The following is a 56412-nucleotide window of genomic DNA, read 5'->3' as shown; positions in this document are numbered from 1 at the left end:
GGCGTTAAGGTGTATGGCGAAGACGGCACCGAATATTATGAGGCCATGTCGGGCCTGTGGTGCACATCTTTGGGCTGGAGCGAGAAGCGCCTCGTCAAAGCGGCCACGGATGCTATGGAGAAGTTGGCGTTCTATCACACCTTCACCCACAAAGTTGCAGATGTGACCGTAGACTTAGCTGAAAAGCTGCTGGACATGGCGCCGGTCAAAATGGGTAAGGTGCTGTTTGCGAACTCCGGCTCCGAAGCCGTCGACACCTCAGTCAAGCTGGTGTGGTACATTAACAACGCACGTGGACGGCCCCAAAAGAAAAAGATCATCGCGCGGCAAAAAGCCTATCACGGTGTGACCGTTGCGGGTGCGAGCCTCACAGGCCTGGCGCCCTGCCAAAACGATTTTGACGTCCCCATCGCCGGTATCTTGCACACCGCCTGTCCGCATTATTATCGCTTTGGCGAAGACGGTGAAAGCGAAGAGCAATTCGCCACCCGCATGGCCGATGAGTTGGAACAGCTGATTTTGGCCGAAGGCCCCGACACGGTCGCCGCCATGTTCGCAGAACCGGTCATGGGGGCGGGCGGCGTCATTGTGCCGCCCGCCACATACTTCGACAAAATCCAGGCGGTCTTGAAAAAGTACGACGTGTTGCTGATCGCCGACGAAGTCATCTGCGGTTTTGGCCGCACGGGCAACATGTGGGGCTCTGAAACCTACGACATCAAGCCCGACATGATGACCATGGCCAAGGCCCTGTCGTCGGCGTACTTGCCCATTTCCGCCCTGATGGTGAGCGACGAAATTTTTGCAGACATGGTCAAACAAAGTGAAAAGCTGGGCGTATTCGGCCATGGCTACACCTATGGCGGCCACCCGGTGGCCTGCGCTGTGGCTTTGGAAACGCTTAAAATCTACGAAGAACGCGATATTGTCGGCCAAGTGCAAGCCATTGCGCCCACCTTCCAGGCGGGATTGCAAGCCTTCGCCAACCATCCCTTGGTGGGCGAAGTGCGCGGTGTCGGCTTGGTGGGGGCCGTTGAACTGGTCAAAGACAAAGCCACCAAAGAAAGCTTTGAGCCCGCCTTGGGCGTCGGGGCCATGACCGTCAATTTCATGCAAAACAACGGCGTGATTGGCCGGGCCATGGGCGACAGTCTCGCCTTTTCGCCGCCTTTGATTATTTCCGAGGCTGAAATCGGTGAAATGCTGTCTCGATTTGGCAAAGCCTTGGACGAAACATTGGAATGGCTCAAGTCCGAGGGCCATTTCGCCCAGTAGATGCCCCATTCTTGCCCCAATCTGAGATAAAAGTGGCAAAAACAACACAGATTTATGTGCAAATTGTTGCTCTGAATCCTATGATTCGAGTAAGATAGCCGACCAAAAAGAACACAGCAGGCAAAGTGGTAGAGACCTCCCCGCGTTTTGACACGGCCACTCACCTGCCCTTGCGGAGGAATCCATGAACTACGAACAGTTCTTCGCCGACAAAATTGCGGACCTGAAAGCAGAGGGCCGGTATCGCGTTTTTGCCGACTTGCAACGCCAAGCGGGGAAATTCCCCTCAGCCATGGTGCACAGGGACGGAGAGGTCAAAGAGATCACCGTGTGGTGCTCCAACGACTACATGGGCATGGGCCAAAACCCGGACGCCATTCAAGCCATGCAAGACACGGCGGGCGGTTACGGTGTCGGTGCGGGCGGCACACGCAACATTTCTGGCACCATGCACGAACACGTGCTGTTGGAAGAAGCCCTGGCCGATTTGCACCAGACCGAAAGTGCTCTGCTGTTCCAGTCCGGCTGGATCGCCAACCTGACGACCTTGTCGACGGTCGCGTCCATGTTGCCGGACTGCGTGATCATTTCGGACAGCAAAAACCACAACTCCATGATCGAAGGTATCCGCCACTCGCGTGCGGAAAAACACATCTTCCGCCACAACGATATGGAAGACCTGGAAAACATCCTCAAAACCATCGACCCATCCCGTCCGAAATTGATTGCCTTTGAAAGCGTTTATTCCATGGACGGCGACATCTCCCCGATCAAAGACGTCTGCGATCTGGCCGACAAATACGGTGCCATGACCTTCATCGACGAAGTGCACGCCGTGGGCCTTTATGGTCAGCGCGGTGCAGGCGTTGCGGAACGCGACGGCCAAATGGATCGCATCACCATCATTCAAGGCACACTGGCCAAAGCGTTTGGTGTGGTCGGCGGCTATATTGCCGGCACCAAAGCCATGTGCGACTTCGTGCGGTCTTATGGTACGGGCTTTATTTTCTCAAGCTCCATGCCGCCGGCTGTGGCTGCGGCTGCGCGCACCAACGTGAACCACTTAAAAGAACACAACGAACTGCGCGAACGTCACCAAGAACGCGCCGCAACGCTGAAAAAGCGCCTTAAGGACGAAGGGCTTCCGGTGATGGACAGCGTCAGCCACATCGTGCCCATTTTGGTCGGTGATCCGGTGCTATGCAAACAAGCTTCGGACGATTTGATGGAACGCCACAACATCTATGTACAGCCCATCAACTACCCGACCGTGGAACGCGGCAAAGAGCGCCTGCGCTTCACGCCGACCCCTCACCACACCGATGAGCATATGGATGCACTGGTGGCGGCGTTGAAGGAAGTCTGGGGCCGATTGGGGCTTAAAGCGGCGGCTTAACCTCCACCCTTTCCAAAAAGCGGCCCCAATATGGGCCGCTTTTTATTGTGCACCACAAACACTCTATAGGTGCATGACTCTCACCTCAAGTCGATTTATGATTACACAGCGAGGTCTAAAGGGAGGTTAGAGCATGCTACTTTTATTCGTTCACGGCTGGAGCGTCACCAACACGGAAACATACGGCCAAATGCCGGAACTGATAGCCGCACGCGCCAATGCAGCAGGGTTGGAGATCGAAATTCAACACATCTACTTGGGGCGTTACATCAGCTTTGACGATGAAGTCACCATGAACGATGTGGTGCGCGCGTTCGACACGGCGTTGCGCAACGACATTCCGGTCAACAAACGGCTGACCAAATCGTTTTCCTGCATCACGCATTCCACCGGTGGTCCGGTCGTGCGCGAATGGATTGAACACTATTACCCCGGCGGCAAAGGCTGCCCCCTGGATCACCTGATCATGCTGGCCCCGGCCAACCACGGATCGCCTTTGGCGACCCTGGGCAAAGCCCGCGTGGGGCGCATCAAAGCCTTCGTAAATGGGGTCGAGCCCGGGACCAAAATTTTAGACTGGTTGTCTTTGGGCAGTGAAGAACAGTGGGAACTCAGCGAAAAGTACTTAACGTGCGACTACCCCAATCAAGGTGTTTACCCGTTTGTGCTCACAGGTCAAACCATTGACAACAAGCTCTACGATTTCCTCAACCGCTACTTGGTAGAAGAAGGATCGGACGGCGTTGTGCGCGCATCTGGCGCCAACATGAACTACACCATGATCACGCTGACGGAAGATCACAAAGACGTGCCCGTCAAAGTGCGCCAAGGCTGGGACACGCTCTCGGTCCGGCCTTTGGTACCGCAAGAGCCTCACTCACCCCAGCCCAGCCCCTTCGGTGTGGTGCCGAACGCCAGTCACTCCGGCGACAAAATTGGCATCATGCTCAGCCCAACCACCGCAAACTCAAACCAACGCCCCGTAATCAACCGGATTATGAATTGTCTGAAGGTCACAACCCCAGACGCATACTCAAAATCCATCAGTGCCTTTAAACGGTTGACCACCGAAACCCAAAGAGACGAGCTGGATGGGCAGCGTTACACCACATTGACGTTCCGTATTCGCGACGATGCTGGCAATCCGATTAACGACTACGACCTGTTTTTGTTGGGTGGTCCCAACTTCAAACCGGACAAGTTGCCCAAGGGCTTTTATGTGGACGACCAACAAAACAAGCTACACAAAAACCATCTGATTTATTACGTCAATTACGATGTGATGACGCGTAAGAATACCAATCTCGGCATCCGGGTGGTGGCGCGCCCCAAAGACGGCTTGGCGTATTATCAACCTGTCGAATTTAAAAGCGACAGCTTGAAGTTATCGAAGTTCTTCCAGCCCAACCAAACGCTCTACATCGACATTGTCATCCATCGCCGGGTCAAACGCGATGTGTTCCGCCTCGATGACGCCACAAAAGACCGTGTGGACTTCAAAAAAGGACCGCGTTCGAAAGAAGAAATCGACTAAGGCATTCACACACGCTGTTATTTTGCGGCTCCTCCCCTGGTGACCGGGGGGGAGCTGTTCTATATAATGCCTAGGATTCTCTCGGAGGTGCTTGCCTTTCATGTTTGCCGACAACACCCTTACGCCCAAAGAAGCGATCCGGCTTTGTGCGCTGGGCACGTTGGCGCTTGCGCCCACGCATCTGCGCTATAGCGAGCTGGCAAACGCCATTCGTCACTTCACCAGCCGCATCACCGGGCCGTCCCTGGACATTATGGGCACGTCCATTGAATTGCTGAAGTTCGAAGGCTTGGTGGAGCCCGTCAACGGTGTCGGTATGGAAGACGATGCCCAGCTGAAGCTTACCGATAAAGGCGTGGCGGAACTGAACGCGCTGATGACATCTCGCATTCGCTCTGCGGGGGGAGAAGTCAACAAACTCATCACCACCCTGAAACTGAGGTTCTTGCACCTCATTGAATTCCAAGACCAATTGGAACAAGCCGACATTTTGATCGAAAACTGCGAAACCGAGCTGGCGCGTCTGGACGACTTGCGCGCGTCCTATGGCGATGCGCCTGGCTATCTTGCTGTGTGGCTGGACCACGACATCGAACAGTTGGAAGCCCACCTGGACTGGCTGGAAAGCTTCCGAGAAAGTTTGGACATCCCATGACCAAAACCATTCTCATCACCGGAGCCACCGACGGCATCGGTTTGGAAACCGCAAAGATGTTGGCGGCGAACGGCCATCAGGTCTTGGTGCACGGACGCAGCCCGGCAAAACTGGATGCAACGCTTGAACTTTTGAACGACAATGCCGAAGGCTATTTGGCGGACCTCTCCAACCTGTCAGAAGTCGAAGCCCTCGCCGCCGCGGTCATGGCGAAGCACGACACACTGGACGTCTTAATCAACAACGCAGGCGTTCTCAAAACGCCGAACACAACGACAGAGCTGGGTATTGATGTGCGTTTTGTGGTGAACACCATTGCGCCCTATCTGCTGACAAAACGCCTGATGCCGGTCTTGGGGAAAGGTGCGCGCATCGTCAACCTGTCCTCCGCTGCCCAAGCGCCGGTTGATCTCAACGCGCTGAGCGGGCAGTCCCAATTCGACGACGACATGACGGCTTATGCACAAAGCAAGCTTGCCATCACCCAGTGGACACGTGCCTTGTCCGACATGGACCCGCTGATCGTCTCGGTCAACCCGGGCTCTTTACTGGGGTCAAAGATGGTCAAAGAAGGCTTTGGTATGGAGGGTAAGGACATCGGTATAGGCGCAGACATCTTGGTGCGCGCAAGCCTCAGCGACGCGTTCTTAGGCCACGCCGGTGAATACTTCGACAACGACCTAGGCCACTTCGCGCCCCCTCATGCGGATGCGCTGAACGATGCTAAATGCCAAGAGATTGTCGCCGCACTAGAGACCATCCTAAAAGAGGTTGCGGCTTAAACCTTGTCGCCCACGAGGCTTAGCCCCATCAACAGCTTGCGGCCTTCGTCACCGCCATCGCCTTTGAGTTCTTTAACGATGATCACACGCATGGCGTCGATGTGCACGCGAACCATGCCGATTTCACGCGGCGTGACTTGATCCATCTTTTCCACCAAGCGGCAAAGCTGGTCCCCAATGGCGGTCATCAGGTCGTAGCCGAAGCTGCCGCCTTGGCCTTTCATGTCGTGGGCGATTTGGAAAACGTTATCCAACAAGACCTTCGGATCTCCCTCGCCTTTGACCATTTCTTCATAGGCCGCTTCCATGCGCACGAGGTCTTCTTGCACCCACGTCAGGTAATCATCGGCTAAATTGGCGATAACGTCCTCTGCCTTGGCTAAGGCGTCGAGATCAACGGCACCGGGACCGCCCTTGTCGACTTTATTTTGCAAAGTCTGCGGCGGTCGAATGACTTGAGCTTGCGGTTTATCGTCTGACATCTACGTTGACCCTCAGGATTTTTTTTTGCCTTTACGCCTCTAGCCGTTCAGCAAGGCGTTAATTTCATCTTGCGACATTTCCGAAGCATCCACTTCGCCACCGCCCTGGTCCGCCATTTCGTCTTTGCGGCGTTCCGGCCCATTGTAGTTGGGGCTTTGTTTACGACGACGGTCAGGACCGAAGTACAAACCGGCACGCACAAATGGACGCGGGTTTTCAATGATCGAGCGGATACGCGTATACAATTTTTTGGCCGAAATCGGCTTGGCAAGAAATTCATGAACACCGCTGTCGCGGGCTTCCATCACACGGTTCATTTCCGTGTGACCGGTCAGCATGATAATCGGCACAAACGGATTTGGGCTGTCGGAACCGGTGCGCACCATGCGCACAAAATCCAAGCCGTCCAACGGCGACATGTTCCAGTCACAGATAATCACGTCCGCCGGGAAATGGCGCAGTTCCTTGAACGCATCGGCCCCATCCGAAGCGTCCAGAACGTTCTTAACTCCCAGCGCGTGCAAGATGCTCTTGACCAGAGCTCGCATGTGCTTGTTGTCATCGACAATCAGAAAGTTAAGTCGCGACAAGTTATAATCAGACATACATACTCACATTCAACGCACCGCGTTAGAGCTTGCCCGATGACTGAAACCAGCCAAAGAACAGGGTAACCCACTCGTCCACGGTGTTTTATTTCCCCACCAGGTCGCAGCTATAGCTACGTAACCTCCCTGTCTAAGCTATTCTCGCTATTTAGGCGCTGCAAATCCAGTGGTTTTTGCCAGTTTTCCACGGATATCCAAAAAACCTACGAATCCCCCCCTTTACGGGCACTCCGGATGGGTCTAAATGTGGCACAAGCGCTTTAGAAACACTCAAATTTACCCAAAAAGTCAAAGAATCATCCCCCATGCAAGATTTCATCCATGTCAGCGGCGCGCGCGAACACAATCTCAAAGACGTCGAGGTGCAAATCCCCCGCGACAAACTGGTGGTGATTACGGGGCTTTCGGGCTCGGGCAAGTCGTCCCTCGCGTTTGATACGATTTATGCCGAAGGCCAACGGCGCTACGTCGAAAGCCTGTCGGCTTATGCGCGCCAATTTTTGGAGCTGATGTCTAAACCGGACGTGGACTTGATCGAGGGTTTGAGCCCCGCGATCTCCATCGAACAAAAAACCACCAGCCGCAACCCGCGCTCCACCGTGGGCACCGTGACGGAGATTTACGACTACATGCGCCTGTTGTGGGCGCGGGTCGGCGTTCCTCACTCCCCCGCTACGGGGTTGCCCATCGAAAGTCAGACCGTGAGCCAGATGGTCGACCGGGTCATGGATATGGAGCCGGGCACGCGTTTGTTGTTGCTGGCCCCCATCGTGCGCGGGCGCAAGGGTGAATACAAAAAAGAAATCAAAGAGCTCGCCAAAAAGGGCTTCCAACGCGTCAAAGTGGACGGCGAGATCCATGACATCGAAGACGTGCCGACCCTGAACAAAAAGGTCAAACACAACATCGAAGTCGTGGTCGACCGTGTCGCCGTCAAAGAAGGCATCGAAACCCGTTTGGCCGACAGCTTTGAAACCGCGCTAGCCCTTGCAGACGGTCTTGTGTTTGCCGAAGACGCAAAGACCGGGGATCAAACCACCTTCTCGGCCAAGTTTGCGTGTCCGGTATCCGGCTTCACCATTGATGAGGTCGAACCACGCCTGTTTTCGTTCAACAACCCGTTTGGCGCTTGCCCGTCGTGTGACGGTTTGGGCACGGAGATGTATTTCGACCCGGAACTCGTCATCCCCGACGACCGCCTGACGCTGGCCCAAGGCGCCATAGCACCGTGGGCAGGGTCCAGCTCGCCCTACTACACCCAAACCCTAGACAGCTTGGCTGTGCATTACGGGTTTGAGCTGCAAACCGCCTTTGCCGACCTGCCGAAAAAAATCCAAAAGATGGTCTTGTACGGCACCGACGGTGAAGCGGTGACCATGCGCTACGACGACGGGCGCAAGAACTACCAAGTCACCAAACCGTTCGAAGGCGTGATCCCCAACATGGAACGCCGCTGGTTGGAAACGGACAGCAACTGGGTGCGTGACGAATTGGGTAAGTACCAAACCGTCACCAATTGCGAAGCCTGCGGCGGGCACCGTTTGAAGCCTGAAGCCTTGGCGGTCAAAATCAACACGCTGAACATTTCCGAAGTCACCGACATGTCCATTGCCGACGCGGCCAAGTGGTTCAAGACGTGTCACAAGGACATGACCAAACAACAGCGCGAAATTGCACGACGTATTTTGCGCGAAATCAATGATCGTTTGGGCTTCTTGGTCAATGTGGGTTTGGAGTATCTAACCCTATCACGTGCGTCCGGCACGTTGTCGGGCGGTGAAAGCCAGCGCATCCGTCTAGCGTCGCAAATCGGTTCAGGGTTAACGGGTGTGTTGTACGTCTTGGACGAGCCCAGCATCGGCCTGCACCAACGCGACAACGACCGCTTGTTGGAAACTTTGCAGCGTCTGCGCGATTTGGGCAACACGGTGATCGTGGTTGAACACGACGAAGACGCCATCCGCACCGCAGACTACCTGTTGGACTTAGGCCCCGGCGCGGGTGTGCACGGCGGCGAAGTCATTGCGCGCGGCACCCCCGACGAAGTCATGGCCGAGCCCAAAAGCCTCACGGGACAATACCTAACGGGTGTCAAAGAAGTGCCGCTTCCCGCCAAACGGCGCGTTGGCAAAAAAGACCAATACATTTCCATCATCGGGGCCGAAGCCAACAACTTGCAAAAGGTCAATGTGGACATTCCCCTGGGCACATTCACCTGCGTCACGGGCGTGTCGGGTGGCGGCAAGTCTTCACTGGTCATCGAAACGCTCTACAAAGCCTTCGCGCGCCGTCTTCACGGTGCACGTCTGCATGCGGGTGAACACGAACGCATCGACGGGATCGAGCTCATCGACAAAATCGTCGACATCGACCAATCCCCCATTGGCCGCACACCGCGCTCCAACCCCGCCACCTACACCGGTGCGTTCACCCCCATCCGCGAATGGTTCGCGGGCCTGCCGGAATCGCAACGGCGCGGGTACAAACCGGGGCGGTTCAGCTTCAACGTCAAGGGGGGACGCTGCGAAGCCTGCCAAGGCGACGGCGTGCTTAAGATCGAAATGCATTTTTTGCCCGACGTCTATGTGGAATGCGACGTGTGTAAGGGCAAGCGTTATAACCGCGAAACCCTGGACATCGAATTTCGCGGCAAGTCCATCGCCGACGTCTTGGACATGACCATCGAAGAAGGCCTTGAGTTCTTCAAAGCTGTCCCCTCAATACGGGACAAGCTCTCGACCCTAAACCAAGTGGGCCTGAGCTACATTCACTTAGGCCAACAAGCCACCACGCTCTCGGGTGGTGAAGCGCAACGCGTCAAACTTGCCAAGGAACTGTCCAAGCGGGCCACGGGCAAAACGCTCTACATCCTGGACGAACCCACAACGGGTCTGCACTTCGAAGATGTGAACAAGTTGCTGGAAGTGCTGCACACCTTGGTCGATCAAGGCAACACCATGATCGTCATCGAACACAATCTGGAAGTCATTAAGACTGCCGACTGGATTATCGACCTCGGCCCCGAAGGCGGTTCCAAAGGCGGCAAGGTGATCGCCGAAGGCACGCCTGAAGCCGTGGCTAAGGTGAAGAAAAGCTATACAGGTCAATACTTGGCGCCATATTTGAAAAAGCGCGCTGCGAAGAAAAAAGCCGCTACCAAAAAGGCTTAATCTTCACAAAAGCGGTCCACGCTTTGATCAATTCGTCTTCGCGCAGGGACTGGGCGTGCATGTACCAGCCGTCCACCATGCCGGACGCACGCTTGATTTGGCAAAGCTCGTCTCCGCTCAAGCCTTCGGCCAGTTCGTCCATCAGGCGTTCCGCCGTGGCCAAATCGTTTAAGTGGCCTAAGCTTTCTTGCAGCCCCTTCAACGCCTTCAAATAGGCTTTGGTGGTTTTTTTCGGGTACAGCTCGGCAAAGAACGAAGACGCATACCGCGCTTTTTTAATGGCGATGCGCAATTCGTGACGCTGCTCGATGCTGAGGCTCTCAATCCCCTTCCCGGTTTTCAAAAGCTCCCCATGACGCTTTGCCAACACGGATTTGGCGGTCACGGTTGCGGGCGCGGCGAGCTTGGCTGGGACTTTGCCCTGCTTTGTCCACCCCGACGTTGCCACCCAATACAAGCTGTCGGTCAGGGTCTTGGCGTAGTCCGCACTTAAAATCATTTTATGCGCGCTTGCGTAAGCTTCCGCTTGCTTGGCCTTTGCCAGCGTTTCCATCAAAGCCAATGCTGGTGCATTTTCAAATCCGCGTTGCACATCGCCTAAGACTTCGTCCAAGAACACATCCCAATCGCGCGCCGGGCCTAAGGCATTGCCGATGGCTTTGATGTGTTGGGACAGGTCTTCGAACGAACCTTTGGGCAAAATCTTTTTGTACGTCGTTAAGACCGAACGCATGCGGCGGCTAGCGACGCGCATTTGATGAACGCCTTCGATGTGGCTACGTTCCAGCACACAGTCTTCGTTGACGATGAGGTGTTTTAAGCCTTCCAGCATGGCGGAGCGCAACACCTGTTCGGCAGAGACCTTTTTGGGCAACGGTGGATGCGCGGCTGCAAACCAAGGCGCCCCATTGCCTTCGAACAACACATGACCACGGTAGGCCTTGGTGCGTGATGATAAGCGGCCCGGCACGATGGTGGTGATCAGGCGTGCAAGCTCCAACAGCTCCGCGTCCGATCCGGACACCAGTTCCAACTCCAACTCGTAAAGCTGCGTGTCCCGCCCTGCCGCCATGACCTTGCCTTGATCAAGCTCGCACAAAATTACACTGCCACCGGGCATGGTGATCTGGCGGGTTTGACGGCGGATGTCGGTGCTGTAAATGGGCCCGAGGGATTTAAGGTCGATCCCCTTAAGATACGGTTTAACTTCTTTTTCCTTGGTGAGGTCGTCAAAGTCCAGCTCTTGGCTCAGCACCCGCCATTCCCATTCATGGCGAGCAAAGCCTGTGGCTGATTTGCCGGGCGCAGCAGCCTTGAGGCACTGTACAAACGCACGACCTTCTTTGCGCACCCGCAAGGCCACGCCTTTTTGGGCGAGCGTTTGATCGGGTGTGTCATAATATGTGGCTTGAAGAGGTTTGGAGCGTGTCCGCGCCGTCTGCAGCGCCTTAATTTCCGGCGCCCGCGCAAATTTGCGCGCATCGGCTGGCGTCAGTTCGAACTTCAGTTCGACTTCCAAGTTGGCAGGTAAATCACCCAAGTCCACACCCAAACACCGTTTATCTTGTGTGAATCTTATCACCATATGCACACTACGTCATATGAAGTTTTGCATATGTCACAACAAATAATCTTATTCAGTTCCGATACGTTATTGTTATTTCTGAAGAGATTCTTATGCGATAATGAGTCTATGGGCGTGATCAAAACTACGATTAGGAAGGAGCCAGACAATCATGACGATACAAACCCTTGAGTGGTCGGATAAGTTTTCCGTTGATATCGTTTCCATTGACGAACAGCACAAAGAGCTGATTGACTTGTCGCAAGAACTGCTCAATGTCTTATCGACGGACGATGTTCCTCTCAGCGAAAAGCAAACGGCGTTCAAGGCTTTGGTTGATCACGCTTTGGATCACTTCGCCTACGAAGAACGCGTCATGCATAACATTGGCTATCCGGACCTAGACGCCCATATTCTTGAGCATAACGACTTGCGCAAAGAAATCGATGCCATTGCTTCTGACGTCTTGGACGGCAAAGGGATTGAAGACTGGAAAGGCTTGGTCAGCATGGTTCAGGTCTGGGTGTTGCGCCACATCATGCACACTGACATGGGCATCCGCGACTTCATCCGGCGTGAAGACGATTAAGTTTTATAAGCTACAGGATAGCCTGCCCGATTCCAGCGGCTCATACCCCCGCCCATAATCATCAAGTTCTTGAAACCATTTTGGAACAAAACCCGCGCCGCGCCCGGTGAGCGGTTGTCGGTGCGGCACGTCACAACGATGGGATCGTTTTTATAGGGCTCCAACTGCTCGCCCAAATCCTTGAGCTTCACATGAAGGGCTGAGGCATCTAGGTTCAATGCCCCCGGGATATGGCCCAGATTTCCGGTAAATTCACCTGCCGTGCGCACATCAATAACCAACAAGTTTTCGCCCGCATCCATACGCCGTTTGACGTCATCGGTGCTGACGAACGGAATGCCCAGCATCTTCGCCTTGATGCGCGGCAGAAAACGCAAAAACACAAACGCCATGACGGCGATTAAAACGAATTTGAATGTGTCGGTCTCGAAATTTTCCACGTTTGTGGCCCTCTCCCAGTTTTGGTCTCACTGTTTTGCCTTTGAGGTAGCCTCCAACCCACCGTTCTGTCAAGTCACGCAACCGTTGCAAGGTGCGCCTAAGGGGACTATGTAGGGCCCCATGACTGATACATCTTCATCCCCTATTCACGTGATCGGCGGCGGCTTGGCCGGTTCTGAAGCCGCTTGGCAAATTGCACAGGCGGGCATTCCCGTGGTGCTGCACGAAATGCGCCCCAACAAAATGACCCCCGCCCACCAAAGCGGTGGCTTGGCAGAGCTGGTGTGTTCAAACTCTTTGCGCGCCAACGACCACACGGCCAACGCCGTGGGCCTACTGCACGAAGAAATGCGGCGGATGGGATCGTTGATTATGCAGGCGGCGGATGAAAACCGCGTCCCCGCAGGCGGCGCATTGGCCGTGGACCGTGACGGCTTTTCCGCCAGCGTCGAAACCGCGCTCAAAGATCACGATTTGATCACCATTGATCGTGAAGAGGTCCAGGACTTAAACGCGCTGGACGGTTTTGACGTCATCGTCGCCAGTGGCCCGCTCACCTCTGACGCTCTGTCCGGTTCTATTCGGGAGCTCACAGGGGCTGAGCACATGTCGTTCTTCGACGCCATTGCGCCCATCGTCTACAAAGACAGCATCGATTTCGACAAAGCCTGGTTCCAATCGCGCTATGACAAGGGCACCGGCACCGATTACATCAACTGCGCCATGAACAAAGAGCAGTATCAGGCCTTCATTGACGAAATCCTGGCCGCCGAAAAACAAAGCTTCAAGGGCTGGGAACAAGACACCCCGTATTTCGAAGGCTGCCTGCCCATCGAAGTCATGGCCGAACGCGGGCGCGAAACCTTGACCTTTGGCCCGATGAAGCCCGTGGGTCTCACCGATCCCAACAATCCTGACCGGCGGGCCTACGCCATCGTCCAGCTGCGCCAAGACAACGACTTGGGCACACTTTGGAACATGGTGGGGTTTCAAACCAAGCTGACGTATGGCGAGCAAAAACGTATTTTTTGCACCATTCCAGGGCTGGAAAATGCCGAATTTGCCCGTTTGGGCGGCATGCACAGAAACACGTTCATCAAAAGTCCCGAGCTGTTGGACGAACATCTGCGCTTGAAATCGCGGCCCTCCATCCGCTTTGCCGGGCAAATCACAGGCTGTGAAGGCTATGTGGAAAGTACGGCCATCGGCCTTTTGGCCGGATTGTTCGCAAGTCGCGAACGTTTGGAGCTGTCCATCACCCCGCCGCCGGGCATTACGGCTTTGGGCGCGCTGTTGGGCCATGTGACAGGTGCTGCGGACGCTGAAAACTACCAACCCATGAACATCAACTTCGGCCTGTTTCCCCCGGCCGAAATCGACGAGCGCCCGCCAGAACTCAAAGGCAAGCGTTTGAAGAAGTCCGAGCGCAAAAAAGCCCGCAAAGCCGCTGTTTGCGCCCGAGCCCTTGAGGCCGTCGAAGACTGGAAAAATCAGCACTCTTGACTGGTTTTTTGATTCAGAATCGATCAATAATCCCTCAACATCAGTTTCAAGGGATTGTTTTCTATGGAAGTCCAAGTCTTTCAGCCCGGCATGGTCCGGCCAACAGCCGCTGTTATCAGCCATGAACGCTCCGGCACCCATTTTTTGATCAACACCCTGAGTGCATCTTTCAATTATTTACCGGTCGACAATCGTTTGGACGTTGATACGTACACGGTGAACATCAACTTCTTTGCGCCCGAAGCCATTCTTGAGTTTTTCAACCAAATCAAACAGCACAACGTGGCAAACGTTCTAAAAAGTCACCATTCTGCCGATTTTCTTGAGCCCGTGATCGAAACCGCTGTGGACACGTGCGCAATACTCTACATCTACCGCCATCCGCGCGATGTGATGCATTCCATGTGGCGCTTGTTGAAGAACTACACGTGGCACGAAGGCCCCGTCTGCCCCACGCCCGCAGACATGATGCGTGCCCAACCCGAGGGCCACTTGATGCGCTATCAAATGTATCAAGCTGAAAATATGTTGCACCGATGGGACAGGCACGTGAACGGCTGGTTCGATCTGGCTGAAAAGTACGGATCGCGCGGCAAAGGGATCCACTTGGTGCGCTACGAAGATCTGCGTGATGATTATGAAGGCACAGTGAAAAAGCTGGGAGCAGACGCCATTGGGTGCGCGCCCACCAGCCTGATCCCCCCCAACAAAATTGAAGGCGTGATCGTTCCCCAAGCCATGGACAGCACCAAGATCGAATGGCAAGACGAAGATCTCAAGTACATTGAAACCACGTGCGCCAAGACTTTGGAGCGTCTGGGTTATTCCTGATTATTGCAAAAACTCAGCAATCGCGTCGGCCGCATCCTCGGCATAAAAATCGAGGAAAAAGTGATCCGCGTCTTCAATGACGGAAAGCACCACTTTGCCGGCATCCGCAAGCGGTTGGACCTCTTCGATCAAGCCCTTGACGATGGTGTCCTCCGTCCCGGCGATGACCAATGTCGGTTTAGACATCATCCCCATCAGTTCTGGCGTATGACGCCGCGCATCGGTTTCGTAATAGCTTATGAAGGCTTCGGCTGTGATATCCGCGCCAGGACAATAGAGATACCCTGCCCCCGCCATAAACGCCGCCCCCTTGCCAGCGTCCACCAAGGCCTGCGCTTGGGCTAAAACATCTGATAGGGCCTTGGTGTGGCGTTTTTGGAAGCTTTGGGCCGCGCGCTCTTGCGTCCAGATTGCGGGTGCGATCAAAATAATTTTAGACACGACCTGTTCATTTTCACGCGCGCCATACCATGCCGTTTGATTTCCACCGCGCGAATGCCCGGCCAAGACAATGTCTGTTGCCCCTTCGCCCTTCAACCAGTTCACCCACAAACCAATTTCGTCCATGGCGTCATAGTGTTGGTGCACCGCAGGCGTTTTGCAGTCAAACATGCCCGTTCGATCACTGACGCCGAGGCTGAGGGTTGGTGCCAGCGAGCTATAGCCCCGCTCCGCCAACAGCGTTTGCAAAGTTGCGATAATTTCCATTTTGTTGTGCGCCAACGTGCCGTGGGTCAGCAAAATGATACGGTCGTTAACGGCCTTGCCTTCGGCTAACTCGAGACTCGCATTGAGCACCAAGCCGTCCGCATTCGTGATCTGAATATTCTGGGCTTTGGCAGCGGTGAAAGTCACAAACGTGAAAATGAGTGCAAAACTCATATTTTTCATTAACTTATTCACAACCAAGCCCCTTTACTCTGTTATGTTAGGTTCACTTTTTTAGGCCGTTCGCCTGCACTTCGTGGTATAGCAATAGCAAGAATTTGGCATATATATTTGGGGCAGGCTAGATGTCGGATTCTTTGGGAAAAAATCAAACGACCGTGACGCTAAACGTGAAGCACAAGAACACGCCAAATTTGGATACTGCACCAGGCCGTTTTTCAGCATGGCCTGGACGCAAACTGTTGTGCACAACGTGCCTTTTGGCCCTGTCAGTTGGCCCTTTCTCCACGCCAGGTGTATTGACGCCCAGCACGGCCCATGCGCAATCGAGCGTCAGCACCAGCGAAGCCCTGACCCAAGAGCTGTTTTTGGCCATAGAAAACCAAGATTTGGGCGGCGTTAAAAGCGCTGTGCAAAAGGGCGCAGATGTCGAAGCCCGCGACTTCACCGGTACCCAACCCGTGGACCTTGCCATCAGCCGCGGCTTTTTCAACATTGCGCACTACCTGATTTCCGTTCGAAACGCCAAACAAGCGGCGTTGAGCGGCACCCCTGTGCAGCCGGCACCCAGCCCTGAGGAATTGGCTCAAACACAAGACGAAACCCCAAATGGTTCCGCCGAATTGAACGAGCTGGATGACGTGTTGGGCGAAGCGCCGCCGCCGCCCGCACCCGCGCCCGTTGAAACGGTGATCGAGGACCCATTCGCCGTTACCCCGACACCAGAACCCGCCATTGACCCGTTCAGCACAGAACAAGCGACAAGCGAACTTCCAGTCCTTGGCGAAATTCAAGAGCCGCAAGCCATGCCAGCTGAGGCAGTGCCCTTTGGTGATGGTCTGGAAGGGTTTGATGAACCGCCGAAAGCTCTGAGCGCCGAAAACGAGCCCCAAAGCCCGCCCACGCCGGATGTGGAAGTGGTCGACAAAGCTCAAGACGTCTTGGCCGACACGCCAACGTCAAAACCCTTTGAACTGAACATCCAAGCCGAAGCCACTTTGCCTGCTGACGACTTTGTGGAGACACCCGACGTAGAAGCAGACTTGGCGCCGGTTGAAAAAGCCTCGGCCTTTAAGCGCTTTTTCACGACCTTCGGCGATTTCTTCAAACCGCCCAACATCACAGGCGTGGTTCACAAAAAACGTGAAACAAGCAACGAAGGCGCCGTTTCGGATGAAGAAATTCAGTTGCAGCTCAAACAACTTGATGAAGAGCGTGGCAACGAAATCATCAAAGGCCCGGCTGTGCCCATAACCCCCGAAGAACTGGCCAAGGAACTCCCTCCGATCGAGGGAATTGCCAACCTGACCCCGGAAGAGATTGCCGCTTTGCCGCATGACGGATCCAGCTTGCCGGCATATTCCGTCTCATCGCCGTCGAGCTCAGGCGCACCGCTCCCTGCCAACGAGGATGCCTTTGGCGACCTCACCATCGACGATGAAGTGGATGAGCCCACCCCCACGCCCTCATCCAATGCAGAAGAAGACAATCCATTTGGCGCACCGGAAGATGACCTATATGCCGGTGACGAGTTGGACATCAAAGAAGCCCCGGGCGTGCCCGGCAGAGCCTATAACCCATCTCTCCCATTTGGCGGTGGGGTAGACCCTCTTCTTTTGGATTTCTTGGGACTGAGCCTCGTCACCGGGCAAGAGTTGACCGGTGAAGAAGATGAAACGGCCCTACGTGAGATATTGTTAAAGGACCGCCCGATTTCGTTTGGAGAGGCTCAAGACGCAATTCTGGCCGAAGACGGAAATAAGGGGGCCCAAGCCGCTGGAGACGACAACCCCTTTGCTCTGCTCGATGATGCAAAAGAGCCCGAAATTTCTGATCTTCTGGAAGATTTGGACGGACCGAACGAGACCGCCAAGGCGGACGCTCCCACCTCAGACGCAACAGGTTCCGACAACCCGTTTGATTTGATTGAGGATAGCTCGACGTCCGGCAATGAAGATGTCGGCGAATTGGCCGACCTCTTGGCCCCCAACGGAGAAGGGGAAGAAGGCTGGGACGTTAAAGAGGTTGAAAACGCGGACATTCCCGATGAGATTTTTGTTCTCGCAGACCTGAAAGCCACGGGTGAGGCTTTGGACAATGTCGAGCTGACACTCGGCATCGATGTCGGCATCGGCAAAGAGTTGGACAAAGACCGCTTGAGGCTCATGGACCAAGACACCATTCGTCGTCCCTGCCTGGAAAAAGGTGGGCCAAACACCCTGTTTTGCACCGACAAGATCAACTGGCCGTTCGAGCTGGAAGAGATTTTTTTGGTCGACACAATCATGTACCAAGGCACACGCGCCATTGCGCGCTATGAAGCTGGGCAATCGATCAATTACCACACCTTGTTCCGCACAGACGCCTTTGAACAAGTCGTGGGCTATTACACGGAACGTTACGGCCAGCCGACCACCAAGATTGATCGCGCAATCGCCCCCTTGGCGGCGCCGCGCCAAGACAATCCGACCTTCATATGGCAGAGCCGCGAGGCCGGAACGGACACCATCGTCAATCTTGAAATCCGTAAGTTCGACGACGCCAAGGATGAAGGCTTCCCAGACACCAAGCGTGGCGTGATTATGCTGTATCGCAATCACGCAAAACCGATTTTCCCGATCCTGTCCCAACTCGAACTCATGGTCCTGAAAACCGAAGGGGTCGAGACGGCCTCTTCACCGTCTGGGGACGCGGAAGAAGGCCCCCCAACCGAAAACGCCGATCCGTCTTCCATCTGGAACTGACGTTAAAATCGCCCGCTCAGTTTCCCCCACCACAACGACAACACGACCCCCGCACCAGCCGGGGGTTCTTCTTGAACGGCCGGGTCCCAATTTAGTGTGGCTAAGCGCTTGAGATGACGGTCCGCCAAACGCGACAAGAGAACGCATGAAAGTGCCGCTTTGGGCACGCGGCATGTGCGCGCTAAGCTTAATCGTTCTTCAGCTTTGACCAAAACATCACGAACACCTACCCCTTTGGGCAACAAATCGCGTCCGCCGTCTTTGACATAAGGCAACGCGCGCATTATTCCGATCAAGGCCCAGGCGGTGCCCACATGGTGAGCCGCCTGGATTTGGGCTTCGGACTTCAAGCCCAACACAGCCGCCCAGATACCTTGCAAGCCACCACCCGACGCCTCGGCGTAACGGATCAAGGCCTCTAGATCAGCAGGCTTGCCCGCTTCCAGCTCAAACGTTCGGGCCTCGGCGAGCTTTTGCAATGCCTCTTGCTGTTCACCCAGCACACCTGCTGCACCCGCCAAGGCTATGGCCACAGGATGATTGGGCGGATCTCCAGAATAGATGCGGGGCATGGCGTCAATCCACCATTGCAGTTTGATCTGACCCAACATGGGCTCGCTGACGCCAAACGTGGCGTGGGCAAGCTCTTGGTTGTAGGCGATCAACGCCAAAAGTGTGTCCTGCACACCACCAGGGGCCATCAGCGCGGTTAAGTAACGCTCGCGGTCCATACGGCTCAAAGTCAGGACTTCGGGTGGGAAAGGGTCTGTCATCAAAGGGCCTTCATGCCTATACACAAAGGAAGATGACGCCTTTGCGAAAAATTGCAATCTTTTCACAATGACCAATTGAAATTTAGCGGGCACCCCCCATCTTTTGGACAGTCATTTAGAACTGTTTCAAACATTCATAACAGCAATGAGGTCCATTATGGCTTTTGAACTTCCCGATCTGCCCTATGCAAAAGATGCGCTTGAGCCGCACATGTCGGCCAACACCTTTGATTTCCACCACGCCAAACACCACAACACCTATGTGGTCAATTTGAACAACTTGGTGGGCGACACGGATCAGTCTCTTGAAGACATTATGAAAGAAACTGCGGGCGATGCGTCCAAGGCCGGTGTCTTCAACAACGCTGCACAAGTCTGGAACCACACGTTCTTTTGGAATTCCATGAAGCCCGGTGGCGGCGGCGCGCCGACCGGTGCCGTGGCTGACGCCATCAACGCAGCCTTTGGGTCCTATGACGATTTTGCCGAAGCCTTCAAAACCGCAGGGGCCACACAATTTGGCAGCGGCTGGGTCTGGCTGGCAGCCAAAGACGGCAAAGTCGAAGTGATCAAAACCCCCAACGCCGAGTGCCCGCTAACCGACGGTTACACGCCGCTGATTTGCTGCGACGTTTGGGAGCACGCATATTATCTGGATTTCCAAAACCGCCGCCCGGACTTCTTAAGCTCGTTCCTGGACAATCTGGTCAACTGGGACTTCGCCAACGCCAATTTAGGCTAAAGCGTCCCTTGATAAATCAAAAGCCCGGAGAATTCTCCGGGCTTTTTTTGTTTAGAATGCGTAAGAAAACGCGGCTTTGAGCAATTGATCGGGATCGCCTTGGGTTTCAAACTCTTCTGATCGCCACAAGTTGGTGACCGTGAAACGCGACGCCCCATACCCCACTTCGAAGCCCACTTGCACATCGACCACCAGCGGGTTGGTGTTGACCGACAGATTGTTGTCCGTAAACGTATTGCCGTCCAAGAACAGGTTGTGGGCAATTGCACGCACTTCCGAGCCCGCAAAAATGTTCCACGCCCAATAATCACCGTCTTGGGCAAATGTATTGGAGTTATAAAGCGGTCCCAAACGCGGGGCGCCATTGTCTTTGGTCAAGTGTCCACCGACACGCATGGTTCCTCCCAGCGCGCCGTATGTGAAGGCATTGCCCAAGGCCACACGCGCGTGCGGCATGAATTCCAAGTTTTCATCGGCCTGCGATTTCAGCAAGAAATAGCGCTCGGCCACTTCGTAAGAAACGTTGATAACGGGTTCATTGTCCAACTCATCCCACGCGGTCGAAGTCAGCCCAACCCAATCGTGTACAACTTCATGCACGGCTTCTGCGCCGGAAAGCGGACCGACGATGCCCACCGTCATAGCCACTGTATCGACCCGTTGGGAGTGGGTATCGACCGGATCCGCCAAGGACAGGCGTTCTTCATAGGCCAAGAAACCGGCGTGCGGGCGTTCTTTAAACCCAGCGTTTTTACGGGTTTCGTCCGGCATGAACGCCATTTGTTGCAGTGTCGAGCTCGATCGCACGGTGGCGTCGTCGCTGCTCCAGATCAGGTACTCTTTAATCGGGCGGAACCATTTGGGATTGGTGCGGTTCGGCGTATAGGAAATCCGCCAGGCCCACGACAGGTGACCGTCAGAGGTGTTCTCGCCAACGGTGGGGTCGAAGATGGGCTCGAACACGTCGGCGAACACGCCGCGGTCTTCGTTGGCAATTTCGAATTGGACAACACCACCTTCGTTCCCAGCCTGCGCATTTACACTGGCCAGACACAAAACTGCGCCCACAAATGTCGAAATTCTGGCTTTCACTTCAGCCCCTACGCGACCATAAAACCATAGCGCATTGATTCAACACGCTTTTACGAAGGCTAGACCATACCTGTTTTTGCCACAGGTTTGAAGCCTTTTTCGCAGGACTTATTCTAGGGCTTTTCCACCAAGCGGAACGTTGCATGACAGCCGGTGCAATTGGACATCAACACACCCAGATCTTCCAACACCATTTGCGGGCCAAATTCGGCGGCTTGCGCCAATTCGTCAAAGGCCAAGTGCGTGCTACGCCCCATTTGACGAAATTCCGGGGGCGCCATGCGCCCGACACCCAAACCGCGTTGACCGGGTTGACCATGATGTCCCATGCCATATTGGATTGCGGCCTCTTTCACAGCTTCCATGTCCCCCTCAGAGGTCGCCAAAACGATGTCCTGCACCGCTTCCAAAAAGCCCCGCATTTGCGTCAGCACCCGGTCGCGCTGATCTTTGCTCAGCTCGATCACTTGGCGATCGTCTACGGCCATGGCAGGCGACAGCCAAAGCACACAGCCCAAAAACGCGAACACAAAACGTTTCATCACTTTCCCCTACTCCACAGCAACAAGAGCCGCCGCGACGGGGCGCTCTTCAATGGCGAGAATATTGAACGTGCGGCACGCCGCCGCCGTGTCCATCCATTCCAAAACAATGCCGTGATCGTTCAGTTGAGCGCGAAGCTCTTCGGGGGCAAGGCAAAATTCGGGCCCGCACCCAACAACCAAAATCTCAGGCTTTGAGGGATGATCTATAACAGGTTTCAAACCTTCTAAGGTAATATCCCCAGACCACGCCACCGTCTCATTCAAAAACACCAAAACCGCGCCCGAATAGCTTTCGTGCGTGATGGTAAAGCCGCCATCGCCGTAGCCGTTGACGATTTGGCGGTCTTTGGGGACCTTCGGAGTGATGTCGAGCGACATGTCGAAACGCCTTAAGCGGTTTGTTCGATCTTGCTGTCTTTGTCTTCGTCTTCGCCGGAGCGACGTTCCACACCCAAGTGCAAAAGTAGCGGAACCGCCAAGCACACGGACGAATACGTCCCGATCAACACGCCCCAGATCATGGCGAACGCGAAGTCACGGATGATCTCACCGCCGAGGAAGTACAGCGCCACCAAAGCCAGCATGGTGGTCAACGACGTCATCACAGTACGCGACAAAGTTTCGTTGGCACTTTCGTTCAACAGCTCTTCCATGGGCTTGGTTTTGTACTTACGCAAGTTCTCCCGCACCCGGTCGAACACGACCACGGTGTCGTTGATGGAATAACCCGCAATGGTCAAAACAGCCGCCACAGTGGCTAGATTAAACTCCAGCCCCATCAGCGAGAATATACCGATGGTCGAAATCACGTCGTGGCTCAACGCCACAACAGCACCTAAGCCAAACTGCCATTCGAAGCGGAACCAGATGTAGACCAAGATCGCCAAGATGGCTGAGACCACAGCATAGACACCGTTCCAAAACAGCTCGTCGGAAACTTTCGGGCCGACCAGTTCGGTGCGACGGTATTCAACACCCTCGCCCAGGGCTTCCTTCACGGCTTTTACAGCCACTGCATTGGCTTTTTCGCCGCCCTCTTGCGCTTGGATGCGGATGAGAATGTCGTCAGGTGCGCCGAACTCTTGCAGTTCAACCGAGCCCAGGCCTAAGCCCTTCAATTTCACACGCATATCACCAATTTGGTTGGGTTCGGGCGTTTTCACTTCGATCATGATGCCGCCGGTGAAATCGATGCCGTAGCTCAAGCCCTTGGACAGGAACAGGCCGATGGAGGCCGCCGTCAAAATGACGGAGAACGCAAAGAAGATCATCCGGCGTTTCAAGAAGCCGAAGTCGGGATGTTCAGGGAGAAGTCTAATCCGCATGTCTAAAATCCTCTCCTCAAATCCGCAATGTCTGTGGGCGCGTTTTGCGCAACCACAAGACCACTTGGATGCGTGTGACCCAAATGGCGGTGAACATGGATGAAATGATGCCAATGGCCAGCGTCACGGCAAAGCCCTGCACCGGGCCGGAGCCGAACGCGAACAGCAACGTCGCTGCAATCAACGTGGTGATGTTGGCGTCGATAATGGTGCCGAACGCGCGTTTGTAGCCGTTGTCCACGGCAGACATAACACCGCGCCCAGTCTTGAGTTCTTCACGGATGCGCTCAAACACCAACACGTTGGCGTCCACCGCCATACCGATGGTGAGCACAATGCCCGCAATGCCCGGAAGTGTCAGGGTTGCCCCAAAGGCCGACAACATGGCGACAATCAAAATCATGTTGGTGATCAGCGCCACGTCGGCAAACACACCGAAGCGCCCGTAGTAGATCACCATGAACACGATCACCGCAGCCAGACCGATCATGGAGGCGATTTTGCCCGCCTCCACACTGTCTTGGCCCAGCCCTGGACCGACGGAGCGTTCTTCCAACACCGTCAAAGGTGCCGGCAGTGCACCAGCGCTCAGCAAAAGTGCGAGCTCTTTGGCGCTTTCCGTGGTGAACGTGCCTGACGTGATCTGCCCGGAGCCACCGGGGATAATGCCCTGAATGGTCGGTGCGCTCAGCACTTTGTTGTCCAAAACAATGGCAAACGGTTTGCCCAGGTTTTGGCGCGTAATGTCGGCGAACTTCTTGCCGCCCAAAGCATCTAAGCGGAAGTTCACCGCGGGACGGTTGGCTTCGTCAAAACCCAGCGAAGCAGACACCAACGTGTCGCCGCTCACCGCCACGCGTTTTTTCAACAAGTACATGCGTGGACGTCCTGCGCTGTCGTATTCGTCAATGGACGGCAGCAACATGGATCCCGGCGGAATACGCCCGGCCATGGCTTCGGCAACAGAGTTCTTGTGATCCAACAGATGGAACGTCAGCTTCGCCGTTTGACCCAAAAGTTTTTTGAGCTGTTCGGGATCGTCTTCACCCGGGACTTGCAGCAAGATGCGGTCTTCGCCCTGGCGGGTGATGGTGGGTTCTTTCACACCTTGCGGGTCAATACGACGGCGCACGATTTCGATGGACTGATCGACGGCTTGGATGCGGCGCTCTTTCAAAGCTTGCTCAGTCAAATTCATGGTGATCGAACCGTTGTCGCCCAAATCGGTTTCAAACCCAACGTCAAGACCACGAATGATTTCGTAAGCTTTTTCGGCGCGGCCTAAGTCCTTGATCATCACGGAAACGCCCGTGCCGCCAGCGCGAAGCCCGGTGTACCTAATCCGTTCTTTGCGCATTTCGGCGCGGATGGAATCCTTTAAGGCTTCCAAGCGTTCTTCCACAACCACACCGACTTCGACTTCCAACAAGATGTGCGAACCACCTTGCAGGTCGAGACCCAAACTGATTTGCTTGTTGGGCAAAACATCGGGAAGGTTGGCTGCCGTTTCTTCATCCAGCAAGTTGGGGGCCGCGAACGCGACGCCCAGCGCCAACAACAAGCCGACAACCGCGAGCTTCCATGTTTCAATCTTCAGCATGAGATGCCTTCCCTAGATGAGGGGTGTGTGAGAACTATCCGTCAAACGAAAGGGGCTGAGATCAGCCGCCCAGCAGCTTTTTCAAGCCGCCCTTCTTTTCGCCTTCACCCTTGTCGCCACCGGAGCCTGCGCTGTCGGCAGCTTCGGTTTTGGCTTCGACCGTCGCGATTGTGTCGCGCACAACGGTGATTTTGACGCCGTCGGCGATTTCCAGCTCAACGTCGTTGTCTTCGCGGACCTTGGTCACTTTGGCGACGATACCGCCACCGGTCACGACCTTGTCACCGCGACGCAACGTGCCTAGCATTTCCTTGTGCTTTTTCATGCGTTGCTGCTGCGGACGGATCAGCAGGAAATAGAACACCACAAAGATCAGCACCAGAGGCATCAATTGGGCAAAAAGGTCACCGCCACCGGCGCCACCGGCTGCTTGCGCATAAGCTTCGGAAATCAGCATAATGTACTCCTAGAACGCCCGGCTCATATGATTAATATCTTGGGGGCCGGGCCGTTGAAATTCGACTGCGGAATATATAGCCGGATGGGGCCATTGTGCAAACGCTCAAAAGCCCTTTTTGCTGCTTTCTTAAGATTGACGGGACGATTTTCGCGCTTTACCGTCCAAAACCATGACAAACCACGCTTTAAAGCCCCTTTTAGAACGCATTGCCACCGCACTTGAGGCCCTGTCCGGGACCCAAAAGTCTGACAATGACCTCACCCAAGCCGACGCTTTTGTCTGGCACGCCGAGGGGGCGCGCTTGGCCCCGGTCAAAAAGGTCAACCGCGTGGCCATCAGCTTGCTCAAAGGGATTGAAAGCCAAGCCGAGACCTTGTTGGCCAATACCCACCAATTCGCAGACAACGCGCCCGCCAACAACGCGCTGCTTTGGGGGGCGCGCGGCACGGGCAAAAGCTCGCTGGTCAAAGCGGCCCATGCTGAAATCAATTTAGGGCGCGAAGTCCCTGTTTTGTTGGTGGAAATCCACCGCGAAGACATCCCCACCCTGCCCCAATTGCTGGAAATTTTGCGCAGCTCAGACAGGCGCGCGATCATCTTTTGCGACGACTTGTCGTTTGACGCCGACGACGCCCACTACAAGTCGCTCAAAGCCGTGCTGGAAGGCGGTGTCGAAGGGCGCCCGGACAACGTGATTTTCTACGCCACGTCCAACCGCCGCCACTTGATGGCCCGCGACATGATCGAAAATGAGCGCTCAACCGCCATCAATCCGTCCGAGTCGGTGGAAGAAAAAGTCTCCCTGTCCGACCGCTTCGGGCTGTGGCTTGGTTTTCACAATTTGGACCAAGCCACCTACTTCGCCATATGCGAAGGTTACGCCGAACATTTCGCTTTGGACATCACTACGGATGACTTGCGCGGCCAAGCCCTTGAATGGTCCATGACCCGCGGTGCCCGCTCGGGCCGGGTGGCGTGGCAATTCATTCAAGACATTGCCGGCAAACAAGGTAAAAGTATCACTTAAGGAAAGAAATGGAATTCATTGATATTTTTGCCATTTGATTGGTCGTGATTGCCTTTTTTAGGACCACCAACTACTACGTACTCAAATTGCCCAGCACCATCGCCTTGCTTGTCATCTCACTCTCGGCGTCCTTGGCCGTGATGCCTTAGCCCCCGCCCTTGGCGTCGGCGAAACCGTGCGCACGGCCATTGCAGGGATCGATTTTTACGACACCCTGGTGAAGGTGTTTTTGAGCTTCTTACTGTTTGCGGGCGCGATGCATGTGGACTTGGAACAGCTGCTCAAACGCAAGACCGCCATTGCTTTGATGCCAGCTTGGACCTGCGCGGCGGGATCTCCGTCGCACTCGTCCTGTCCCTGCCCGACGTTCCACAAAAGGACATGATCGTCGCCACAACATATGTCGCGGTCGTCTTCTCGGTCCTGGTTCAGGGCTTGAGCGTCAAATGGGTTATTCAGCGCTTCGTTAAGGTTTAGGCGCCCGACTTAGGCGGCTGACAGCTGTGCTTTTCACCGGGTGCGCGTTGACAGCCTTCGGTGATGGTCTCATCACTGGGAATATCGATGCCGATGGCCGCCAGGATGGGCCCCGGTTGAAAACCCGCAGCAGATCCTTTTTCGGTGCGCATCAGCGGGCGGCGGATCAACATCGGTTCGGCCATTAAGGTCTCCAACGCCCCATTTTCATCGAACGATGCAGGATCGATGATGCCTTTTTTGACTTTCACGGCGCTTTGGTTGAACCAATCCGTGACGGGTTGGGAGCCGAAAAACGGGCGCAAGGTGTCCGCCGTCCACGGTTCGCTCAACATATCTTTGACATCTAGGGTATAGCCCAGCTCTGCCAAGCGGGCGCGCTGCTTGGCGTTACCCTTGCAGCCCGGCTTTTCATAAAATTCGACACGCATGGTGCGCTCAGTCCTCCGACGTTCCCCAACGCCCGGTAGAGGCCGCACTATAGCGTACAGGTCCAATTTTCATAGCCTTTAGTCTTGAAGCAGCGTTCCGTGCTCAGGGACCGTGATCACGGCGCGTTTATTGGTGTTGGCAACAATCTTTAAATCGCGCGTGGTTTTGTCGGACCAGTTCATGCGAATATATAAGCCCAGCTCGTTACCATTAAAACGCATATCCGCTTCACAAAAACGGTAGGCATCGTCGACCGAGCCATAGAGCTGGGTAAATTTGCCCAACTCAAGCTCTGAGATCGTATGGCCGTTCTTTTCAAGAGCTTCGCGCATGATTTTAGTCGTGATGGAAACCACCTTTTCGCTATCGCAACGGGGCAAAACATAGCTCGTCGACGCATCGGCAACGGGCTTTTCAGGTAAAGCATTGCCGAAATAGGTGTACGCAAAAATACCGCCCGCGACACAGGCCCCGCCAATGGCCCAGAAAATCGGCATTTCGAGAAACGGTTTCGCCTTGGCGGCAAGCGGCTTCGCTTTGTCTGCAAACGGTCTCGTCATCTGTGCGAACGGTCGCGCCTTCTCGGCCAGTGGCTTCGCTTTTGAGGCAAGCTGGCGGGCCTTGTCCGCAATCGGTTTCGCTTTTTCGAGAAATTTATCCGGAGACACGTCTGAAACTGCCTTTACTGCGCCTGTGAAAACACGTCTTGGCTTCCATCAATGAGTAACACACGCGTTAAGCTACAATCAACGCAAGGTTCTCTTCATCCAAAGCAAAGCCTTGCTTCTTACACACCGTGCGCATGGTGAAGATGGAGCGGATTTGTGCAATCCCCGGCAAGCGTGACAGATAGGTTTTGTGGATGCGTTCGTAATCTTCCGCTGAACTTACTGCGACGCGCACCAAATAATCGGCTTGGCCCGCCATCAAATAACACTCCATCACGTCCGGGACTTTGGCGATCGCCGCCTCGAAGGCGTCCAAAATATCCTCGCTTTGGCCCGACAGGGTGATTTCGATGAAGATGTTGGACGACCGCCCCACCGCCTTGGGATTGAGCTGCGCACCATAGCCGTCAATAATGCCGTCGTCTTCCAAGCGGCGCACCCGGCGCAGGCAGGCGGACGGCGATAAATTCACCTGATCCGCCAAATCCTGGTTGGTGATGCGCCCGTCGATTTGCAGGGCCGACAGAATCCGCATGTCGATTGCGTCAAGGGCACTCATTGCATAGACCTTTCTAATATTCGCATATTATTGCGTCATAAGTATATTTTGACGCAGAATACACCATTGTTGGGCAATTATCACGCATCTTTGCAAGCACCTTTCGTCCGTTTTCTCCTAGTCTGTATTCAACACATTCGAACACACCAACCGTTGAAGTTCAGGAGTACGCAGCCATGTTGATCGGTGTCCCCAAAGAGATCAAAAACCACGAATACCGGGTGGGCCTTACCCCCGAAAGTGTTGGCGAATTCATCGCCCACGGCCACCAAGTCATTGTCGAAACCAACGCCGGTGCCGGCATCGGGTGCATGGACGCCGCATACGAAACGGCTGGTGCTGAAATCGTCGGCACCGCCAAGGACGTCTTTGAGCGCGCCGACATGGTTGTGAAAGTGAAAGAACCCCAAGCGGTCGAACGCGCCATGCTGCGCGAAGACCAAATCCTGTTCACCTATCTGCACTTGGCCCCCGACGCTCCGCAGACCAAAGACTTGGTCGGCAGCGGTGCAGTGTGCATCGCTTATGAAACCGTGACCAGCTCAAACGGCGGCCTCCCCCTGCTCGCCCCCATGAGCCAAGTCGCGGGCCGCATGTCCATCCAAGCGGGCGCACATGCTTTGGAAAAAGCTCACGGCGGTACCGGCATATTGCTGGGCGGCGTTCCCGGTGTGGCTCCGGCCAAAGTCGCCATCATCGGCGGTGGCGTGGTGGGTGAAAATGCCATCCAAATGGCCTTAGGGCTCGGCGCAGACGTTACCGTTTTGGACCGCAACGTGAATGTGTTGAACAGCCTCAACAACCGCTTCGGCGCACAGTTGAAAACCTTGTATTCCTCCGCTGCCGCATTGGAAGACACGGTGTGGAATTCCGACTTGGTTGTTGGTGGTGTGTTGGTCAAAGGGGCAGCGGCGCCGAAGTTGGTCACCAAAGACATGCTTGGCGGCATGCGCGCCGGTTCCGTCCTGGTGGACGTCGCCATCGATCAAGGCGGATGCTTTGAAACCTCCCACGCCACGACCCATGCGGACCCGACCTACATCGTCGACGAAATCGTGCACTATTGCGTCGCCAACATGCCGGGCGCCGTGCCGCGCACGTCGACCTATGCGCTCAACAACGCAACGTTACCGTTCGGTTTGGAAATCGCCGACAAGGGCTACAAACAAGCGCTGTTGGATAACCCGCATCTGCTGGAAGGCTTGAACGTTTATCACGGCAACATCACTTACGAAGCCGTCGCCATCGACCAAGGCTATAACTTCGTAGACCCCACCCAAGCCTTAGCGGCTTAAAGACAACTCAACAGAAAACGGGCGAAGCTTAACGGCTTCGCCCGTTTTGTCATTGTGCTTTGGATTTCTTTTTCTTCGGAGGTTCGCCCCAGTCGCTGACGGGGTACGGCATCTTGTCGGTTTGAAACGTCAAAAACTTCGTCATGTCGCCGATGTAGACGGCCAAATCGCCACCGAGACTTTTCAGCTTTTCGTTGGGCTCTTTGGTGAACAGAACTTTTAGGAACTGAAAAATCGCAATCGCCGCGATCAAGATTTCAGCGAGGTTAAACGCAACAACAAATAGCAGCATATAAACCAAACGCATCCACGTGGCCTGATCGCTCAAATTGTCGCGGGTCGAGTGTGCGTCTTGGTCCAGAGTGTGCTCTGACATCGAAACCTCCGGTTAAGTGAGTACACCAGAGATATAGGCCTGTTTGCCACAGCTGCAACAGAGCTACATATACTTGCGCGGATCAACCGTGGTGGAGCCTTTGCGCACTTCGAAGTGAAGCTGGGGTGTGGCGACGCTGCCGGTGCTGCCGACCTTGGCGATTTTTTGCCCGCGACTGACCTTGTCGCCACGTTTGACCAACAGTTGATCGTTGTGCGCATAGGCCGTCACCCAGCCGCCGGAGTGCTTGACCAGCAACAGATTGCCAAAGCCCCGGATTTCGTTGCCTGCATAAGCCACCACCCCGTTTTCCGCCGCCATAACGTTGGAGCCCCGGGGCGCCGCAATGTTGATGCCGTCGTTTTGCATCCCTTTGGCTTTGGAGCCGTAGTTGGAAATGATCTTGCCCTGTACCGGCCAGCCAAACTTGCCGCTGGAGCGTTTCGGCGGCTCGGGAATTCTGACTTTGGACGTGCGCGTGGTTTTGCGCGTCGGCGTGACCTTTTTGGTGGTGGTGCGCTGCCGGCTCACGGTCCGTGTAGGGGCCGCAGCGGGACTGACCGTGCCCGAACGCGGTATGCGCAGCTTTTGGCCGGGATAGATCGTATAGGGCTGACGAATACCGTTGATGCGCGCAACGGCCCAAGTGTCGGTCTTGTAGCGCTTGGCAATCAGGGCCAAGTACTCGCCACTGCGGACCGTGTGGATTTGGCCCTGGGGCAGTTTCAGGCGTTGCCCGACATAAAGCTTATACGGAGCGCGCAGATTGTTGGCGACGATGATGTCGCGGGGCGATAATTTGTGACGGCGCGCAATGGAATAGACCGTGTCACCCTTGCCCACTTTGACCGCCGTTGCATTGATGAACACGTCCGAACTGCCCGGACGATTGGCCAGTTGCGGCCCCCAACCGCCCGAGTTCATTTCCAATCCACCACAGGCCGACAGCACGAGCAAAAGGCTCGCGGCCATCCAGTTTTTCAACCCGGGCAAGGAATCCGTCTTTGTCATGGGCGAATTATGACCTTCCAAGCTTAAAGCTTCAATAACCTAAGCTTTTGACTTTGCGCCATAGGTTTCGCGGTACCAAACATAAACACCACTGCCAATAATTAACGCCGAACCAATGGCGGTCCACAGGCTGGGCACATCGCCAAACACGACAAAACCCCAGACAATGGCGGCCACCACTTGGGAATAGGTAAAGGGCGCCAGCATGGAAGCCTCTGCCGAATGAAACGCTTGGACTAGCAAATAATGCCCCAGCGCGCCAGCGGCACCCATGGCCAGCATCAGCAGCCATTCAAAAGTCCCCAAATCTTGCCACACAAACGGCACCGCAAGGCTGAGGCACAACGCCCCCACCGCCGTTGAATAAAACGTGGTGGCATCGGATCGGTCTTTGGTGCGGATCACGCGGGTGAGAACCATATAAACTCCCAGCAAGATCGCGGTGATAAAGGGCAATACGGCCACCCAGGCAAAGGCATCGGTCCCCGGCCTAGCCACAAACAGAACACCGACGAAGGCGACAGCCACAGCCCCCATGCGCCGTGGGCCGACGTGCTCACCCAAAAACAGGCCAGAGATCACGGTCACCAAAACCGGAGCCATAAACTGAATTGCTGCCGCATCACCCAAAGGCATCTGCGTGATGGCCACATACATGAACCCCGTCGCGCCAAACAGGCACAGGGCGCGCACGAACTGCAGCCCGGGGCGCTTGGCTTTCAAAAAACCGAACGAACGCTGTCGTCCGGCCAACACAACAAACGTAATCACCGTGTGAAAGAAATAGCGCCCCCAAATCACCATCAAGATTGGAGCCCCCAGGGCGAGATACTTAGCCGTCACATCCATGCCTGCCAACACCACGCCTGTGGTAATGATCATCAATATGGCGATGGCTGGGGAAACAAGTGTGTCAGAAGGATGAGCGGGAGAGGTCATGGCTCAGTGTAGCCGGGATCACAGCGCTTGCAAGCCCCGCTAGACGGACACGCGCCCATTTCATTATCAAATCGTAATATTTTTTCATTTACCCTTAGTGCATATAATGTTATTTTATTTGTTATGGGTCAGACACAACGACACCAACCTCGGTTTGTATTGATCATAGGCTTGTTGACCATCCTGGTCTGCATGCTCAGCCTTGTGTTTGTCGCGTTTTCTCATTTGAAGGACACACAATCGGTCTACGAAGAAGACAGGATTTTGAACGAAAAGGTTCAACTGACCCGTGTGATGCGCAACGTGGTGGCGTTGCGTACCTATATGCTGCCCTATGTTGCGACCATTGATGATTATTTTGAACGCGATGAGCAACATATGGAATTCAACAGCCAAGCGGCACGTATGGCGCGTTCACGGCTGCGTTTGTTGGAGCTTCCGCTCTCTTCCGATGAGATTAAGTTCATCGATAAAATTACCCAAGAAATCGTCGGCATGCGTCGGTTTGTCGAAACCACCATGGAACTGGCCGTCGAAGACCCCGGCAGCGACGCCTACTACGCGGCTTTGCATGAATCCCAATGGCGTCAGGTAGCGCTGCAACACACCCTTGAGGACTTTGCCGCTCATTTTGAAGCCACAGCCGCCAAACGCACCCAAGAACTTCAAGCTAACCTCAGCGAGACCCTGAATCACATCGCTTGGTTGGTGGCGGGTATTCTGGTGTCTAGCCTTGTGGTGGGCATCTATATCTATTATCGCGAAAGCCAAAACGCAAAAATGTTGCAGATGGCCGTCGAGCAGCGAACACATGAGCTCAAAATAGAAAAAGAACGTGCCGAAAGCGCCAATCGGACCAAGTCCGAGTTCCTCGCCAATATGAGCCACGAGCTGCGCACGCCACTCAACGCCATCATTGGTTTTTCCAGCGCCATCAACGAAAGTGTCTTCGGGCCAGAAACCAACGAAAAGTATGCTGACTATGTGCGCAACATTCACTCGTCGGGCAATCACTTGTTGGAGCTGATCAACGACATCTTGGACTTGTCGAAAATCGAAGCCGATGCTTTGGCGCTCTATGAACAAGAGCTGGACATCGGTTTGGTGTGCGAAAAGTTGATGTTCTTGGTGCGCCACCGCGCCAATCAAGCGGGTGTAAAGGTTATCAACCGCATTCCCACACAGTGTATCGTCATGTATGGCGATGAGAGGCGTCTCAAACAAATCATTGTGAACCTGCTCACCAATGCCATCAAATTCACCAAGCCGGACGGCCAAGTCGAGTTGGATATCGTGCGCACAGATGAAGGTTTTACCCTCAGCGTCACAGACACGGGCATCGGCATGACGGAAAAAGAGCTCGCCATCGCCGTGTCCCAATTCGGACAAGTCGACGGGCGCCTCAGCCGCCAATACGAAGGCACCGGATTGGGCTTGCCTTTGACCATCGCTTTGGTCGAACTGCACGAGGGTACGTTCCACATCGAAAGCCAAAAGCATCACGGCACGGAGGTGCGCCTCAGCTTCCCCAAAGAGCGCCTGTTGGAATGGAACGCGCCGAACCAAACGGACCAAAGCCTCAGTGCTTAAAAAACAACACACTTAAAATCGGTCCCAAACGCGCACAAACGTGGCCCCTCCCCGCCGATTTCGGGGACAAACAAATCGTAACCTTTATTCGGACACTTCGCCTTCGACGAACGGCACGAAGCGCACCCAGCCCAAGTCTGTTATTTCCGTGTCTTGTTCGGACAACTTTGTGACCTTCACCAAGCGTTGATCGTGGTGATCGTCGCCGATGGGCACCACCATGATGCCGCCAATGGCCAACTGATCCACCAAAATGGGCGGCACGTCAATTGCGGCTGCGGTGACGATGATACGGTCGAACGGAACTTGTTCCGGCCAGCCCTTGGACCCGTCCCCAAACCGCGTGGTGATGTTGTGGATCTTTAACTGCTGGAAGCGTTTCTCAGCTTCTTGCAGCAAAGGCTTGTGGCGTTCGATGGTGTAGAGCCGTCGGCACAATGGGGCCAGAACGGCCGCCTGATAGCCCGACCCGGTGCCGATCTCCAACACTTTACAGCGATCATTAAGGGCCAAGGCTTCCGTCATCATGGCGACGACCAGCGGTTGGGAAATGGTTTGGTGATGACCAATGGGCAGGGCCGCATTTTCAAACGCGCGGTCTTGGAATGGTTGAGCCACGAACATTTCGCGCGGGACACGCTCCATAGCGGTGATGATCGGGTCAGCAACGCCGTTTTGGCGCAATTCCAAGACCAACTGCATCATGCCGGGATTGGTCATGACAAGGCCCCCTTCAGCGTCTTCATCATGCCACGGTGCGTCAGATCCAACCCCAACGGCGTAACAGACACAGCCTTGCGGCTGATGGCTTCTAAGTCCGTCCCTTTAAGCGATTTGTCTTCGTCTCGTTGTGCGCCAATCCAGAAGTACGGCTTGCCTTTGGGATCGGCACCTTGCAAAAGCTCGCATCCGATTTTGCGCCGCCCCTGTTTGGTGGTTTCAATGCCCGTCACGTCCCCCACCGGACAATCGGGGATGTTGACGTTGAGCAGAACCCCACGGGGAAAGGCCACACCGTTGAGGCTTTTCAAAACCTCTTCGACAAAATGCTCCGCCGTCTTCCAGTGCGCTTTGGCGTCGTCGGGTGTCACCAACGAAAACGCGATGGAGGGAATGGTCAGCAGCGTGCCTTCCATGGCCGCAGCCACAGTACCGGAATACGTCACGTCTTCGCCCATGTTGCCGCCCCGGTTGATACCGGACACGACCAAGTCGGGCGGGCTGTCCTTCATGACTTCGTGCACCGCCAACATCACCGCGTCGGTGGGTGTGCCCGTGACGGAAAACTTGCGCTTGGATTTTTTTAAGATGCGAAGCGGGCTACGCAGCGTCAGTGAATGCCCCGCCGCACTTTGTTCGTGTTCGGGAGCCACAACCCAAACCTCGCCCGCAATGCGTTTGAGAACACGTTCCAGTGCTTTAATGCCCGGCGCGTTGACGCCGTCGTCGTTGGAGATCAGCACACGTGCTTTGGACAGGTCGGGCACGCGGTCTTTCATATCAGTCAGCCTTTGCGATGACCTCGAGCCCGCCCATGTACGGACGCAGGACGTCCGGCACGGTGATGGAGCCATCGGCGTTTTGATAGTTTTCCATGACCGCGACCATGCAACGGCCTACGGCCAAACCGGATCCGTTCAAGGTGTGCAGGAATTCCGGCTTCTTTTCGCCCGCACGTTTGAAACGCGCGTTCATACGCCGTGCTTGAAAATCGCGGGTGTTGGAACAGCTGGAAATTTCGCGGTAAGTGTCTTGGGCCGGCAGCCAAACTTCGATGTCGTATGTTTTCACCGCGCCAAAGCCCATGTCGCCCGTGCACAGTGTCACGGTGCGATACGGCAGATCCAACGCTTCCAAGATGCCTTCGGCACAGCCTGTCATGCGGCTGAGTTCACCGTCGCTGTCTTCCGGTTTCACGACAGACACCATCTCTACCTTGGTGAATTGGTGCTGACGGATCATGCCGCGCGTGTCTTTGCCTGCCGCGCCCGCTTCGGAACGGAAGCACCACGTCATGGCGGTGTAGCGGCGCGGAAGATAGTCTTCGGCCACCATTTCGCCCGCGACGATATTGGTGAGCGGAACCTCGGCCGTGGGAATCAGCCAGTAATCGTCTTCCGTATGGAACAGGTCCTCGGCAAACTTCGGCAATTGGCCGGTACCAAACAAAGCATTGTCTTTGACCAGTGCCGGCGGGTTCACTTCGGTGTAGCCGTTTTGCGTGGTTTGATGATCCAGCATGAACGACGCCAAAGCACGTTCCAGACGCGCCAAAGGACCGGACAGCAACACGAACCGTGCACCGGACATTTTGGCCGCCGTTTCAAAATCCATAAAGCCTAAGTTTTCGCCCAGATCGACATGGTCTTTCACATCAAAACTGAAAGACTGCGGTGTCCCCCATTTTTTAACTTCGACGTTGTCGTTTTCATCTGCGCCTGCGGGCACGTCTTCGTCGGGAATATTGGGGATGCCGGCCAGCAACGCGTTGAGCTCATCCGTTTTGGTTTTGGCTTCAGCTTCCGCTTCGGCCTGTGCCTTTTTGGATTCAGAGACCTTGTCGATCAGGTCCTGCGCATCTTCGCCCTTGGCTTTGCGTTGGCCGATTTCTTTGGCGGCTTTGTTGCGTTCGGTCTGAATTTCTTGGGCGGACGTTTCCAGCGCGCGGCGCGCTTTGTCCAATTCCAAGACTTGGCCGCTCATGGCGTCTACACCACGGCGAGCAAGGCCTGCGTCGAACGCTTCCGGGTTTTCACGAATTTTGCGAATGTCATGCATGGGTCTTTTCCCCTGCCCTCAAAACTTAAGGGCCTTCGTCCACGTCCGGTTTCGATTTGGGCTCGCCAGGTCCGGTTTCATCCGCACCGTCTTCGTCAAAGACCAGACCCTCGTCATCTTCATCTTCATCGTCATCATCGTCGTCGTCGTCATCCAGAAGCTCGTCGTCCTTCGGCTGAACCATCGCGACGGAAAGGATGGAAATCTCATAAAGGAACATGGTCGGGATCGCCAAGCCGATCTGCGTGATCACATCAGGCGGCGTCAGAATGGCTGCGGCCACAAATGCAATAACGATGGCATAGCGGCGTTTTTCCTTGAGCCCCTTGGCCGTCACCATACCGGCCTTGCCCAACAACGTCAGGATGACCGGCAGCTCAAAGGCCAAACCGAACACAAAGATCAAACGCATGACCAGCGACAGATATTCGCTGACCTTGGTTTCCAGTTCAATGTTCAGGCCTTCACCGGAACAAACTTGGAAGCCGATGAAGAATTGCCACGCCACCGGGAACACAAAGTAGTACGCCAACGCCGCGCCAAAGAAGAACAAGACCGGCGACGCGACCAAGAACGGCAGCAGCGTTTTCTTTTCGTTGTCATACAGGCCCGGGGCCACGAACTTCCACATCTGCCCGGCGACAAACGGGAAGCTCACAAAGATGGCGAAGAAGAATGCCACTTTGATATAAGTGAAAAACAGCTCGTGCGGCGCGGTGTAGATCATCCGCTGATTACCGCAGTTTTGTTCCGCCAACACATCTGCCAACGGCTGGGTCAGGAAATTGTAGAGGTGTTCGGAAATGCCATAGGACGCAAAGAACAGCACCAAAATGATGCCGAGCGAATACATCAAGCGCTGGCGCAACTCGACCAAGTGCGACATCAAAGGCGCTTTGCTGTCTTCTGCGGGGGTTTCCGTTTGATCGCTCACGCTTTGTTTTCCGTCTCTTCTGGCGTCTTTTCTGGCGTCTTCTCGGGCTCGGGTGCAGATGCAATCGGCATCACATCGTCGTCGTCATCATCATCGACATCATCGTCTTCTGGCAGGTCAGCCGTTTTCTTCGCTTCCGCGTCGTCGCCCGGCTCCATAACTTCGTCCAAGTCGAAATCGTCTTTGGACACGACTTTTTTCGCCTCGTCCTCGCTCAGATCCAAGTCTTTCGCGATATCGGTGCCGACCGTGTCTTCCAGGTCTTTTTTCAGCTCGTCCGAGCCTTCGGTGATCTGCTTCTTCACGTCGTCGAAGTCGGCTTCACGCACCATCTCATCCACGCCCGATTGAAATTCGCGCGCCATGGATTTGGCTTTTCGGACCATTCCGGTCACGGTTTTGATGGTTTTGGGCAGCTCTTTGGGGCCCACGACGATCAGCGCAAGCACCCCAATGATGAATAATTCCTGCCAGCCGATGTCAAACATGGCCGAATACCGCTCTTATCGAAGGGATTGAAGAAAAGCTGCCGCCCCACAGTTGGAGCGGCAACACACCAAAAAGGAAAGAGACTTAAGACGCTTTGTCTTTGTCTTCGGCTTTGGCGTCTACGGTTTCAGCAGGCTTTTCTTCGATCGCTTCGGTTTTCGCCGTATTCGCGTCGTCTTCAGCTGCTTCGCCATCCTTCATGCCTTTTTTGAAGGATTTCAGGCCCTTACCGAAGTCACCCATCAGCGCGGAAATCTTGCCGCGACCACCAAACAGCAGCAAAACGATCGCCAAAACGATCACCCACTGCCAAATACCCATCACACCCATGTCGTTATCCCGTTACTTGGTGTTTCAAATTCTCTTATTCGCCTCCCACTTAAGCCTTTGGGGAGGTCGCGACGCGCTGAAAATCCGCCAATTTCGGGACCCCAGCAAAAACGCGTGAATGACTTTCATACAGAGGCATTCCGCGATGATCAAGGGAAACGGTCCAGATCAGCGAAATATCACGAAAAAGCCTTAAACTTCTTCGTCTTCGTCCTCTTCTCGCTCAAGCGCCTCAACGGCACTTTTGACCGCACCCGCAACCGCTTCCATGGCCGCGTCGAGCTTGTCCGCCGTGCGTTTTGTGGCTCCAGAAGCGTCCAGCTCTTCCTCAGGCTCCGGCTCCGGTTCTGGCGCGGGAATGGTCGCTTCGATGGCTTCTTCCAAGGGCGTGTTGTCCAACGCAGGCACCGTGACGTCGGCGTCTTCTGCATGGGTTTCGGCGCGCACAATTTCGGATTCTTTGAATTCCATGTTCTTTTGCACTTCTTCGGACGACTGCATATCGGCGCGTGAAGAGTACGCCTGAATGGCCGGGCGGGAATCCAACAGGCCCATGGCGCGCAGCTCTTTCAAGCCCGGCAGCTCGCTGACGCTGGCCAGACCGAAGTGGTCCAAGAAGTTGTCCGACGTGCCCCACTGCATGGGTCGGCCCGGTGTTTCGCGACGACCGCGCGGTTTGATCCAGGTTTCTTCAAACAACAAGTCCAGCGTGCCCTTGGACAGCGAGACACCGCGGATTTCTTCGATTTCGGCGCGGGTGACGGGCTGGTGATAGGCAATAATCGCCAGCGTTTCAATGGCCGCGCGCGACAGTTTTTTGGAAACTTCGACTTCTAAGTTCAGACGCTGACCTAGGTCCGGAGCCGTGCGGAACGCCCAAGAGCCCCCACGGCGCACCAAAAGCACCCCCCGGCCTTCGTAAAAGCCCATCAGCTCTTTCAACAAAGGCTTTACGTAGACACCTTCGGGCAAGCGCGCCGATAGCGAACGCTCAGACACCGGTTCGCTGGACGCAAACAGCACGGCTTCCAGCAAGCGCACAAGCTCGGGATCGATCTCTTGGGTCTCGGCCTCTTCGATATCGTCCAGTTCGTCGTCTTCCAGCTCGTCAAACGCAGCGTTGGCAGCTTTGATCTGGGCTTCGCGGTCGAGAGGTTTTGCAGGCGCGGCGTCAGCGGCTTGTTCGGTTTCCACCTCTGCCGCTTCATCACCGCCCATAGGGGGTTCGTCGTCCATCATGTCGTTCGGTTCGTTGTCGTTTTCAGTCATTCTTCGTCCTGGGCCCCTTCAACTTCAGACCATTCATCGTCCGAGGTCTCCCCGTCTGCACCCACATTTTCATCGTGAGCATAGGGCTTGGTCCAATCGTCCGTGGTTTGGAAATAAATCTCACCATAGGTTCCGTCTTGGCGAATTTTCAAGCGGCCCTCTTTGGCCAGTTGCAAGACCGCGCCAAACGTTGCCGCCGTCGCGGAACGGCGCGTAATGGGGGTTTGCAGATCTTCGGGCAGGAAGCTCGTCAAGGTGCGCCAGCCGGGCGTATGACCGACCAAGGACCTCAGTCGCACCAAAGCGTCCTCAATGGCGTGCAGCTCCCAAGATTGCTCGATATGCAAGGACTTGGTCTTGGTGTTACGGGCTTTGTGCTCGGCATAGGCCTGGATCAAATCCGTCAGGGTCGCGTCGAAAATGGTGCGCTGCGTGGTGCGGAAACGCTCGCGCGCACCTCGCGAATAAAAATCCTGGCCCAAGCGCGCACGCGCCATCAGCCCGGCTCCGGCCTTTTGCATGGCTTCCAAGCGTTGCAGCTGGAATTGCAGGGCGGCGGCAAGTTCTTCACCCGTGGGTTCTTCTTCCGTAGACATATCCGGAATCAAAAGACGCGACTTCAGATACGCCAGCCACGCCGCCATCACCAGATAATCGGCGGCAAGCTCCAGGTTCTTGCGCCGGGCTTCAGCCACAAATTTCAGGTATTGGTCCGCCAACTGCACGATGGAGATGTGGATCAAATCCACCTTTTGGTCGCGCGCCAAAGACAACAGGACGTCAATGGGGCCCGCGTAGCCGTCCAGTTCCACCTCAAACGGGGAAATGGTCGGCATTTCAGGCAGGCCGTCGTCCTCTTCGTCATCGGATAGATATGTCACGTCGTCTGACATGCGGTCCCCAAACTAATTAATTCCGGTGATGGTGACGATGGCTTCCATCACCCACTGAGATGGCACCAAAATCACGGTGGACAAGAAGTCCAAATCGGCCCCGATCTTGCCACCAATCCAAGGCAGGATAAACAGGAGGAAAATCAAGATGCCAAATCCAGCACGCTCGAGCCGCGCCAACTGACCGGCGAAGGGCTGGGGCAAGACCCCAACGGCTATGCGCCCACCGTCCAACGGCGGCAAGGGCAACAGATTGAACACAGCCAATATCACGTTGATTTTAATCAAATTAATGAGATTTTCTGCCGTCCACAACGTCATCGTTTCCGGGATATACGCCACCACATGCAGCAAGAGCGCAGACACGGTTGCAATCAACAGGTTTGCCCCAGGCCCAGCAGCCGCGACCAAGACCATATCGCGCCGGGGTGAGCGTAAATTGTAAAAATTCACAGGTACGGGCTTGGCGAATCCGAACATGAACTGCCCGCCCGAAACCAGCAAAAGCCCTGCAGGCATCAAGATTGTGCCGAACAGATCAATGTGTTTGAACGGATTGAACGTCACCCGGCCCATACGCAAAGCCGTGTCGTCGCCCAGTTTGGACGCGACCCAGCCGTGCGCGGCTTCGTGCAACGTCACGGCCAGCAACACAGGTATGACCCAAACGGAGGCCACGACCAAAAATTGGTAAAAATCAAAATCCATCATGGAAGTGGAGGAATTACCCCATCAAGGTGTCGAAACGAAGGCGGGCGTTGCGCCAGTCCTCCTCAGTCTCGAACGCTTGAGCAGCACTGGTGCGGTGAAGTTCACCCATCTTATAGCGCGCCCAGGCCTTGCTCGTCATCACCGAAGAACCTTCGGCGACGTGCACCATTTCTTCCATGTCGCCATTGCAGTGCAGCGCCACGTCGCAGCCCGCAGCCAAGCAGGCAGATGCGCGCTCGGAAAAGCTGCCTGACAGTGCCTTCATGGACAGGTCATCGGACACCAAAAGCCCTTGAAATCTCAGCTCTTTTCGAATGATTTGAGAAATCACATGCACCGACAAGGTCGCGGGATTATCCGCGTCCAAATCCGTGTACACAACATGCGCTGTCATGGCCCAGGCGGCCATGTGCAGGGCACGAAATGGGGGGAAGTCGACCGCGGCCAAAGTGGATTTATCCACATCCACGACAGGTAAATCTTTGTGACTGTCCACCAACGCCCGGCCATGACCGGGGATGTGCTTGATCACCGGGGCCACGCCGGACTTCATCAAACCGTCCATAAACGCCTTCGCCAAGACTTGGATGGTCTCAATATCTTCACCAAACGCCCGGTCGCCGATGATGGGGTCCGCGCCCGGTTGCGGCACGTCCAAAACCGGTGCGCAGTCGACGGTGATATCCAACTGCGTCAATTCTTCACCAATCAACCGACCGCCCAAAAACGCGGCGTCAACGCCCGCCATGGGGTCTTTGGCGTAAAGCGCTGCATAGGCCTTGGCTGTAGGGAATTCGGGCCAATGGGGCGGTTTGAGGCGCGCCACCCGGCCGCCTTCTTGGTCAATCAGGACCGGAGCCGTGCCGTGGTTCACACAACGGCGCAAATCCGCGACCAAAGCTTTGACTTGGTCGGGATTTTCACAGTTTCGTTGAAACAAGATAAAGCCCAGCGGCTGGACGTCTTGGAAAAACGCCCGTTCTTCGGCGCTGAGTTCTGTCCCAGCACAGCCGAAGACGGCGGCTAATGGCTTAGGGCTTGGCAATCAAGCACCCCACAGAGCGTTTTTTGAGGGCGTCGCAGACGGCCTTGGCTTCACCGCGATTGACGAACCAGCCGCCACGCACACGGTAAAACACACCCTTAGCGCCCAGATCGGCCCGTTGAACGACCAATTCCAAACCACCCAGGATATCCGGGTGCTTCTTCGACAAACGCGCCCATTCACCCTTGGCATTGTTCTCATTGCGCACGGCGGAAAGCTGAATCATGTAGCCTTTGCCCGCCGTGCCTGTGGCTTTGGTTGTCGCAGCAGCCGGTGCCGGTGTCGGCTTGGGTTCTGGGGCTTTAACCACAGGCGCAGGCGCAGGCTTCGGTGTCGGTTTCGGCTCAACTTTAGCCACTGGCTCAGGCTTCGGTTCCGGCTTGGGTTCGGGTTTGGGTTCAGGCTTCGCAGCCGGTGGCGGCGGCGGGGCGGGAGGCGTTGGGTCAGCTTTCGCGACCTCTTCAACAGGTTTCGCAATTGGTGCAGGCGGTGTTTGTGGAGCGATGGATTTGGGCGGCTCCAACGGTGTTTCCGGCGGCGGCAGCAAGCGTTCCACTTGCGCGCCCGAGCCCGTCACTTGGTCACCCGCCATGCGGTCATAGACCAGTTTGTCCCGGTCCGGCACGCTCATGCCACCGGGGTCGGCAGGCTTTTCTTTCAAGGCGAATTTCGGCGCTTCAATGACCGGAACGTTGCCCGGGGCTTGAGCGGCCATGTCGTCCGCGTCCTGCAGATACATCCACCCGGCCCAGCCACCTCCGGCCAAGACTAAGATGAGGACCAACCACAGCCACAAGCCGCTGCTTTTTTCCTGCGGGCTTTTGGCGATGAGCTCAAAATCCAGCAACTCGGAAGCGTCGGGTACGTTTTCGTCGTAACCGTCTTCAACCTCGAAGTCACCGTGCGAATCGTTTTGGTTTATCATGACGCGAATCTTAGACCGAAATGGTTAACGCTTTTTTGGCATTAACGCATTTCTTGGACAGGTTTAACGCCAAAAACGTCAAGACCCGACCCAATCACGTTCGCCACACCCTGGATCATCGCCAAACGCGCCAAGGTAAGCTCGGCGTCATCTGCAATCACAAAGCGCAAACCTTTGTCTTTGTTACCTTTATTCCACAGGCCATGGAACTCGGCCGCCACGTCGTTCAAGAAGAACGCGATGCGATGTGGTTCGTGGTGAAGGGCCGCACTATCGACAATGCGCGGCCACTGGCTCAAAAGCTTCAACAGCGCCAATTCACTTTCGTCCGTTAACCGGCCCAAGTTCGCGCCGTGCACGGCATCGTCCGTAATCACATCGCCCAGTTCGTCCTTGGCCATACGCCGTGCAGAATTCACCCGGGCATGGGCGTATTGCACATAAAATACCGGATTGTCTTTGGACTGCTCTTGAACTTTTGCAAAGTCAAATTCCAAGTTCATGTCATTTTTGCGCGTGAGCATGATGAAACGCACCACGTCTTTGCCGACTTTTTCAACCACGTCGCGCAGGGTCACAAACGTGCCTGCCCGCTTGGACATCTTCACGGGCTGGCCGTTTTCGGACAACGAAACCATGTTGCAGAGCTTCACATCCAAAGCCCCCTCACCGCCGGTGAGCGCCTTGATGGCCGCTTGCATGCGTTTGACGTAACCACCGTGGTCCGCACCCCAGACGTCGATCATATCGCCAAAACCGCGACGGTATTTGTCCAGGTGGTACGCCATGTCGGTGGCGAAGTAGGTCCAAGACCCGTCGGACTTCATGACAGGGCGGTCCACATCGTCGCCAAAGTCGGAGGCTTTGAACAAGGTCTGTTCGCGCTCTTCCCAATCGTCGGGCAGTTTGCCTTTGGGCGGTTCCAACACACCTTCGTAGATCAAGCCGTTTTCTTTGAGAAAATCCAGGGCTTCGTCAACCTTGCCGGCACGGACCAGTTCGCGCTCGGACGAGAACACGGCGTGTTCCACACCCAAAGCCTTCAAGTCGTCGCGGATCATGTCCATCATAGCTTCAATCGCGAAATCGCGGATGGTGGGCAGCCACTCGGCTTCGTCAATACCCTTCCATTTATCACCGTCGCGTTTGGCCAACGCCTGACCCGGCTCCACCAAATAGTCGCCGGGGTACAAACCTTCGGGAATATCGCCGATGTCTTCGCCTAAGGCTTCGCGGTAACGCAAATGCAGCGAGCGCGCCAATACGTCAACCTGAGCACCAGCATCATTGATGTAGTATTCGCGGCTCACAGCAAAGCCTGCTTTTTCCAACAATGCGGCCAGCGCATCGCCAAACACCGCACCACGCGCATGGCCCACGTGCATGGGCCCCGTGGGATTGGCGGACACGTATTCGACATTGACCTTCTGATCGGCACCAATGGCACTATCGCCATAAGCCTTTCCGGTGTCCAAGATGTCGCGCAGGCGCGCTTGCCAAAAATCATCACCCAAACGCATGTTGATGAAGCCCGGACCAGCGATCTCGACCCCCGTAACCCCGTCCAGGTCTTCGACCTTTGACGCCAACAGCGCTGCAATTTGGCGCGGGTTCTTTTTCGCGGGCTTGGCCAACAGCATGGCGGCGTTGGTGGTCACATCGCCGTGCGACGCATCGCGCGGCGGCTCCACCGTGATGCGGCTTAAATCCAAGCCTTGGGGCAGTTCGCCCGCTTGGGCCAATTCATCAATCAATCCCGCGATTTGGTCGCGAAAGTGGGTAAACAAGTTCATCAGCTTTAAGTCCTGAAACTTTTAAATCTTAGCCCAACGAGAAATCGCTGGTGCGGGCCTGCAAATCGAACAGACGTTTGTGTTCATCCAAGGCATGGCGGTCCGTCATCCCGGCGATATAGTCCGCAACCACGCGCGCCGTCAACTCATCGTTCGGGCCGGTGGTGCCCTCTTGCCATTCGGTGGGCAGGGTTCCGGGCTCGGCTAGAAATAGCGCGAACAGGTCTTGCACCACGCGGCGCGCTTTGGACGTCATGCGGTTGAGCTTGTAATGGCGGTACATATTGGGGAACAAGAAGGCTTTGAGCTCCCGGTCGTTTTTCGCCATTTCGTCGGTAAACGCGATCAAAGGCTCACCATAGGTGCGGATATCCTCAACACTCTTCGGTTTTGCATCGGCCAAGCGCACACGAGATTCTTTCAAAATGTCTTCAACCATCATGCCGATGGTGCGGCGCACGACTTCGTGCACGGTGCGTGAAAAGTCCAGTTCCGGATACTTTTTTTCCACCTCTGCAAAGGTCTTGCCGACAAAATCCACTTCGCGGATGTCGTTCACGGTGAACAGCCCAGCGCGTAGGCCGTCGTCAATGTCGTGGTTATTGTAGGCCACATCGTCGGACACGGCGGCGATTTGCGCTTCGGCTGAGGCGTAGGTGCCCAGCTCTAAATCGTGATCCTTGGCATATTCGACAATCGCCCAGGGCAGCGGCTTGGCACCCTCAACACCCGTCAGCGGGCCGTTGTGCTTGACCACCCCTTCCAGGGTTTCCCAGGTGAGGTTCAGCCCGTCAAAATCGGCGTAGCGCTGTTCCAGCTTGGTCACGACGCGCAAGGACTGGGCGTTGTGATCAAACCCGCCGAACGGCTCCATCAAATCTTCCAGCGCGAACTCGCCCGCATGACCAAAGGGCGTGTGGCCCATGTCATGCGCCAAGGCCAGGGTTTCGGCCAAATATTGGTTCAGCTCCAAGTTCTGCGCGATGGAGCGCGCGATCTGGGAAACTTCCAATGAATGGGTCAGGCGCGTCCTGAAAAAGTCGCCTTCGTGGTTCACGAACACCTGGGTTTTGTACTGCAAACGCCGAAACGCAGCCGCATGAATGATGCGATCGCGGTCACGCTGATAGCAGCTGCGCGTGGCACTTTCAGGCTCGGCATGCAGACGCCCCCGGCTTTGTTCCGGGATGCACGCGAATGTGGCCAGATTTTCTAATGACGTATTCATGCGGGGAACCTACTCCGACGCCCCTTGTGGAGCAAGCATTTGCGCTTACATATTGGGTGAAATCGGTTAATATAAGATTTCCCGAATAAGATACCCTCAAAGAGGTCCAAATGCCCGACACAACAGAAATTCAAGAAGGCCTGCAAATCGGCGACGGTGCCGTGGCCCGCATCAAGCTTTTGATCGAAAACGAAAACAACCCGGCTATGAAGCTGCGCATCGGCATCACCGGTGGCGGTTGTTCCGGCTTTCAGTACAACTTCAGCCTAGATGACAAAGTGAACGACGACGACGTCCTGTTCGAACGCGACGGCATTGCCGTGGTGGTGGACGAGACCTCCATACCTTTTGTCAGCGGCACAGTGTTGGACTTCAAAAACGATTTGATGGGCAACTACTTCACCATGGACAACCCGAACGCGTCCAGCACATGCGGCTGCGGCAGCTCGTTCTCGGTTTAAGCCTCGGTCAGAATCGTGCTACCAAGAGGACCCGCTTTCGCGGGTCTTTTTGTTGGAAGGTTTAGCTCACATGAAAATCGCCACCTGGAACGTCAACTCACTCAAAGCCCGCCAAGAACACTTGATCAAATGGCTGGGTGAATTCGAGCCGGACGTGGTGCTGTTGCAAGAGCTCAAAGGTGTCGAAGAGAAGTTCCCGATGATGGAAGTGAACGCCGCGGGCTATGAAGCTGCCGTGGTGGGGCAAAAGACCTATAACGGCGTGGCAATCTTGTCCAAGACGCCCATCGAAGTCACCGCGACCCGCTTGCCCGGCGAAGAGGAAGACGTGCAAGCGCGCTATGTCGAAGGCATCGTTCAAGGTGTGCGCCTGGGCTGTATCTACCTGCCCAACGGCAACCCCACCCCCGGGGAGAAATACGACTACAAAATCCGCTGGATGCGCAGGCTTTATGCCCATGCTCGCGAACTGCTCAAAACGGAAGAACCGTTTGTGTTGGGCGGTGATTACAACGTCATCCCCGAACCCCAAGACGTGCACGATCCGTCCAAGTGGACGCGCGACGCGCTCTATTTGCCTGAAAGCCGCAATGCGTTGCGTTGCATCGTGAACTTAGGTCTGACAGACGCGTTTCGGGCTTGTAATGCTGAGGGTGGGCGCTATTCGTGGTGGGATTATCGCGCGGGCTCTTGGGACCGGGACGAAGGGTGTCGCATTGATCACTTGCTGTTGAGCCCTCAGGCCGCTGACAAGCTCAGCGCCAGCGGCATCGACAAAACGCCACGCGGCTGGGAAAAGCCGTCGGATCACACCCCGGTATGGTGTGCGTTAAGCCTTTAGGACGCCAGATCAGCTCGCGGCGATCTGGTCTTCCGTGTGGTTTACAGCTACGGCCACGCGCGAAATGGTTTCCAGAAGATTGCGCGCTTTCACCGGCTTTTGAATATATTCGGCAATGCCTAAGTCGCTAGAGCGATCCTTCAGTACATCCGTCGAATAGCCTGTCAGCAACACCACGCGCGTGGGTAGATTCAAGACTTCGTTAACGTTGTGGGCGAACTCAGTTCCGTTCATCTCTTCCATAACCCAATCGCATAGAACGATGTCCGCCGGGCGCTCCGCCAAACGGTCGAGACCGTCTTGGGCATTGTCCACCACCTGGATGTTGCGAATACCCACGGCCCGCAAGATGGTGCGGATCAACCGACGAAAATTCGGGTTGTCGTCGACCAACATAATGCGCAGATGTTCCCAGCTGTTAAAATCGGAGCCATCGCCCAAGAAGCCAACATTGCCCGCAGCGTCGTGGGCTTGTTCATTATCCAAACATGTATCACGATAGGCGAAGTCGGATCCCATGATGTGATCAACCAGCCAGGACTGAAGAAAGTCGCGGATGTCGTGTGCGCTGACTTTCCAGGGGCTATTTTGATAATCTTCAAAGATGCGGCGCACTTGGCGGCTGAGCGAGCGATGCGTATCGCGGTGCGTTTCCAAGCCGGCGTAGTGGCTGAGTTCCATCATCTTTTCTTCGCGCAAAAAATGATAGTCGGTGTATTCCACCAAGGCATCCAGGACACTGCCCAGAACGGTGCTTTCCTCGTTCTCGTCAATGCAGTCGTTGACCTGGTTCAACAAATTAATAAGGACCTTGTGATCGGCGTCGACAAACGTCACACCGGTCTCCAAATCCTTGGACCATTCCACTAACACTGTCCACTCTCCACACGGGTTTTCCCGTTTTATATGGGGGATGAGCTTCGCGTTGATAAGGCATTGCCGATGTTTTCATCGGTCATTCAGCACGCCCGTCCCCATTTCACATACATTTGGACTACTTGAAAAAACGAACCGGATCAATGGCTAAGTTCCGCCCTTCCCGTCGCACCGCAACATGAGTGTTAGCGAATAAAAGCTTAACCCCAATGACTTAAGTCATACTTTTGCAAACACAATGGTATGCTGCAGCGCACATTTGAACGAAAAAGTTAGCTGTTAGAGAAGAGTTGAACTCCGTTAAGGCAGCACACAAGCATCTCTTTGTTTGCGATACGGTCGATCACATTCCCAATTGTTGCCGGAATAATCGAGGTGAGCATTTTCAGGGACGGTGACTTTGGCACAGGTTTCACCTTTTATGCGAAACCCCCGTTCGCATGCCCAACCACGCCTTGATGAAGACCCCGCAAAATACCCGTTTGTGGGGATGCGCACCGCAACGCAATTTTCACCGTCAACTGTATAGCCACGATCGCATTCCCATCCGCTTCCATATCCACCTTCCACAAAATAACCGTTTGCAGGAACTTTAACGGCGACACAGTTCGTTTTTACGGCCCGAAATCCACGATTGCATTCCCAACCAGACCCGTATGAAGACGTTGATAAATACCCATTGAGAGGAACAGCTATTTTGGCGCAGATATCATCTTTGTTTTGATAGCCTCTGTTACATTCCCAACGATCACCTGAAGAATTGAGATAAGCATGCTCCGGCACGTTAATGGACTGACAGCTTTCTTTGTTCTCCTTAAAGCCACGTTTACACGCCCAACCTTGTCCATACGTCGCGTCGGTCGCATATGCGTTATCGGGAATTTTGACGGCTTCACAGGCCCCGAGCTTCTCTCGATAGCCGCGATCACATTCCCATCCGCTGCCGTAAGATTTTGCATGAGCATTTGTGGGTAGGCTGAGGTGATCGTCTGCGGATAATGCCGTGCCAGAAGATACGCAAACAAGTATCGCAACGGTTATGGCTTGTCGAATGTACGTGAAAGTCTGTCGTGCGAAGTGCATCTCTTAATCCTTGTCGTGAATGCGAAACAAATCTGGTGGTGTTCAAGACCCAGCTTTAAACGCGAGAAGTGCGCGCATGACCATCCGTCTCGGCGACACGCCTGAGCACTGGTGAGCGGTCAGGCGCAACGTCCGTTAAACCGCGAGCTGCGGCTTGAGACATGACGTTGCGCTTAATTTCCGTTGAAGAAGTTCGAGGATTATAATTGACCTGGACGATTTGCTTGCCCTCAGATTTTAAATAGTGCTCAACATCTAAGTTATGGGGGTTATCTCCCCAATCCTCCCCAATGACAAAAATGTCCGGGTTCAAGTCTTTGCAAGCTGATACATACTCAAGTTCATGGTAGGGGCGAACAATGTCCACGCATCGCAAGGCCTTTAGCATTTCAATGCGTTGATCAAGGGGAATAATAGGAACATTGGGCTTGTAAGAATTCACGACACTATCGGATGCAACACCAACGGCGACAACATCGCCTAATGTTTTGCAGTATTCCAATAATGCTAAGTGCCCCACATGTAACACATCAAATGTGCCGACCGTATAGACCATCATGGCTGTAGAAACTCCTTGATTGTTTTGTTTGTTGAGAGGTTCTCCATCTAAATAAGTTTCCAGCCATATATTGCAGTGATGGCAAGAGTATAAGCAGCGAGGAGGTAGACATTGACGGGGTTGCCAGAAAGCTTGGGTGTTTTGATTTGCGATACATTGAGGGCCGCCAGACTTAAGCCGCTGATGTAAAGAATGATCGCAAATACACCGGGACTAACTAAACTTTCAAATAAGAATATGAAGACGAGTAGGATGCTGTTGTTGTCCAGTGCCAAGCCTGTGTACTTCGACCCACCTGATAGACCATACGTGCTAAAGTAACTCAGCCGAATTGCGCTTGCACCAAGCATAATAAATGCCCCGACAAGAAACAGCGGATCGAACTTTCCATAACTTAGGAGAACAATGGCGGGGGTAACGCCGTAGCTGACAATGTCGATAACAATATCAAGCTGTCCCCCAAGTTTACTGTCGTTGCCCGTCCGCCCCTTCATCCTTCGTGCAATAAGTCCGTCGGCCCAGTCAAAAGCAACGGCCCAAATCATGCCGATCATGGCGGCTGGGTATATGCCCAAAATACTGAAATAGATTGCCATAACGGTGCACGCCAGACCGGCGAGTGAACACACATTTGGAAGGTCTTTTACATAAGAAATGATTGTGGGTTGGGCATCCCCATCCGGTGTCGTCATGATTATCCTTATTACGGAACGCGGAATTTCATTGAACCACTTGCCCGTAAACAGGCTGCAAAGCCATGAGCGCGATCAGGCAGCTCAGGCGTTTGCTCACAGGCTTTCGATACGCCTTGTGCACGCGGTCTCATGAATGATCTGAATGTCAGAAAATATCGAAGTCAGAGAAAAACACGGCTCGATCAGTGTGCAAACCAATTCGCCAACACCAGCATATGTTTAAGTCTCTGTGAGGGATAAGTGGGCAGTTTCAATCAAAAGTCAATGGATAAGACAGTTATGTGACGGATCGAAATAATTAAAATAAATAAAATGAAAATATTGTTTTTAAAAAAATAAAATAAAATCCCCACACAAACAGCGGGTTACGACATAAATAGCTAAATAATATTTATTATTTTATTTGAATTTATTTATTTTGAATATGCATTTTTATATCTTTGTGGAACGAATAAGCGTATGCATTCGAGACGTTCATTTGCTTCAATCATCCACAAAAGGACCTGTCCTGAATGTTAAGTCGGCCGCCGACTGCCCCGCTTCAAACTGCGACAGGTGACAACAGCCCCCTTCAGTTTTGGGCTGTTATAGAAGCTGCGTTTTCCCCTATAGAATGCACGCAGCTCATTGACGTTTTAAAGCAGCTCGAAGCTGGGGACGGCGCTCTTGTCGCTGGGCAATTTGACCAAAGTGTGCGCCAGTCCACCTTGGCATGGCTACCCGAAAGAGATGACCTTGCATGGGTAGACGAACGCATGGCGCGGCTAATCGCTCAGGCGAACCGAGAGCATTTTAATTTTGCCCTTGAAGGGTTTGAAGAACAGCTGCAATTGGCCGCTTATGGCCCTGGACATTATTATGATTGGCATATTGACCGGGGAAAAGGCAGCACTGCGGCGCGGCGCAAGCTCACCGTTTCCGTGCAGCTCACGAAGCCAGAGGGTTACACAGGCGGCACGCTGGAAATCAATGCTGACGGACACCCCTTTCAGGCACCACGCCATCAAGGCACGGCCGTCATTTTTGCGGCGACAACACTTCACCGTGTGGTGCCGGTGATCAGCGGTTTGCGCCACTCTCTCGTTGCTTGGACACATGGTCCCGCATTTGTTTAGTTTATAAATCCAGAAAGGCCACCTTCGACATGACAAAAGAAAGAGCACGCCAACGTGCAAAAACAAATGCGCTGAAGAAGAAAGCAAAGAAGCTTAAAGCCAACACCGACGACGCGGGCCAACAGACGCAAGCCGAGCCTTTCAGTTCTGGCGGGCAGACCATCAAAGGCCCGGGCGGCAACAATCGCGGAAACACCTTTGGCGGAGCGAGACGCGGAGCCTCTCGGTCAAAATAGGACTTCGATACACGCTCATTAACGCATTGAATTGCACGCATTAAAAAAGCTAACCGGACCTGGATTTCACACCAAGTCCGGTTTTGTATGTCTTCTAGAGCTGAAGCTTGCGGCCTTGCTCGAGCATTGGATGGGCTGAGGGTTTAACGCTCTAACAAGGATACGTCGCGCACGGCCCCTTTGTCCGCACTGGTCGCCATGGCGGCGTAGGCGCGCAGGGCTTGGCTGACTTTGCGCGGGCGCTCTTTGGTGGGTTTCCAAGCGTCTTTGCCACGTGCTTCCATCTTGGCGCGGCGTTGTGTCAGGACGTCGTCGCTGACAGCCACGTTGATGGTGCGTCCGGGAATATCGATTTCAATGGTGTCACCCTCTTCCACCAAACCGATGGCACCGCCTTCGGCAGCTTCTGGTGACACGTGACCGATGGATAGCCCGGACGAGCCGCCGGAAAAACGTCCGTCGGTCAGCAAAGCACAATCCTTGCCCAATCCCATGGATTTCAAGTACGCGGTCGGGTACAGCATTTCCTGCATGCCTGGGCCGCCTTTGGGGCCTTCGTAGATGACCATCACCACGTCACCTTTCACGATGTCGCCGGCCAAGACCTTTTCAACCGCTTCGTCTTGGCTTTCACAAATCCGTGCACGGCCGGTGAACTTCAGAATGCTTTCGTCCACCCCTGCGGTCTTCACGATGCAGCCGTTTTCAGCAATGTTGCCGAACAAAACGGCCAAGCCACCGTCTTGACTGTAGGCGTTTTCGAGGTTGCGGATACAACCGAGTTCCCGGTTGGTATCCAAGGTCTCATAGTATTTGTCTTGGCTGAACGCGGTTTGCGTCGGAACGCCCCCTGGAGCGGAGCGGTAAAACGCTTTGACCTGTTCGTTGTCCGTGTTCGCCACATCCCAATGGTCCATGGCCTCACCCAGTGACGGTGAATGCACGGTGCTGACGTCACGATGGATCAGCCCGGCGCGGTCAAGTTCCGCCAAGATGCTCATAATGCCGCCAGCGCGGTGCACGTCTTCCATGTGGAACAGCTGGGTGCTCGGCGCGACTTTGGCCAAGTGCGGGACTTTGCGGCTCATCTCGTCGATGTCGTTCATGGTGAAATCAATCTTGCCTTCGTTGGCAATGGCCAAGATGTGCAACACCGTGTTGGTGGACCCGCCCATGGCGATGTCCAAAGCAATGGCGTTTTGGAATGTCTTTTTACCGCCCAAATTGCGTGGCAACACGCTGTCGTCATCGTCCTCGTAGTAACGCTTGGTGATTTCCATAACCACGCGCCCGGCTTCTTCGAACAAACTTTTACGATTTGCATGGGTCGCTACCAACGAACCGTTCCCCGGAAGCGCTAAGCCGAACGCTTCGGCCAAGCAGTTCATGGAGTTGGCCGTGAACATACCCGAACACGAGCCGCACGTGGGGCACGCCGCGCGTTCGAAATCCATCACGGTTTCGTCGGAAACGTTGGGGTCTGCAGCTTGGATCATGGCGTCAATGAGATCGACCGCGATTTCCTCACCATCCACCACCACTTTGCCCGCTTCCATGGGACCACCGGACACAAACACAGCCGGAATGTTCAAGCGCATGGCCGCCATCATCATACCTGGCGTGATTTTATCGCAGTTAGAAATACACACCATGGCGTCGGCGCAGTGCGCATTGACCATGTATTCGACACTGTCCGCAATCACTTCGCGCGACGGCAGCGAATAGAGCATGCCGTCGTGGCCCATGGCGATGCCGTCATCCACGGCAATGGTGTTGAATTCTTTCGCCACGCCACCGTGCTGTTCAATTTCACGTGCGACCAGTTGGCCCAAGTCTTTCAGGTGTACATGCCCCGGCACGAACTGGGTGAACGAGTTCACCACCGCGATAATGGGCTTGCCAAAGTCCCCGTCTTTCATGCCTGTTGCGCGCCACAAGCCGCGCGCTCCGGCCATATTACGGCCATGAGTGGATGTACGAGAACGATATTCGGGCATGGTCTGACCCCTAAAAGGTGATTGAGAAGGAAGGGCAAAATACTCCCCTCTGCGGGGAAATTCCAGCGTGAAAACACCTAAAACGGCGAAGCTTGTTCGCGGTCCAGCATGGTGCGGAGCTGTACAGCGGGATCTAGGTTGTTGCCAAACTCACCTGCATCGCGATCAATTTCATACTGAACGGGATTTTCCTGAAAGGCTTCAAACGATTCAACAGCCAACTGAAAATCGAAAAACGAGGTCGCAATGCCGCCGTTCCACGTGATGGACACCGGACGCCCTGGCTTGGTCTTCAGCATGGTCAAGATGCTCAGCGCCGTCTTGTTTTTCGAATATTCGTTGATGCGGATCCCTGACGCGATGAATTTGTCGACATTGTCCCGAAATAAATCCCACTTCACCAGCGTGACGCCATCTAAGTTGGCGTAGCCCAGCATTTCTTGGCGTGCAAGAGGAGGTGTCTTCAGGCTCAGCGCCTGATACGTGACATAGGCCGGTTGGCGGGCATCGATAAAGACTTCGGACAATTGCACACCTTGTGCCCACGCGCCTTGCCCGAAAAACAGAGACAGCACAGTAATCAACTGGACAATGCGGGCGGTTACGACTCTCACAATGAAGCGGATAATACCACAGCGTGCACAAAACGGGAGATGTCGTTTAGCACGCGAAAATAGAATAATCGTTTACCAACCAAGTCTTATGCGTGTGCCTGTCATGAATTCCATGCACCATCACGCGAATCTTTCTCTTTCACGTGTCCTCATGGAGTTGCTATGATTTATGAAGTTGATTCCACAGGGCCAGAACAGTAGCTTTTATCTTATGAATGAAAGTCTCGCCTCTCTTCACGATTTGCAGATCATGGCCCGCTACAACGCTTGGGCCAATCAGCGCCTGTTTGACGCTATCCAGACGCTCAGTGACGAAGATTACCGAGCGGACCGCGGTGCTTTTTTCGGCTCTATACACGCAACATTGAACCACATCTTGGTTGGTGACCGTGTTTGGACCAGCCGCCTGATCGGTGAGTATTCCGGCGTCAAATCCCTCGACGAAATCCTCCATGAAGATCTCAAAGAGCTGCGCCTCGCACGTGAAGCCATGGACGATCATATTCTGTTGATGGTGGACCGCATGAGCGTTGGGCTGGACGGCGGGTTTGAACGCGAAGTGCGTTATCGCACCATGTCCGGCGGCCCCAAACACGCTTCGCCAGCACATCACATTTTCTTGACACTGTTCAATCACCAGACCCATCACCGGGGTCAAGTTCACTGTATGCTGACCCAGTTAGGCATGGACAATCCCCCGGCCCTGGACGTGATTTTCATGCTGCGTGATGTCGCTGAAGCATCTGAAAACGCTTAAGTCCGAACTGCACCTACCCGAAACATGTATTTTTCCTCATATAAACCTTGACGCGGGCCTTTACCTGACTTATTTACTCAGGTATAAGTTAAGAATAATTCTAACGCATAAACGCTACGCGACCCAGGAGGACTTAATGGATATTCAAACTGACGGCGAAGGTTTTTTGCAAAACCGCAATGACTGGACCCCGGAAGTCGCCCGCGAAATTGCCTCGCGCGATGGCCGGGAAATCACAGACGAGATCATGGGCTTCATTGACGCTGCACGCCAGATGTATGACCGCGATGGGACCGTACCGCCGATCCGCAAATTCACCAAAGCCATGGGCGTTGATAAGAAAGAGATGTTCCAGATCTTTCAGACCGGCCCGATGAAACTGATTTGTAAGTGGGGCGGTCTGCCGAAACCGACAGGCTGCGTCTGAAGCCCACTTTCACGCCCGCCATCTCAATGGCACCCAACCACAGGACTATTTCATGGTCCAACAAGACTTTGGGGGACGGTTATGCCGTCCCCCTTTTTTTGTGTTAAGCCCACTTGTGCTGTTCAACATCATCAAAGAATTGACGGAAAATATCGGGCATATCCTTCTTGGTTACCGTCTCAAAATAGTAGCGCTGCAAAACCTGTTTGGATGACATCATCTTCAAGTCACCTCCCAAGTTTTCTTTAAAGCGATCGAGTTCATCCGGGTTCCAGCGCGCCAAGTCGCGGGCATCCTCCAAAAGATTCGGATCAACATCGACACCAAAAACAATAGCGTCGCTGAAAAGGTCACCCGTCGGTCCCTTATAGGTATTGCCATGCAGTTCCGCACTTGCTGCGCTCAGCTTCCGCATCTCCATCTGCAGATTGTTTAAGGTCTCCAACAATCCCTTTTGTTCACGGGCGAACTCTGCAAACTCGGGGATAGAGCCATTCATCGCTGCCTCTATGTACTTTTCCTGAGGATGGTCTATGGGATAAGCCTCGTGCGTTTTCATGTTTTGCCCCCACGCCGTGGCATTGAATGTGCCGTTTGAAAACGTCAACCGGAACATATCGATGATCGGCATGCCGAGTTTGCCAAAGTTATTCCGAAAGGTATTGACGACCAGTTCGCTCTGTTTTAGCAAGCCCTCTCTTTGCTGCGAAATCGCTTTCATCTGCGTTTCAATGTCGATTTTACCGCCGCTAGACACCAGTCCAGACGCTTTCTGTTCAGTCTCGATCCGGGCCTCCATCATCTTGTAGAACTGGGAATTCTGCCCCTGAGTTGTGCTCGACCGATTGATTTGGGCCGCGCCAAGTGAATAGTTGGGATCGGTGACGATGCTCATAGGCCTAACCTCCTCTTATTGAAGGCTAAAACTGGTGCAAAACCCATACCACTATTAAGAATGGCAGATAACATTGATTCAACTAAG

At 54.6% G+C, this 56412-nt stretch carries 60 protein-coding genes (1 of these 60 running past the window's edge); 22 read left to right on the top strand and 38 right to left on the bottom strand.

Going from position 1 to position 56412, the window contains the following annotated elements:
* From V5T82_RS05660 to V5T82_RS05640, 5 genes are all read left to right on the top strand, one after another.
* Positions 1-1275 carry the 3' portion of an aspartate aminotransferase family protein gene (locus V5T82_RS05660; protein ID WP_332894638.1) on the top strand. It extends 117 nt beyond the left edge of the window, so 1275 of the gene's 1392 nt are visible here — the last part of the coding sequence; its start codon lies beyond the left edge, outside the window; it ends in the stop codon at positions 1273-1275.
* Between the two features lie 184 nt (positions 1276-1459).
* Positions 1460-2671 (top strand): 5-aminolevulinate synthase, encoded by a 1212-nt coding sequence (hemA, locus tag V5T82_RS05655; protein ID WP_332894637.1) that lies wholly within the window; start codon positions 1460-1462, stop codon positions 2669-2671.
* Between the two features lie 133 nt (positions 2672-2804).
* Positions 2805-4205: a lipase family protein gene (locus tag V5T82_RS05650; RefSeq protein ID WP_332894636.1), complete on the top strand. Its 1401-nt coding sequence runs from the start codon at positions 2805-2807 to the stop codon at positions 4203-4205.
* A gap of 100 nt (positions 4206-4305) precedes the next feature.
* Positions 4306-4860, top strand: a complete 555-nt coding sequence (locus V5T82_RS05645; protein WP_332894635.1) for a hypothetical protein — start codon at positions 4306-4308, stop codon at positions 4858-4860.
* Positions 4857-5642: an SDR family NAD(P)-dependent oxidoreductase gene (locus V5T82_RS05640; protein WP_332894634.1), complete on the top strand. Its 786-nt coding sequence runs from the start codon at positions 4857-4859 to the stop codon at positions 5640-5642. The genes V5T82_RS05645 and V5T82_RS05640 overlap by 4 nt, the downstream gene beginning before the upstream one ends.
* Here V5T82_RS05640 and V5T82_RS05635 read toward each other — a convergent pair.
* Positions 5639-6124: an Hpt domain-containing protein gene (locus tag V5T82_RS05635; RefSeq protein WP_332894633.1), complete on the bottom strand. Its 486-nt coding sequence runs from the start codon at positions 6122-6124 to the stop codon at positions 5639-5641. The genes V5T82_RS05640 and V5T82_RS05635 overlap by 4 nt on opposite strands.
* A 39-nt stretch (positions 6125-6163) precedes the next feature.
* Positions 6164-6730 (bottom strand): response regulator, encoded by a 567-nt coding sequence (locus V5T82_RS05630; RefSeq protein WP_332894632.1) that lies wholly within the window; start codon positions 6728-6730, stop codon positions 6164-6166.
* A gap of 308 nt (positions 6731-7038) precedes the next feature.
* Here V5T82_RS05630 and uvrA point away from each other — a divergent pair, with 308 nt between their 5' ends.
* Positions 7039-9903, top strand: a complete 2865-nt coding sequence (gene uvrA, locus V5T82_RS05625) for an excinuclease ABC subunit UvrA (RefSeq protein ID WP_332894631.1) — start codon at positions 7039-7041, stop codon at positions 9901-9903.
* Here the strand turns inward: uvrA and V5T82_RS05620 are convergent.
* Positions 9887-11443 (bottom strand): CYTH and CHAD domain-containing protein, encoded by a 1557-nt coding sequence (locus tag V5T82_RS05620; RefSeq protein ID WP_332894630.1) that lies wholly within the window; start codon positions 11441-11443, stop codon positions 9887-9889. The two genes, uvrA and V5T82_RS05620, sit on opposite strands and share 17 nt — an antisense overlap.
* 196 nt (positions 11444-11639) lie before the next feature.
* Between V5T82_RS05620 and V5T82_RS05615 the strand changes: the two genes are divergently transcribed.
* Positions 11640-12056: a bacteriohemerythrin gene (locus V5T82_RS05615; RefSeq protein WP_332894629.1), complete on the top strand. Its 417-nt coding sequence runs from the start codon at positions 11640-11642 to the stop codon at positions 12054-12056.
* On the opposite strand, the gene V5T82_RS05610 is transcribed toward V5T82_RS05615, so the two are convergent.
* Positions 12053-12496 (bottom strand): rhodanese-like domain-containing protein, encoded by a 444-nt coding sequence (locus tag V5T82_RS05610; RefSeq protein WP_332894628.1) that lies wholly within the window; start codon positions 12494-12496, stop codon positions 12053-12055. The two genes, V5T82_RS05615 and V5T82_RS05610, sit on opposite strands and share 4 nt — an antisense overlap.
* A 121-nt stretch (positions 12497-12617) precedes the next feature.
* Here V5T82_RS05610 and trmFO point away from each other — a divergent pair, with 121 nt between their 5' ends.
* A complete protein-coding gene (gene trmFO / locus V5T82_RS05605; RefSeq protein WP_332894627.1) occupies positions 12618-14000 on the top strand; it encodes a methylenetetrahydrofolate--tRNA-(uracil(54)-C(5))-methyltransferase (FADH(2)-oxidizing) TrmFO in 1383 nt (460 codons plus the stop codon).
* Positions 14001-14063: 63 nt separating this feature from the next.
* Entirely contained in the window at positions 14064-14831 is a 768-nt protein-coding gene (locus V5T82_RS05600; RefSeq protein WP_332894626.1) for a sulfotransferase domain-containing protein, read from the top strand.
* Here V5T82_RS05600 and V5T82_RS05595 read toward each other — a convergent pair whose 3' ends face one another.
* The gene (locus V5T82_RS05595; protein WP_332894625.1) at positions 14832-15713 is read right to left on the bottom strand and encodes an alpha/beta hydrolase; all 882 of its coding nucleotides are present in this window, start codon (positions 15711-15713) and stop codon (positions 14832-14834) included.
* Between the two features lie 131 nt (positions 15714-15844).
* Between V5T82_RS05595 and V5T82_RS05590 the strand changes: the two genes are divergently transcribed.
* Positions 15845-18463, top strand: a complete 2619-nt coding sequence (locus tag V5T82_RS05590) for an ankyrin repeat domain-containing protein (protein WP_332894624.1) — start codon at positions 15845-15847, stop codon at positions 18461-18463.
* A gap of 2 nt (positions 18464-18465) precedes the next feature.
* On the opposite strand, the gene V5T82_RS05585 is transcribed toward V5T82_RS05590, so the two are convergent.
* On the bottom strand, positions 18466-19236 hold the full coding sequence (locus V5T82_RS05585) for a squalene/phytoene synthase family protein (protein ID WP_332894623.1): 771 nt from the start codon (positions 19234-19236) through the stop codon (positions 18466-18468).
* Between the two features lie 157 nt (positions 19237-19393).
* Between V5T82_RS05585 and V5T82_RS05580 the strand changes: the two genes are divergently transcribed.
* Positions 19394-19978 carry a superoxide dismutase gene (locus V5T82_RS05580; protein ID WP_332894622.1) on the top strand — a complete coding sequence of 195 codons (585 nt, stop codon included), beginning with the start codon at positions 19394-19396 and terminating at the stop codon, positions 19976-19978.
* A gap of 51 nt (positions 19979-20029) precedes the next feature.
* On the opposite strand, the gene V5T82_RS05575 is transcribed toward V5T82_RS05580, so the two are convergent.
* The 6 genes from V5T82_RS05575 to yajC form a co-directional block, all read right to left on the bottom strand.
* Entirely contained in the window at positions 20030-21070 is a 1041-nt protein-coding gene (locus tag V5T82_RS05575) for a lipid A deacylase LpxR family protein (protein WP_332894621.1), read from the bottom strand.
* Positions 21071-21183: 113 nt separating this feature from the next.
* Complete coding sequence (locus tag V5T82_RS05570; RefSeq protein ID WP_332894620.1) at positions 21184-21612, bottom strand: hypothetical protein; 429 nt, start codon at positions 21610-21612, stop codon at positions 21184-21186.
* 9 nt (positions 21613-21621) lie between these two features.
* A complete protein-coding gene (locus tag V5T82_RS05565; protein WP_332894619.1) occupies positions 21622-21993 on the bottom strand; it encodes an Mth938-like domain-containing protein in 372 nt (123 codons plus the stop codon).
* 11 nt (positions 21994-22004) lie between these two features.
* Positions 22005-22940: a protein translocase subunit SecF gene (secF, locus tag V5T82_RS05560; RefSeq protein ID WP_332894618.1), complete on the bottom strand. Its 936-nt coding sequence runs from the start codon at positions 22938-22940 to the stop codon at positions 22005-22007.
* Positions 22941-22956: 16 nt separating this feature from the next.
* Positions 22957-24540, bottom strand: coding sequence for a protein translocase subunit SecD (secD, locus tag V5T82_RS05555; RefSeq protein WP_332894617.1), 1584 nt, complete (start codon positions 24538-24540; stop codon positions 22957-22959).
* Between the two features lie 61 nt (positions 24541-24601).
* Positions 24602-24997, bottom strand: coding sequence for a preprotein translocase subunit YajC (gene yajC, locus V5T82_RS05550; protein WP_332894616.1), 396 nt, complete (start codon positions 24995-24997; stop codon positions 24602-24604).
* 172 nt (positions 24998-25169) lie between these two features.
* On the opposite strand from yajC, the gene V5T82_RS05545 reads away from it, so the two are divergent.
* From V5T82_RS05545 to V5T82_RS18205, 3 genes are all read left to right on the top strand, one after another.
* Complete coding sequence (locus V5T82_RS05545; protein WP_332894615.1) at positions 25170-26027, top strand: ATP-binding protein; 858 nt, start codon at positions 25170-25172, stop codon at positions 26025-26027.
* A gap of 175 nt (positions 26028-26202) precedes the next feature.
* Positions 26203-26412 (top strand): hypothetical protein, encoded by a 210-nt coding sequence (locus tag V5T82_RS05540; RefSeq protein WP_332894614.1) that lies wholly within the window; start codon positions 26203-26205, stop codon positions 26410-26412.
* Positions 26343-26504 carry a cation:proton antiporter domain-containing protein gene (locus tag V5T82_RS18205; RefSeq protein WP_442917307.1) on the top strand — a complete coding sequence of 54 codons (162 nt, stop codon included), beginning with the start codon at positions 26343-26345 and terminating at the stop codon, positions 26502-26504. The genes V5T82_RS05540 and V5T82_RS18205 overlap by 70 nt, the downstream gene beginning before the upstream one ends.
* Here V5T82_RS18205 and V5T82_RS05535 read toward each other — a convergent pair.
* The 3 genes from V5T82_RS05535 to V5T82_RS05525 form a co-directional block, all read right to left on the bottom strand.
* On the bottom strand, positions 26501-26935 hold the full coding sequence (locus tag V5T82_RS05535) for an ArsC/Spx/MgsR family protein (protein WP_332894613.1): 435 nt from the start codon (positions 26933-26935) through the stop codon (positions 26501-26503). The genes V5T82_RS18205 and V5T82_RS05535 overlap by 4 nt on opposite strands.
* Positions 26936-27013: 78 nt before the next feature.
* The gene (locus tag V5T82_RS05530) at positions 27014-27604 is read right to left on the bottom strand and encodes a hypothetical protein (protein ID WP_332894612.1); all 591 of its coding nucleotides are present in this window, start codon (positions 27602-27604) and stop codon (positions 27014-27016) included.
* Positions 27605-27671: 67 nt separating this feature from the next.
* Positions 27672-28163, bottom strand: a complete 492-nt coding sequence (locus V5T82_RS05525; RefSeq protein ID WP_332894611.1) for an Lrp/AsnC family transcriptional regulator — start codon at positions 28161-28163, stop codon at positions 27672-27674.
* 176 nt (positions 28164-28339) lie between these two features.
* On the opposite strand from V5T82_RS05525, the gene ald reads away from it, so the two are divergent.
* The gene (ald, locus tag V5T82_RS05520) at positions 28340-29458 is read left to right on the top strand and encodes an alanine dehydrogenase (protein WP_332894610.1); all 1119 of its coding nucleotides are present in this window, start codon (positions 28340-28342) and stop codon (positions 29456-29458) included.
* 49 nt (positions 29459-29507) lie between these two features.
* Here the strand turns inward: ald and V5T82_RS05515 are convergent, their stop codons facing one another.
* The 3 genes from V5T82_RS05515 to V5T82_RS05505 all read right to left on the bottom strand — a co-directional run bounded on the left by V5T82_RS05515 (position 29508) and on the right by V5T82_RS05505 (position 31784).
* Entirely contained in the window at positions 29508-29834 is a 327-nt protein-coding gene (locus V5T82_RS05515; protein ID WP_332894609.1) for a DUF4389 domain-containing protein, read from the bottom strand.
* 63 nt (positions 29835-29897) lie between these two features.
* Positions 29898-30845, bottom strand: coding sequence for a peptidoglycan DD-metalloendopeptidase family protein (locus V5T82_RS05510; RefSeq protein ID WP_332894608.1), 948 nt, complete (start codon positions 30843-30845; stop codon positions 29898-29900).
* Between the two features lie 39 nt (positions 30846-30884).
* Entirely contained in the window at positions 30885-31784 is a 900-nt protein-coding gene (locus tag V5T82_RS05505) for a DMT family transporter (RefSeq protein ID WP_332894607.1), read from the bottom strand.
* Positions 31785-31955: 171 nt separating this feature from the next.
* Between V5T82_RS05505 and V5T82_RS05500 the strand changes: the two genes are divergently transcribed.
* Positions 31956-33374, top strand: a complete 1419-nt coding sequence (locus V5T82_RS05500; protein ID WP_332894606.1) for a sensor histidine kinase — start codon at positions 31956-31958, stop codon at positions 33372-33374.
* 84 nt (positions 33375-33458) lie between these two features.
* On the opposite strand, the gene V5T82_RS05495 is transcribed toward V5T82_RS05500, so the two are convergent.
* From V5T82_RS05495 to V5T82_RS05435, 13 genes are all read right to left on the bottom strand, one after another.
* A complete protein-coding gene (locus V5T82_RS05495; RefSeq protein ID WP_332894605.1) occupies positions 33459-34094 on the bottom strand; it encodes a protein-L-isoaspartate(D-aspartate) O-methyltransferase in 636 nt (211 codons plus the stop codon).
* A complete protein-coding gene (gene surE, locus V5T82_RS05490) occupies positions 34091-34873 on the bottom strand; it encodes a 5'/3'-nucleotidase SurE (RefSeq protein ID WP_332894604.1) in 783 nt (260 codons plus the stop codon). Before surE ends, V5T82_RS05495 begins: the two co-directional genes overlap by 4 nt.
* A gap of 1 nt (position 34874) precedes the next feature.
* Positions 34875-36152 carry a serine--tRNA ligase gene (serS, locus tag V5T82_RS05485; protein ID WP_332894603.1) on the bottom strand — a complete coding sequence of 426 codons (1278 nt, stop codon included), beginning with the start codon at positions 36150-36152 and terminating at the stop codon, positions 34875-34877.
* Between the two features lie 25 nt (positions 36153-36177).
* Positions 36178-37086, bottom strand: coding sequence for a twin-arginine translocase subunit TatC (gene tatC / locus V5T82_RS05480; RefSeq protein ID WP_332894602.1), 909 nt, complete (start codon positions 37084-37086; stop codon positions 36178-36180).
* On the bottom strand, positions 37083-37574 hold the full coding sequence (gene tatB, locus V5T82_RS05475; RefSeq protein ID WP_332894601.1) for a Sec-independent protein translocase protein TatB: 492 nt from the start codon (positions 37572-37574) through the stop codon (positions 37083-37085). The genes tatC and tatB overlap by 4 nt, the downstream gene beginning before the upstream one ends.
* Before the next feature lie 85 nt (positions 37575-37659).
* Complete coding sequence (locus V5T82_RS05470; protein WP_332894600.1) at positions 37660-37905, bottom strand: twin-arginine translocase TatA/TatE family subunit; 246 nt, start codon at positions 37903-37905, stop codon at positions 37660-37662.
* A 192-nt stretch (positions 37906-38097) separates the two neighbouring features.
* Positions 38098-39174 carry an SMC-Scp complex subunit ScpB gene (scpB, locus tag V5T82_RS05465; protein ID WP_332894599.1) on the bottom strand — a complete coding sequence of 359 codons (1077 nt, stop codon included), beginning with the start codon at positions 39172-39174 and terminating at the stop codon, positions 38098-38100.
* Positions 39171-40067 (bottom strand): segregation and condensation protein A, encoded by an 897-nt coding sequence (locus V5T82_RS05460; RefSeq protein WP_332894598.1) that lies wholly within the window; start codon positions 40065-40067, stop codon positions 39171-39173. The genes scpB and V5T82_RS05460 overlap by 4 nt, the downstream gene beginning before the upstream one ends.
* Positions 40068-40079: 12 nt before the next feature.
* Positions 40080-40778, bottom strand: coding sequence for a site-2 protease family protein (locus V5T82_RS05455; RefSeq protein ID WP_332894597.1), 699 nt, complete (start codon positions 40776-40778; stop codon positions 40080-40082).
* Between the two features lie 13 nt (positions 40779-40791).
* Positions 40792-41823, bottom strand: a complete 1032-nt coding sequence (gene nagZ / locus V5T82_RS05450; protein WP_332894596.1) for a beta-N-acetylhexosaminidase — start codon at positions 41821-41823, stop codon at positions 40792-40794.
* Complete coding sequence (locus V5T82_RS05445; protein WP_332894595.1) at positions 41810-42748, bottom strand: SPOR domain-containing protein; 939 nt, start codon at positions 42746-42748, stop codon at positions 41810-41812. The genes nagZ and V5T82_RS05445 overlap by 14 nt, the downstream gene beginning before the upstream one ends.
* 41 nt (positions 42749-42789) lie before the next feature.
* Complete coding sequence (gene argS / locus V5T82_RS05440) at positions 42790-44541, bottom strand: arginine--tRNA ligase (protein WP_332894594.1); 1752 nt, start codon at positions 44539-44541, stop codon at positions 42790-42792.
* 28 nt (positions 44542-44569) lie between these two features.
* A complete protein-coding gene (locus V5T82_RS05435; protein WP_332894593.1) occupies positions 44570-45769 on the bottom strand; it encodes a deoxyguanosinetriphosphate triphosphohydrolase in 1200 nt (399 codons plus the stop codon).
* A 110-nt stretch (positions 45770-45879) separates the two neighbouring features.
* On the opposite strand from V5T82_RS05435, the gene erpA reads away from it, so the two are divergent.
* Both erpA and xth read left to right on the top strand, forming a co-directional pair.
* Positions 45880-46230: an iron-sulfur cluster insertion protein ErpA gene (erpA, locus tag V5T82_RS05430; protein WP_332894592.1), complete on the top strand. Its 351-nt coding sequence runs from the start codon at positions 45880-45882 to the stop codon at positions 46228-46230.
* Between the two features lie 70 nt (positions 46231-46300).
* Entirely contained in the window at positions 46301-47071 is a 771-nt protein-coding gene (xth, locus tag V5T82_RS05425) for an exodeoxyribonuclease III (protein WP_332894591.1), read from the top strand.
* 9 nt (positions 47072-47080) lie between these two features.
* Here the strand turns inward: xth and V5T82_RS05420 are convergent, their stop codons facing one another.
* The 4 genes from V5T82_RS05420 to V5T82_RS05405 all read right to left on the bottom strand — a co-directional run bounded on the left by V5T82_RS05420 (position 47081) and on the right by V5T82_RS05405 (position 50281).
* Entirely contained in the window at positions 47081-47938 is an 858-nt protein-coding gene (locus V5T82_RS05420) for a bacteriohemerythrin (protein ID WP_332894590.1), read from the bottom strand.
* Between the two features lie 309 nt (positions 47939-48247).
* Positions 48248-49030 carry a hypothetical protein gene (locus V5T82_RS05415; RefSeq protein ID WP_332894589.1) on the bottom strand — a complete coding sequence of 261 codons (783 nt, stop codon included), beginning with the start codon at positions 49028-49030 and terminating at the stop codon, positions 48248-48250.
* Between the two features lie 55 nt (positions 49031-49085).
* The gene (locus tag V5T82_RS05410; protein ID WP_332894588.1) at positions 49086-49589 is read right to left on the bottom strand and encodes an FAD synthase family protein; all 504 of its coding nucleotides are present in this window, start codon (positions 49587-49589) and stop codon (positions 49086-49088) included.
* A 47-nt stretch (positions 49590-49636) separates the two neighbouring features.
* Positions 49637-50281, bottom strand: a complete 645-nt coding sequence (locus V5T82_RS05405; protein ID WP_332894587.1) for a CDP-alcohol phosphatidyltransferase family protein — start codon at positions 50279-50281, stop codon at positions 49637-49639.
* Between the two features lie 515 nt (positions 50282-50796).
* On the opposite strand from V5T82_RS05405, the gene V5T82_RS05400 reads away from it, so the two are divergent.
* Together V5T82_RS05400 and V5T82_RS05395 are read left to right on the top strand one after the other, a co-directional pair.
* A complete protein-coding gene (locus V5T82_RS05400) occupies positions 50797-51399 on the top strand; it encodes a 2OG-Fe(II) oxygenase (protein ID WP_332894586.1) in 603 nt (200 codons plus the stop codon).
* A 29-nt stretch (positions 51400-51428) separates the two neighbouring features.
* Positions 51429-51635, top strand: a complete 207-nt coding sequence (locus V5T82_RS05395) for a hypothetical protein (RefSeq protein WP_332894585.1) — start codon at positions 51429-51431, stop codon at positions 51633-51635.
* Between the two features lie 143 nt (positions 51636-51778).
* Here the strand turns inward: V5T82_RS05395 and ilvD are convergent, their stop codons facing one another.
* Positions 51779-53632: a dihydroxy-acid dehydratase gene (gene ilvD / locus V5T82_RS05390; RefSeq protein ID WP_332894584.1), complete on the bottom strand. Its 1854-nt coding sequence runs from the start codon at positions 53630-53632 to the stop codon at positions 51779-51781.
* Between the two features lie 77 nt (positions 53633-53709).
* Positions 53710-54246: a hypothetical protein gene (locus V5T82_RS05385; RefSeq protein ID WP_332894583.1), complete on the bottom strand. Its 537-nt coding sequence runs from the start codon at positions 54244-54246 to the stop codon at positions 53710-53712.
* Positions 54247-54457: 211 nt separating this feature from the next.
* Here V5T82_RS05385 and V5T82_RS05380 point away from each other — a divergent pair, with 211 nt between their 5' ends.
* Both V5T82_RS05380 and V5T82_RS05375 read left to right on the top strand, forming a co-directional pair.
* Positions 54458-55003 carry a DinB family protein gene (locus tag V5T82_RS05380; protein ID WP_332894582.1) on the top strand — a complete coding sequence of 182 codons (546 nt, stop codon included), beginning with the start codon at positions 54458-54460 and terminating at the stop codon, positions 55001-55003.
* A gap of 136 nt (positions 55004-55139) precedes the next feature.
* Complete coding sequence (locus V5T82_RS05375) at positions 55140-55430, top strand: TusE/DsrC/DsvC family sulfur relay protein (protein ID WP_332894581.1); 291 nt, start codon at positions 55140-55142, stop codon at positions 55428-55430.
* A 103-nt stretch (positions 55431-55533) separates the two neighbouring features.
* Here V5T82_RS05375 and V5T82_RS05370 read toward each other — a convergent pair whose 3' ends face one another.
* Positions 55534-56325 (bottom strand): hypothetical protein, encoded by a 792-nt coding sequence (locus tag V5T82_RS05370; protein WP_332894580.1) that lies wholly within the window; start codon positions 56323-56325, stop codon positions 55534-55536.
* Between the last annotated feature and the right edge of the window lie 87 nt (positions 56326-56412).

The sequence above is a fragment of the Magnetovibrio sp. PR-2 genome, from assembly GCF_036689815.1.
Classification (GTDB): Bacteria; Pseudomonadota; Alphaproteobacteria; order Rhodospirillales; family Magnetovibrionaceae; genus Magnetovibrio.
This window is presented reverse-complemented; position numbering and strand designations above follow the sequence as displayed.

Excerpts from the sequence above, each read along its gene's own strand:
- hemA (WP_332894637.1), top strand. The coding sequence starts at position 1,460 with ATGAACTACGAACAGTTCTTCGCCGACAAAATTGCGGACCTGAAAGCA.
- V5T82_RS05650 (WP_332894636.1), top strand. The coding sequence starts at position 2,805 with ATGCTACTTTTATTCGTTCACGGCTGGAGCGTCACCAACACGGAAACA.
- V5T82_RS05645 (WP_332894635.1), top strand. The coding sequence starts at position 4,306 with ATGTTTGCCGACAACACCCTTACGCCCAAAGAAGCGATCCGGCTTTGT.
- V5T82_RS05640 (WP_332894634.1), top strand. The coding sequence starts at position 4,857 with ATGACCAAAACCATTCTCATCACCGGAGCCACCGACGGCATCGGTTTG.
- V5T82_RS05635 (WP_332894633.1), bottom strand. The coding sequence starts at position 6,124 with ATGTCAGACGATAAACCGCAAGCTCAAGTCATTCGACCGCCGCAGACT.
- V5T82_RS05630 (WP_332894632.1), bottom strand. The coding sequence starts at position 6,730 with ATGTCTGATTATAACTTGTCGCGACTTAACTTTCTGATTGTCGATGAC.
- uvrA (WP_332894631.1), top strand. The coding sequence starts at position 7,039 with ATGCAAGATTTCATCCATGTCAGCGGCGCGCGCGAACACAATCTCAAA.
- V5T82_RS05615 (WP_332894629.1), top strand. The coding sequence starts at position 11,640 with ATGACGATACAAACCCTTGAGTGGTCGGATAAGTTTTCCGTTGATATC.
- trmFO (WP_332894627.1), top strand. The coding sequence starts at position 12,618 with ATGACTGATACATCTTCATCCCCTATTCACGTGATCGGCGGCGGCTTG.
- V5T82_RS05600 (WP_332894626.1), top strand. The coding sequence starts at position 14,064 with ATGGAAGTCCAAGTCTTTCAGCCCGGCATGGTCCGGCCAACAGCCGCT.
- V5T82_RS05595 (WP_332894625.1), bottom strand. The coding sequence starts at position 15,713 with ATGAGTTTTGCACTCATTTTCACGTTTGTGACTTTCACCGCTGCCAAA.
- V5T82_RS05590 (WP_332894624.1), top strand. The coding sequence starts at position 15,845 with ATGTCGGATTCTTTGGGAAAAAATCAAACGACCGTGACGCTAAACGTG.
- V5T82_RS05585 (WP_332894623.1), bottom strand. The coding sequence starts at position 19,236 with ATGACAGACCCTTTCCCACCCGAAGTCCTGACTTTGAGCCGTATGGAC.
- V5T82_RS05580 (WP_332894622.1), top strand. The coding sequence starts at position 19,394 with ATGGCTTTTGAACTTCCCGATCTGCCCTATGCAAAAGATGCGCTTGAG.
- V5T82_RS05570 (WP_332894620.1), bottom strand. The coding sequence starts at position 21,612 with ATGAAACGTTTTGTGTTCGCGTTTTTGGGCTGTGTGCTTTGGCTGTCG.
- V5T82_RS05565 (WP_332894619.1), bottom strand. The coding sequence starts at position 21,993 with ATGTCGCTCGACATCACTCCGAAGGTCCCCAAAGACCGCCAAATCGTC.
- secF (WP_332894618.1), bottom strand. The coding sequence starts at position 22,940 with ATGCGGATTAGACTTCTCCCTGAACATCCCGACTTCGGCTTCTTGAAA.
- secD (WP_332894617.1), bottom strand. The coding sequence starts at position 24,540 with ATGCTGAAGATTGAAACATGGAAGCTCGCGGTTGTCGGCTTGTTGTTG.
- yajC (WP_332894616.1), bottom strand. The coding sequence starts at position 24,997 with ATGCTGATTTCCGAAGCTTATGCGCAAGCAGCCGGTGGCGCCGGTGGC.
- V5T82_RS05545 (WP_332894615.1), top strand. The coding sequence starts at position 25,170 with ATGACAAACCACGCTTTAAAGCCCCTTTTAGAACGCATTGCCACCGCA.
- V5T82_RS05535 (WP_332894613.1), bottom strand. The coding sequence starts at position 26,935 with ATGCGTGTCGAATTTTATGAAAAGCCGGGCTGCAAGGGTAACGCCAAG.
- V5T82_RS05525 (WP_332894611.1), bottom strand. The coding sequence starts at position 28,163 with ATGAGTGCCCTTGACGCAATCGACATGCGGATTCTGTCGGCCCTGCAA.
- ald (WP_332894610.1), top strand. The coding sequence starts at position 28,340 with ATGTTGATCGGTGTCCCCAAAGAGATCAAAAACCACGAATACCGGGTG.
- V5T82_RS05515 (WP_332894609.1), bottom strand. The coding sequence starts at position 29,834 with ATGTCAGAGCACACTCTGGACCAAGACGCACACTCGACCCGCGACAAT.
- V5T82_RS05510 (WP_332894608.1), bottom strand. The coding sequence starts at position 30,845 with ATGACAAAGACGGATTCCTTGCCCGGGTTGAAAAACTGGATGGCCGCG.
- V5T82_RS05505 (WP_332894607.1), bottom strand. The coding sequence starts at position 31,784 with ATGACCTCTCCCGCTCATCCTTCTGACACACTTGTTTCCCCAGCCATC.
- V5T82_RS05495 (WP_332894605.1), bottom strand. The coding sequence starts at position 34,094 with ATGACCAATCCCGGCATGATGCAGTTGGTCTTGGAATTGCGCCAAAAC.
- surE (WP_332894604.1), bottom strand. The coding sequence starts at position 34,873 with ATGAAAGACCGCGTGCCCGACCTGTCCAAAGCACGTGTGCTGATCTCC.
- serS (WP_332894603.1), bottom strand. The coding sequence starts at position 36,152 with ATGCATGACATTCGCAAAATTCGTGAAAACCCGGAAGCGTTCGACGCA.
- tatB (WP_332894601.1), bottom strand. The coding sequence starts at position 37,574 with ATGTTTGACATCGGCTGGCAGGAATTATTCATCATTGGGGTGCTTGCG.
- V5T82_RS05470 (WP_332894600.1), bottom strand. The coding sequence starts at position 37,905 with ATGGGTGTGATGGGTATTTGGCAGTGGGTGATCGTTTTGGCGATCGTT.
- scpB (WP_332894599.1), bottom strand. The coding sequence starts at position 39,174 with ATGACTGAAAACGACAACGAACCGAACGACATGATGGACGACGAACCC.
- V5T82_RS05460 (WP_332894598.1), bottom strand. The coding sequence starts at position 40,067 with ATGTCAGACGACGTGACATATCTATCCGATGACGAAGAGGACGACGGC.
- V5T82_RS05455 (WP_332894597.1), bottom strand. The coding sequence starts at position 40,778 with ATGATGGATTTTGATTTTTACCAATTTTTGGTCGTGGCCTCCGTTTGG.
- V5T82_RS05445 (WP_332894595.1), bottom strand. The coding sequence starts at position 42,748 with ATGATAAACCAAAACGATTCGCACGGTGACTTCGAGGTTGAAGACGGT.
- argS (WP_332894594.1), bottom strand. The coding sequence starts at position 44,541 with ATGAACTTGTTTACCCACTTTCGCGACCAAATCGCGGGATTGATTGAT.
- V5T82_RS05435 (WP_332894593.1), bottom strand. The coding sequence starts at position 45,769 with ATGAATACGTCATTAGAAAATCTGGCCACATTCGCGTGCATCCCGGAA.
- erpA (WP_332894592.1), top strand. The coding sequence starts at position 45,880 with ATGCCCGACACAACAGAAATTCAAGAAGGCCTGCAAATCGGCGACGGT.
- xth (WP_332894591.1), top strand. The coding sequence starts at position 46,301 with ATGAAAATCGCCACCTGGAACGTCAACTCACTCAAAGCCCGCCAAGAA.
- V5T82_RS05415 (WP_332894589.1), bottom strand. The coding sequence starts at position 49,030 with ATGCACTTCGCACGACAGACTTTCACGTACATTCGACAAGCCATAACC.
- V5T82_RS05410 (WP_332894588.1), bottom strand. The coding sequence starts at position 49,589 with ATGATGGTCTATACGGTCGGCACATTTGATGTGTTACATGTGGGGCAC.
- V5T82_RS05405 (WP_332894587.1), bottom strand. The coding sequence starts at position 50,281 with ATGACGACACCGGATGGGGATGCCCAACCCACAATCATTTCTTATGTA.
- V5T82_RS05400 (WP_332894586.1), top strand. The coding sequence starts at position 50,797 with ATGTTAAGTCGGCCGCCGACTGCCCCGCTTCAAACTGCGACAGGTGAC.
- V5T82_RS05395 (WP_332894585.1), top strand. The coding sequence starts at position 51,429 with ATGACAAAAGAAAGAGCACGCCAACGTGCAAAAACAAATGCGCTGAAG.
- ilvD (WP_332894584.1), bottom strand. The coding sequence starts at position 53,632 with ATGCCCGAATATCGTTCTCGTACATCCACTCATGGCCGTAATATGGCC.
- V5T82_RS05380 (WP_332894582.1), top strand. The coding sequence starts at position 54,458 with ATGAATGAAAGTCTCGCCTCTCTTCACGATTTGCAGATCATGGCCCGC.
- V5T82_RS05375 (WP_332894581.1), top strand. The coding sequence starts at position 55,140 with ATGGATATTCAAACTGACGGCGAAGGTTTTTTGCAAAACCGCAATGAC.
- V5T82_RS05370 (WP_332894580.1), bottom strand. The coding sequence starts at position 56,325 with ATGAGCATCGTCACCGATCCCAACTATTCACTTGGCGCGGCCCAAATC.